A 57,671-nucleotide genomic window follows, 5' to 3' on the forward strand; every position below is an offset into this window, starting at 1 on the left:
GATCAGCGCGATATAGCCCACACCCAGGCAACCGGGCTTGCGGCGGGTATCGCCCCGTTTCAGCACTTTTACAGCGACCAATACCGACAATACCATCATGGCAATTGCAGCCCAACCGTAACTTGTAATCTGTAACAACACCATTGCTGTATACTTCATCTTTTTTGACCGTTAAGATTTTTCCATTGACTCAAATATGCATTATTTATGCCATACCGGGAAAATATTTCCCTTCCCCGGCAGGACAAAAAAGAAAGGCCACATGCCGCGGCCTTCCAAAATAGTGTCTCTTACTCAAAAGAAAAAGATAAAGATCGCGATGCATCCCTACCTGCAGGGCAGGAACCGCGATTACCCGGCCTTCGATGGGCTAACGATAATTTTTTAAACGGGCATCTCTGCAAGGCCGGACCCGGGTGTAAAATGCAGCGGAACCAGCGCCCCAAAAGCTGTTGCTGCACTCAACCATAAGTACCCGTTTATAAATACTACGGCATAATACATTCATACCGCATGCCGGCGCCGCCGGCTGAAACCGCAGGTGGGGGCTTTATTAAATAAATGTAATGCAACGATTTATTAGCTGAAACATGCCGTAAATAAAAGATTTTTTGTTTCTTTTGTTCATAAAACAAACAGCCATACAACATAAAAAATGCCATACTATCTTGATTAAAATCATTTAATTTCACAACAATCACAGATATTTTTTTGTACTGTATAGCAGCATCATATATACATGGAAGGACACATTCTTGTAGCGGAAGATCACGAAGTCGTCAGTTGGGCCTATAAACTACTTTTTCAGCTTCACTTTCCCAAACTGGTATGCACCGTAACGGAGAGTTGGAAGGATACGGAAAAGGAGCTTTACCGTACCGACCGGGCTTATGAGATGGTGTTGCTGGACCTGCAGCTTTCCGATATCAATGTGGTTCCGAAGGTGGAACAACTACTAACCGACCTGCCCCAATTAAAGATCCTGGTGGCCTCCACCAGCCCCGAGAAGCTCTGGGGATCGGGTTTGCTCAAGCTGGGCGTAAAAGGTTACTTCGACAAATCGGCGCCTACCGAAGAACTGGTGCATGCCATTAAAACAGTGCTGGAAGGCTCGGTCTATAAATCAAAATAAAGTTGCGCCCATCTACTTCCTGCCATTCCTGGGTGGCAATTTAACCGGGATCAGGATATGGATCTCGGTACCTTCGCCCGGGATACTGTTTACCTGAAGGGTTCCCTTAAGCATCGCCAACAGGTCGAATATGATCTGGTAGCCCAGCCCCCAACCCACTTCCCTGGCCGTACCGCTTTTAACTTCCGAAGGCGTTATCACGGTGTAGGCATTTAACTTGGCTACTGTTTCGGGTTGCATACCGGTGCCCGTATCCCGCACGATGATGTGCAGGCTGGTTTGCTCCCGGTATATCTTCAGGCTCACCCTGCCCCGTTCGGTATACTTATTGGCATTAAACAATACGTTCAGTATAATATGCTTGAGCACCGTAGGATCGGACACCAGCATGTCGCCCGGCTCATAGTCGGCGATATACTCGTTATGCTTGGCGGCAAATTCATGTTCGGCCATCACCATACTCACCTCTTCCGCGAGGCTTTTCAGGCTAAAGGGTTTGGGCACAGGCCCACCGGTATACAGGCTTACCTGGGCCCAGTCGATAAGCTGCCGCGAAAGCGCCTGCAGTTCGCGTACCGTCCGGTTGATACGCCCTACGCCTTCGATGCGGGTGCCGGCATCGAGCTGGGCATAATGCCCCGACAGCATATCGGATATCTTTTCGATAGAAGACAACGGCGTGGCGATATCATGCAACAACATAGAGATCAGCCGCAGGCGAAAATTCTGGGACTGTTCGATCTGGGTCAGCGACTGTTGCAACTGCTGGTTGCTCTGTTGCAGCGCCTTGGTTTTTTGCGTCACCATGGCCGATAACTTTTTATTGATCTTAATAAGCCGCAACTGGCGCATTCTCGAAAAGAGCATCAGCATACCGAGGCCGCACATGGCCAGCAAGAAGATAAAGAACGGCTGTTCGTAGTACTTACGTTCGATATTAAAATCGAAGGAGCTGTATACATAATCGTTATCCCGGAAGCCTTTACGTTTGCGAACCTGCAGGCTATGCGATCCTGCGGGGAGCGCCGACAGCACGATCTCCATTTTTGAAGGGTCGATCGCCTTCCAGGACTCATTGCCATCGAGCTTATACGCAATGGAAAGCCCGTAGCTGTTGTACCAGGCGGCAGTGCTTACCTGGAATTTAAGATCGCGGTCGGTAAAAGAGCGCTTACCGCTGCCGAAGCCGGACATGACTACCCGTTCGCCGTTGGAACGGAATACGGATTCGATATACAGAGGCTCGTCGAAACGGTATTCCGGCATATTGTCGGGCCTGAACAGGGCGATGCCATTGATGGTAGACAACAACAGGCAACTGTTCCACCAGTTGAAAATAGGATACTGCGCCCCGTTAAACTCATTTGTCTGCAGCCCTTCCCTGCGATCGTAGTATTCGTAATACGGCTCTTCGCCGCCCGTTTTGTATTCGAGCACATCAGACTCCCGGAAGCGGAACAGGCCTTTATTGGTGGTAGCCCACAGGTAACCGCGATGATCGGGTATATAGGTATGTACGAATTTGAGGTAACCATTGCGATCGGCCGGCAAAGGCTCCATCGTACCTTTACCCCGGCTCCAGAGTACCGACCCTTCGCCAAAGCTGCACAGGATGCGGAGCCCCCTTTCTTCGGCAGTAAAATAGCGGTACATCCGCCCTTTCGTCTCGGGATAGGCCAGCCATTGTAGTTTTGCCGGATCGTAATACCAGATACCGTCGGCAGTAGCGACCAGCAGCGGTTGCCCCGGCAGATGTCTTATGGATGAAACCTGCGGAGGCGGCCCGCCGGTGGCCCAGTGCACGGGGTGGAATACCTCTTGCTCCCAATAGCCGGTTTGCTCCGCGCTCATCATCCAGAACCGTTCGTCCAGCGTATCGTAATAGGTAAAAGTAATGTCGCGGCAGCCGTTGCAGGGAAAAGCGACAGAAGTCTTCCGGCTAACCGGGTCGAGCTTAAGCAGCTTATTGGCCCAGGAATAATAAACATATCCTTTGCGGTCTTTGGAGAAAGACCGGATCTGTCGGGCCTGCGTGCTGTAGATATTGGCTTCCAGCTTATCCGTTTCCAGGTTATAGATCCAGCTCTGGCTGGTGATCAGGCGTTGCCGGTCCAGCAGCATCTGGGCATAAATGCTGGTGTACTTACCGGCGTCTTTCAGGATCTGCCGGAAAGGCTGCACCTTGTACAGGTAAATGCCTTTGCTCGACGAACCGATCACGATCACGTTCCGTTCGGGATGCATAATGCCCGTCACGGCGTCGTCGGGCATACCCGGCAGGTGATAAGCCGCAGCCACGCCGAGCCGGTCGTTCACGATATGCAATTGGTAAAAGGTATCCTTCACCCAGCAGTTGACCTGCCCGCTCAGGTAGTCGTAATAAGGTGCATGATACACCTGCTCCAGGTTACCTTCCCCGGGCATAACGGGCAGCCCGGGCTCGCGCCCCAGCGGCACAAGCCGGGTTTTGTTCCTATCGAACCGGAAACCGCTGAGACTATTGCCGACAAAGTAAATGTCATCCTGTTGTTTGATGATCCGGTAATGCGCTATTCCCGGGAAGGGGATTGTTTTTTCCAGTTTATTATTGCGGTACAGCAGGAGCTGCTCTTTGCCACAGGCCAGCAGCACATTGCGGTCCAGGGGCAACATATAATTGGCAGTAGGCCACAGGTCGTGCCCCGGTATATCGCCAAACATACCCAGGTGGCCAAGCTGTGCGGTATCGCATAAGCCGCCGCGGAAATAAATATAGGGATAGGGATTTATCCTTAACCGGTTATCGGGTATGTAGAGCAGCCGGTTTTGCCGGATGGTGTACAAACTGCCGTCGAGCGCCAGGCTGAATACCTGGCCGGATGCGGTACCGAACAGGGAAACGAAACGTTTGGAAAACCGGTCATCGCCGGCATTATAACCCTGGATGTTATGCCCGTCGTAGCGGGCAATGCCGCCCTGCGTGGCAATCCAGAGGAAGCCGGTGCGCGGATCGATATAGGTAGCCATTACCGAGTTCTGGGGTAAGCCATCGTCGTCGTCCAGTTGGGTATACAGGTAACATTCCCGTGTTTTCTTCCGGTAGCTGGTATCCTGCGACCGGGCAGCGGCGCGCAAGGGCAGCTGCCAAAGCAGGAGGAACAACAGCAGGCTGCCGGTTCTGGTCATCGGGAAGAATATTTTCGGCAACGGGGAGCAGGGCAGCCCGGCCGGTTTTAATAAGAATAGCGCTCAATATATTCAATATTATGAGGAATGCCCATTTTTAAAGCGAAAATATTCAAGCCCGGCAGGTGGTTTTCCACGGTTAACCAACAGGCGGGAGGCCAGGATCGCATCGCTTGTTTTTTCGGCTTACTTTTGCAGATCACACGGATAATAAGAGGACATCATGCAGCAATATCTCCAGCTATTACAACATATTATTGATAACGGAACGGTAAAGAGCGACCGGACCGGCACCGGCACTACCAGTTGCTTCGGCTACCAGATACGTTTCGACCTGCAGGCGGGCTTCCCGCTGGTGACGACAAAAAAACTGCATCTCAAGTCCATTATCCATGAATTGCTGTGGTTCCTGAAAGGCGATACCAATATCGCTTACCTGAAAGCCCATGATGTAAAAATATGGGACGAGTGGGCCGATGTCAACGGCGACCTGGGCCCTGTATACGGCAAGCAATGGCGCAGCTGGACCGGTGCCGATGGGAAGTCGTATGACCAGATCAAAGACGTGATCCACCAGATCAAAACCAATCCCGACAGCCGCCGTATGATCGTAAATGCCTGGAACGTGGCCGAACTGCCCGATATGGCGCTCAGCCCCTGCCATGCCCTGTTCCAGTTTTATGTAGCCAATGGCAAACTGAGCTGCCAGCTGTACCAGCGCAGTGCAGACGTATTCCTGGGTGTGCCGTTCAATATTGCCTCCTACGCGTTACTCACCATGATGATCGCACAGGTATGCGGCCTGGAAGCCGGCGAGTTTATCCACACCTTCGGCGATGTGCACCTTTACCACAACCATGAAGAGCAAGCCAGGCTGCAGTTGAGCCGCAGCCCTTACCCGCTGCCCGTTATGAAGCTGAACCCCGCAATCAAAGACCTGTTCGACTTTACATTCGAAGACTTTACCCTCGAAAATTACCAGTCGCATCCCCATATCAAAGCACCGGTAGCGGTATAACCGCCGGCGTGCCATCCAGGATGAAGGTCTGTACCATTACCGGTACAGGCCTTCATTATTTTATGGCTAAGCCGCATTTCCCGCCTGCTCTTTTTTCAAACAATGTTATCTTTGCCCTTCCCCCCGGGGGATTTTCAAAAAAATCATATTTATACATGCAGTCCATAGTTAACCAGATCAAAACAGCGGCGGCCCTTGCATTGAATCACCTGTATCCCGAAGCGAAGGTGACCGATGAAGATATATTGGTCAATGAGACCAAACCCGAATTCAAGGGCGATTATACGGTAGTACTTTTTCCTTTCGTAAAATCGTTGCGACAAAACCCCGCTGTACTGGGTAAAGCACTTGGCGACCAGCTCCTGGCCAGTAATCCTGTTTTTACCGCGCACGAAACCGTTGCCGGGTTCCTCAACCTGACTCTTGCCGACGCTCTCCTGGCCAACTTCCTGAATGCCACTTATGCCGACCAGTCTTATGGTACGCAGGCATCCAATGGCAATAAGGTAATGATCGAATACTCTTCGCCCAATACCAACAAGCCCCTGCACTTTGGCCACCTGCGCAACAACTTCCTGGGTTGGTCGGTAGCGCAGATCCTGAAGACCAATGGCAGCGAGGTGATCAAGGCCAACCTGGTCAACGACCGCGGTATTCATATCTGCAAATCCATGATTGCCTGGATGCGTTATGGCAACGGCGCTACACCTGAGAGCACCGGTATAAAAGGCGACCACCTGGTGGGCGATTATTATGTAAAGTTCAACGATGTTTATAAAGAAGAAGTAGCAGGCCTGGTGGCAACAGGAAAAGAGCTGGCACAGGCCGAAAAAGAAGCCCCCATTATGCTGGAAGCGCAGGACCTGCTGCGCCGCTGGGAAGCCGGCGATGCAGAGATCTACCAGCTCTGGGAAACCATGAACGGTTGGGTATACAAAGGTTTCGATGTTACCTATAAGCGGCTGGGACTCGACTTCGACAAGATGTATTACGAAAGCAATACCTACCTGCTGGGCAAAGAGATCGTTGAAGAAGGGCTGCAGCAAGGCGTATTGTTCCGTAAGGACAACGGATCGGTATGGATCGACCTTACCGCCGACGGGCTGGATGAAAAACTGCTGCTGCGCGCCGATGGCACTTCGGTGTATATGACCCAGGACCTGGGCACCGCCAAGCTGAAGTACAAGGACTATGGCATGGACAGCTCGGTATACGTGATCGGTGATGAGCAGAACTACCACATGCAGGTGCTTAAACTGATCCTGCAAAAACTGGGCGAGCCCTGTGCCGACGGTATCTATCATTTGTCGTATGGCATGGTAGAGCTGCCTTCGGGCCGTATGAAAAGCAGGGAAGGTACCGTGGTGGATGCCGACGATATGATCGATGAGATGATCCGCCTGGCGAAAGAGCAGACCGAGCAAGCCAACAAAACAGAAGGCTTTACCGAAGAAGAGCTGGAACGCCTCTACCGCATTATCGGTATCGGCGCACTGAAGTTTTACCTGCTGCGTGTAGAGCCGCGTAAGAAAATGATCTTCGATCCCAAGGAGTCGATCGAGCTGGCGGGCTTCACTGCTACGTTTATCCAGTATACCCATGCGCGTATCAAATCCATACTGCGTAGGAGCGAGATTGCCTATGGCCCGATGGTACTGGGTAAGGATGAGCTTGCACCTCTGGAAAAAAGTTTATTGCTGCAGCTGGAACAATACCCCGGCATCATAGACCAGGCGGCCCGGGAGTTTAACCCTTCGGCCCTCTGTAACTATGCCTTCCGCCTGGCGCAGACCTACAACTCTTTCTTTGATAAGCACCAGGTGTTAAAGGCTGAGAATGAAGAGAAAAAGCAGTTGCGGCTTATGATTTGCGCGCTCACGGCCATTACCATCCGCAATGCGATGGCCCTGCTGGGTATCGAGGTACCCGAACGCATGTAAGCAAGCTATTTACCTGTAATAATCCGATCCGGTAGCACGACCCTGCAACCGGATTTTTTTATGTCTTCGTTCTCAGCCATTTGATAAACCCGGAAACCCGGTAAAAAATGCGGGTTTGGCTCAAATTTCTTTTTTTTCAATACGCATTCTTTTTTATATTCGCATAGCATATCCAGAGAAACTTTGCAATAACTTAAAGCGGGTTAACATAAGGAAAGCTTTTATTTGTAATGTATATCGGAAATACCGGACCTAATGTAAATACCCGGCGACGGGAAAAATTGGATTTGTTATGACTACCCAGCAACCAAATGCAGAAAATCAGATCACACCAGAGAAATGGGATGAATTGAATTTTGACGGTAAACACTTCTGCTCTTTAAATGATGCCCAGGAGATCGTACTGAAGGCTACGGCATACAGCCAGGAGCGCCCCTTATCTGCTATTACCACCGACAACTGCGATACCATTATCGCAGCGCTTTCGGAAAAGTTCAAAGAGGTAACGTCCAAGCTGCAGGAGCTGGATACCGAATGGCAACAAACGGAAGATAAGATCAAGGTAAACGGTAAGGTATTGCGCCTTAAAGAATACCTGAACCATGCCAATGCCATAGGCGACTATGCGCCGCTGTATGAAAACCTTGCTGAAAAGGAAAAACACATCCAATCCTTGTTCGATGCCAACTACGAAGAAAAACTGAAGCTGGCCGAACAGGCCGAAGCCCTGAAAGACTCCGAAGACTGGAAAGGCGCTACCGATAACTTCCGCGCCATCGTAGACCATTGGAAAAATGCCAACCCCGCCGAAAAGAATAAAAGCGATAAACTCTGGGAACGTATCGAAAACGCCCGCAATCATTTTTACGAACGCAAACGCCTGCACCAGGACGATGTGGAAAAAGATATGATGCAGAACCTCGATCTGAAGATGGAGATCTGCGAAAAGGCCGAAAAGCTGGCCCAGTCGGAAGACTGGCGCAAAACATCGGACCTCTACAAAGAGCTGATGGACCAATGGAAAACCATAGGCCGTGTAGCTTCCGCAGAAAAGAACGACGAATTGTGGAACCGGTTTATCGCTGCCCGCAACGTATTCTTTGATCGCAAGAAAGTAAACTTCGAACAGATACAACAGGAACAGGAGGCCAATTATGCCGTTAAACTCGCGCTGGTGGAAAAGGCCGAAGCCATCTGCGACAACAAGGACTGGAAGGAAACCACCCAGGAAATGAGCGATATGATGGATACCTGGAAAAAAACGGGCAGGGTGCCTTACGAAAAGGCCGATGAACTGTGGAACCGCCTGCAGGCCGCCCGCGATAAGTTTTTCGCTGCCAAAAGACAAAGCGCCGAAGAGTTTAAGGTGAACCTGGAAGATAACTATGCCCAGAAAATGGCCCTGCTCAAACGCGCCGAAGAGCTGCAACACTCCGACAACTGGAAAGAAGCTACCGACGAGATCAACGACCTGATGCAGGAATGGAAAAAAGTAGGACAGATACCACGCGAATACGGCGACGAGATATGGGAGCGTTTTATAGGCGCCCGTAATAACTTCTTTGCCCGTAAAGACGCCGACCGCGACCGGCGCAAAGCCCGGTTCCAGAGCCAGCTCGATGGCAGGTTCCAGCAAACCCAGCAATTCCTAGAAAAGATCCAGAGCGAGATTAAAGAAGAAGAAGAAAAGCTGAACGACTTCAGGTCGTCCCTGGACAATACCACCGGCAGCGGCACCAAGGAAGAAGAGCTGCGCAAGCACCTCGAAAACCTGATCCGGCAGATCGAAAGCAAACTGCCTGCCCGCCGCGAAAAAGAAGCCGAAGTGGCCCGCCAGCTCGAAGAGTTGAAAGAAAAGCGCAACCAGAAAAAAGAAGAACGCAGCGAATAAAAAATAAATAAAAGCACAAGCCCGGTCATTGCTGTAATGCCGGGCTTGTTGTATCAATATATCGTCCGCATGCCGCAGTAAAGGATAACCAAAAGACAATTATCTTTGCGCCCCTTTTCAAACGCTTAAAAAAACGATTCGGATCCTATGTACGGAATAGAGAACATTATGCTGTCGGAGATCATTACGGTAACCATAACGCTCTTTGCCGTTATCGATATCCTGGGATCCATCCCGGTGCTGATCGGGCTTAAAAAGAAAATGGGCGATATCAACAGTATACAGGCTACCCTGGTTTCGGGCGCCCTTATGTTGTTGTTCTTCTTTGCGGGCGGCGAAATGCTCAAGTTCATGGGACTCGATGTGGCTTCCTTTGCCATAGCGGGCTCCATTATCATCTTCTTCCTGGGTATGGAAATGATTATGGGCATCGAATTCTTTAAGGGCGAAAGCGGCAGCAAATCGGGGAGCGTGGTGCCGATCGCCTTCCCTATTATTGCCGGGTCCGGTACCCTTACCACCATCATGTCGCTCAAAGCGAGCTATCACTACTACAATATCCTGATCGGTATCATCATCAACCTTATTATCGTACTGGTTTGCCTCCGGTCGCTCAACTTTATCGAAAAGCTGCTGGGCCCCTCCGGTATCGCCGTGGTGCGTAAATTTTTCGGTGTGGTACTGATTGCGATTGCCGTAAAAATCTTCCGCGAAAACGCCGGTATATAAAAATCGGAAGGACAAGCGTACCAGGAGCCTGTATAGTACAGATACCATCCGGGCGAGCACTACCAGGCTCCGATCCGTACTGTTGCTGCACCCTGCGATGCAATAAAAAGGCCGGAAACACGTTATTGAGCAGAAAGCAGTAATTTTGCAGCGAAAATTTCAAGGAAAAACGACAATGAGAAATCTCATATTCATATTAATAGTATTCGCAGGTATCGGCTTCGGCAGTTGTACCAAGGATCGAAAGTGCGATGCGCTCAGTGTGACCGCGCCTCAGGAAGAAGTGGATGCCGTAGCGCAGTACCTGGATAAAAACAACATTACAGCCACTAAGGATGCGCAGGGCTTCTTTTATACGATAGAGGCCAGCGGCTCCGGCGACCGGCCCAAGTCCTGCTCCAATGTTACGGTAACCTATACCGGCAAGCTGACCAATGGCACCGTTATCGACGATAAGTATTCGAAACAATCCATCTCTTTCGACCTCGGCGACCTGATCGTAGGCTGGCGGGCAGGCATTCCGCTGATCGCCAAAGGAGGCCGGGTAACCTTATACCTGCCGCCTTCGCTGGCTTATGGCGACAAGCCCACAGGCCCGATACCCGCCAACTCTATCCTGATCTTCACAATTGATTTGTTGAAAATTAATAATTAAAGCGAATAAGAGTTACCTTTGTTGGGATAAAATTTCATTTTACACAATCATTTTCGTGTAAAGTGGTCTGCTTCATGAGCATAGCTACCCTTTATATTTCGTATTAATTTATTGGTATATTCTATCGGTAAAAGGCCGTTTTTTTTGTCATAGGCTAAATACGGGAGTCATTTTTCAAGCTGCTCCGGACCCTTATACTTTACACGTCGATATAAATTATTCATGTCATGGGATGTGGAAGTTGCGGTACCAAAACCGCCGACGGGAAGCCCTCCGGCTGCCAGAGTAATGGCGGCTGCAGTTCAGGGGGCTGCAACAGGATCAATGTGTTTAACTGGCTCGCGGATATACCGTTGAGCGATATCGGTAAACCTTACCCGATCCTGGAAATTGCCTTTAATAACGGAAGCCGCAAGGATTTCTTCCGGAACAATACCCACCATATATTTGAAAAGGGAAGCTGGGTGGCCGTAGAAGGTACCAGCGGTTTCGACCTGGGCCAGGTAACCCTTACCGGCGAGCTCGTAAAACTCCAGATGAAAAAATACGGGGTGAACGAATCGTCCGAGCTGAAACGGGTGATGCGCCCCGCCGGCGAACGCGACCTCGAACAATATAACAATTCCAAAAAACGGGAAAGGGATACCCTGATCCGTGCAAGGGCCATAGCCAAAGAGCTGAACCTGGAAATGAAAATTGCCGAGGCCGAATACCAGGCCGATGGTAAAAAGGTAACCTTCTTTTATACCGCCGATGCCCGCGTGGATTTCCGCGAACTGATCAAGGTATTTGCTTCCGACTTCCAGGCCAAGGTGGAAATGCGCCAGATCGGCGCCCGCCAGGAAAGCGCCAAAGTAGGCGGCATCGGTTCCTGTGGCCGCGAACTCTGCTGCAGCTCCTGGCTCAGCGATTTCAAAACGGTAAATACCACGGCTGCCCGTTACCAGAATCTCTCCATCAACCAGACCAAGCTATCGGGCCAGTGCGGCCGTCTGAAATGCTGCCTCAACTACGAGCTGGATACCTATATGGATGCCCTCAGCATTTTCCCTGAAAATGCCGACAGCCTGGAAATGGCAACAGGCAGGGCCTTCCTCCAGAAAAAAGACATTTTCCGCAACCTGATGTGGTACAGCTTTGGCGGCAGCAGCAAACAATACCCGCTGACCATAGACCGTGTAAGCGAGATACTTGCGCTGAACAGCCAGGGCGAAAAACCGGAAGATCTCGAAGCCGTTGAGATCCAGGTGAAACATAAAGACCCGGAAAAGACTGTAGATATGGGCTTTGTGAACGATGTGGGCCAACTGACCCTCAGCTCGCTCTCCAAATCGGCCCGTAAAAAAGCCCAGCAGGCCCAGCAGCAAAATAAACAGCGCGGCGGCCAGCAGCAGGGCGGCAAACAACAGCAAGGCAATAAGCAGCAGCAGGCTAAAAAGCAGGGAGCCCAGCCACAACAGGCCCAGGCCCAGCAGCAAAATAACCAGCAGCCCAAAGCCAATAAACAGCAGAACAACCAACAGCCCAAACAGCAGCAGGGACAGCAAAATAATAACCAGCCTAAGCAACAGGGCAACCAGCAGCCTAAACAGGCCCAGCAAAATAATAACAACCAGCAGCAGTCCAAAGAACGGGGGCAACAGGAAGGTAAGCAGCGCCAGCAACAACAGCGCCAGCCCAGGCCACAGCAACAATCCGAAAACAAAGGGCAACAGCAGGGGGAACAGAAAAACCAGCAGTCCCGCGAACAGAAGCTGAAGCCGGAGCAAGGCCAGGAGCAGAAACAGCAGGAGGACAACAACAGGAACCGTCCGCCGCGTAAGAAGAACAATAACCGCCCGCCCCAGCAAAAAGACGACAAAGGACAGGCAGATACCCCCAAAGAGCAGTAACCATTCATGCAAGCTTTTGCTAACCGCTTACAAAAAGTAAACCGGCACATCGCCAAATGGGCTAAACGCCAGGGCATATCCTGTTACCGTATTTACGACCTGGATATGCCCGAGTTTCCCTTTTGTATCGACCGCTACGATGCCTGTGTGCACGTTGCCGAATACAAGGCCAATCACCGCATGCCGGACGAGGAGCATACGGCCTGGCTGGAGGAATGCATGAACGTTATCGCCTCGGTACTGGAAGTACCGGTTACGCATATCTACCTCAAGGAGCGCCGCCGCCTGTCGCGCCGCACCGAACAATACGAAAAAGTAGCTACCGAAAGTAAAAAGATAACGGTACAGGAAGACGGGCTTCAGTTCCTGGTCAACCTGACCGACTACCTCGATACCGGCCTCTTCCTCGACCACCGGCCTTTACGCAAGACCTTCAGGGCCGAAGCCGCCGGCAAATCGGTGCTCAACCTGTTTTCCTATACCGGCGCCTTCAGCGTATACGCGGCTGCCGGCGGGGCAGAGCAGGTTACCACCGTAGACCTGTCGAATACCTACCTGCAATGGGCCAGGGAAAATATGGACCTGAACGGGCTTATGGAAGGCGACAAACATACCTTTGTACAAAGTGATGTGATGGACTTCCTGAAGCAAGCGCCCGCAGACACTTACGACCTGGTATTTGTAGACCCGCCCGCCTTTAGCAACAGCAAAAAAATGAAAGGGACCTGGGATACCCAGCGCGACCACCCGGCATTGCTCTACCTGCTGTTGAAAGCCGTAAAATCCGGCGGCATCGTCTATTTTTCCAATAACCTGCGCGAATTCAGTCCCAGCTTCGATAAGCTGGCAGCAGCGTCGATCAAAGACATTTCGCTGCAGACCATACCCGAAGATTTCAGGAATAAAAAGATCCACCACTGCTACCGGATCATTAAATAAACCGTATTATATCAGCTTGGCGCCATTAGGCACCGGGCGCTCTACAGCCGTAAGCACTATGGCGCCGTTTTCGTCTTCGAAACCGGTAACCAGGCATTGCGACATAAAATCGGCGATCTGTTTTTCGGGGAAATTGATCACGGCTACTACCTGCCTGCCCACCAGATCTTCGGGGGTATAATGGGTGGTGATCTGCGCACTGCTCATGCGGGTACCGTATGGACCAAAATCAACTTTTAGCTTATGTGCGGGCTTGCGGGCCTTGGGGAAGGGTAATACTTCTATGATCGTTCCGACCCGGAGTTCTACTTTTTCAAAATCATGCCAACTTATCGTATCCATAAAGTAAAGATAAGCAAGCGGCCGCAATCGCAAAAAAACAGGAGTCCCGCCCGCTTCTTTCCCGCAATACATTTTAGCTTAATTTGCAGCCAGCTAAAACAGAGATCTACCTTGAACTACTACAGCGCAACACAGATACACGACGGCCGGCAATGGCTTCCCGAAGGCAGTATGATCGCCTTCGACGATGAAGGCGTATTCCGGCAAACCTATGCCGCGGGCAATGCGCCCGCCGGCGTACAACCGGTACACTACGAGGGTATACTCTGCCCCGGTTTTGTAAATGCACACTGCCACCTCGAGCTGTCGCATATGAAAGGGGTAATCCCCGAAGGCGGCGGCCTGGTCAGCTTTCTGAAAAATGTGATGTTCCAGAGGAACAATTACGATGCCGCTGCCCGCGAAAAGGCTATACAACGGGCCATTGCAGAGAGCCGCAGTAATGGTATCGCAGCCGTAGGCGACATTTGTAACGGTACCGATATGCTGGCCTTCCGGCCGGGTTCGGGTATGCATATCCACAGCTTTATCGAGAGTATCGGGTTTAGCGAGACCAAGGCGCCGGAGCGCTTTGCCTATTCCGAACAGGTGTACCGGCAATATGCCAGCCAGGCTGCCACCACGCACCACCTGGCGCAGAGCATTGTGCCCCATGCGCCGTACTCGGTATCGCCGGCCATGTTTGCCCTGATCGACCGGTTCGAACCCCGATCCCTGATCGCAATCCATAACGAGGAAACAGAAGCGGAAAATGAGCTGTACCGGAGCAAGACCGGCCGGATGTTCGAGCTCTATGAAGCCCTGGGCATCGACCCCGGCTTTTTTGAGCCCAGTGGTAAAAGCTCGCTGCAGACCTACCTGCCACAACTCGCAGCCACACATCCGGTAATACTGGTACATAATACCTTTCTCGACGAAGCGGATATAAGCTACCTGCAGGTTGCAGCACGCGCTGTTTTCCTGTGCCTGTGCCCCAATGCCAACTGGTATATAGAACGGCGCCTGCCTGATATAACCCTGTTTGCCCAAAGCGGTCTGCCCATATGCCTCGGTACCGACAGCCTGGCCTCCAACCATCAGCTAAGCATCTGGAGCGAAATACAAACGATACAGCAGCACTTCCCTGCAATACCGCTGGAAACCCTGCTGCAATGGGGCACCCTGAACGGCGCACAGGCCCTGCAACTGGCCGATCGTATAGGCAGCCTGGAAACCGGTAAACAACCGGGCCTGGTGTATATCGATGCGCAAAAAGAGCTGCACCCGCTCCTGTAAGTACAAACCAGTTACAGGCAGCTGAAATAATAAATGCATAAAGCAAGCGTATTGCTTACTTTTGCCCCGGTTTTAATCGTATTTACCCTAAATAACCGAATTCATTGCAATGGCAACAATTGGCAATAAAATGCTGGAACTGGAAAGCCTCGAACAGATCGTACTGCAAAAGGCAAATATTGACCTCGACCAGCAGGCGGTAGCGGAAGTAGCGGCTTGTTTCGACTTTCTTACCGGCTTTTCGCAGGATAAGCTGATCTATGGCATCAATACCGGATTTGGCCCCATGGCCCAGTACCGTATCGAGGACGAGGCCCGCATCCAGCTGCAGCTTAACCTCATCCGCAGCCACTGCAGCGGCATGGGCCAGCTGCTGAGCCCCCTGCAGACAAGGGCCACCATACTCGCCCGCCTCAACACCATGATGCGCGCTTACTCGGGCATCAATACCGAAGTGGTGCAACTGATGAAAGACCTCCTTAATGCCGAAGCCTATCCCTGCATTTACCAGCATGGCGGCGTAGGCGCCAGCGGCGACCTGGTACAACTGGCGCACCTGGCGCTGGGTCTTATCGGCGAAGGTAATTTCCAGTTCAGGGGCGAGATCGTAAAAGCCCCGGTGGTATACGAAACCCTGCAACTGAAACCCATCCGTATCCATATCCGCGAGGGCCTGGCCATGCTCAACGGCACCTCCTCGATGACCGGTATCGGCGCTATTAATGTGATCCATGCCCGTAAGCTGCTTACCGGCCAGATCCTCTTTTCGCTGATGGTCAACGAAATTATGGAGGCTTACGACGATCATTTCTCCGAAGAGCTGAACGGGGTAAAGCTGCATAAAGGCCAGCAAACGGTGGCAGCGGCCATGCGCGCCATCTCGCATAAAAGCGGCCTGATGCGCAAGCGCCACGAGCACCTGTACGATAAAAAAGTGACCGAAAGCGTGCTGGAAGACAAGGTACAGGAGTACTACTCGCTGCGTTGCGTGCCACAGATACTGGGGCCGGTATACGATACGATCGAGTACAGCGCCCAGATCATTACCCAGGAATTGAACTCTGTAAACGATAATCCTGTTATTGACTATAAGAACGGCAATATCTTCCATGGCGGCAACTTCCATGGCGATTATGTGGCCCTCGAAATGGACAAACTGAAGATAGCGGTAACCAAACTGGGTATGCTTGCCGACCGGCAGCTGAATTTCCTGCTGAACCCGGCACTGAACAAAAAGCTGCCTGCCTTTATCAATGCAGGCGTACTGGGGCTTAACTTTGGGGTACAGGGTATGCAATACCCGGCGGTTTCCAATGTGGCCGAAAACCAGACCCTCAGCAACCCGACCTATATCCACAGCGTTCCAAACAATAACGACAACCAGGACATCGTAAGTATGGGCACCAATGCGGCCCTGCTTTGCGCCCGGGTAATCGAAAATACCTTCGAGATCCTGTCGGTACATGCCCTGGCCATTATCCAGGCCATCAGCTATAAACAGATCCAGGAACGCCTGTCGCCGGCTACCCGCTGGATGTTCGACGAGCTGAGCGCGCTTGCCCCGGCCTTCGTGGAAGACAGTCCCTCTTCCGAAAGACTGCAGCGCATTAAGCAATGGCTGATGGAAACCGAGGTAGGCGAAAAAATGAAAAAACTGCTGGGCTTCGAATAAGCCGGCAATACGATAAAACAGCGCAACAGGAAGGGACAGGTATTGGATAACATGCCTGTCCTTTTTTGGAAACATCAATAACAACAATATGAAAGCACAGCAACTTGTTTTGGCCCTCGGCATGCTCCTGCTGGCAGCCTGCGGCGGCAACAAAGAAGAAAACGGGAATACGCCCAAAGTCCCCACAGCACTGAACCCGGCCGATACGGTATTGCCGGCCCGGTTCTACAAGCGGCTGGAGGGCACCATTGCCGGCAAACCGGTAGTCATGCACCTGCAGCGCATCGGCGATGTATACGATGCCATGTATTACTACCGCGACCAGGGCAAATGGCTGTTGCTTAATTATGAAAAAGACAGCAGCAACAATACCGACATCCGGTTTTCTGAAGTAGTTGCCCTCACCACCAACAGCGAACAGGATGCCAACCCGCCGCAACTGATCATGCGCTATGCAGGCGGCAGCTTTACCGGCAACTGGAAAAATAAAGAAGGCAAGACCTACCCGATCGATCTGAAAGAGAATTACCCGGCGGGCAGCTACCACTTTGCACCGCTCCTGTTTATCGATACAGCGGTAGCCTTTCCCGAAAAGACCAATAGTCCTGTAGCCCGCATCAGCGAATCGTTCCCGCTGGCAACCGGCGCCGGCGATACGGCCTGGATCAACAACCGCATTACCCGGTTGCTGGATTTCGATACGACGCTCAGTATAGACCAGGCTGCGACCAAAGCACATACCAGTTACCTGAAGTCGTACCGCGAGGAAAGTAAAAAGATGGCGGGCGAAGAGGCGACCGCATTCCTGAATTATGAGCAGGGCCATACGGTAGCGATCCGGTATAATAAAAACGACCTGCTGCTGCTGGAGTCGCTGTACTATGCCTACGAAGGCGGCGCCCATGGCAACTATGGTACGGAAATGATCTGCTACGATGTAAAAAACAAAAAGGAAATAACGCTGGCAGACCTTGTAAAGGCCGACTCTGCAACATTGCAGCCTATACTGGAAAAGCGTTTCCGCCAACAGGTAGGTCTTAAGCCAGGCGTATCGCTCAATACCGTATTGTTCGAAGAGCACCTGGCCACAACCGATAATTTTTATTTTACCGAACAGGGCCTGGGCTTCGTATACAACCCCTACGAGATTGCATCCTATGCGCAGGGCACGATCCATGTATTTGTACCCTTCAGCGATCTGCAGCCTTATCTCAATAAAGAGCTGCTCAGCCGGATACAGCAGTAACTCCCACAATTTTTTTCCACAACACGCAAAACCCCGGCCGGTATAAACCGCCCGGGGTTTTGAATTATGGCGTACCTTGTCGCCCGCATCATTTACCGGAAATATGAACGTAAGTTTCGAGGTTTTACAACAGGAGTTGGCAAGGGTTTTAATAAAAAACGGTTTCAGCGCCGAACGTGCAGCGATCTGCAGCCGCATATTTGCGGAAAACAGCCGCGATGGCGTTTATTCGCATGGGCTCAGCCGCTTTCCCACCTTTATCCGCCAGCTTAAGGGCGGCGAGATCGATCCGCAGGCCGAACCGGTATGCCTGCTGCAGCAGGGTGTAATCGAATACTGGGACGGGCATAGGGCCCCGGGCATGTATGCCGCTACCATTGCTATGCGCAGGGCCATCGCCATTGCGCAGCAACAAGGTATGGGCGCCGTATCCCTGCGGGAAAGCAACCACTGGATGCGTGGCGGCACCTATGGCCTGCTGGCGGCAGAAGCAGGCTGTATCGGTATTTGCGCCACCAATGCCATAGGCAGTATGCCGCCCTGGGGCAGCGTACAACCCCGGCTGGGCAATAACCCGCTTGTATTTGCCTTCCCGAGGGCAGGCGGCCCCGTGGTGCTCGACCTGGCCATGTCGCAATACTCTTATGGAAAAATGAACGAGTACCGCATGAAGGGCGAACAGCTCCCCTTCGATGCCGGGTACGATAGCGAAGGCCGGCTGACCAAAGATCCCTCCGCCATTATCGACAACAAAAGGCCATTACCCATAGGATTGTGGAAAGGATCGGCGCTGGCCATGGTACTGGATATACTTACCGCCGCGCTCAGCATCGGCAACCCGGTATCGGCGATCAGCAAAACCGGTAAGGAGGGCGGCGTATCGCAGTTCTTCCTCGCTATAGATGCCAGGCATATGGACGCGGCTGTGCTCGAAGAGATCATTACCTATACCAAAGGCGACGAAGGCGATAGGGTATTCTACCCCGGCGAACAGATGATGGCTACCCGCCTGCAGAATATGGAACAGGGCATACCCGTTAACCCGGAGATCTGGCAAACCGTATGTGGTTTATAAAACCGGGAGCCGGCCGTCTTTAACAGGGCATCTCTCGCCGGTTCAGGACGGCCGGTATTACAATTCGAGATGCACATGACTGGCCCGCACCGCTTCGCCAAAGAAGCGGGTCGCATTTTCTTCGAAATCGGCGACCGAGTCGGTAGTAAAAAAACGCTTGGTACCGCCCTTGCTCACCCGGGTTTCCATTTCGGGATGGCGCTGCAGGTAAGCGGTAAGACTCTCGGCTACCAGGTTGCCTTGTCCCAGCAGGGTAATATCCTTATCGGGCAGGAACTTGCGGATCTTATCGGCCAGCAGGGGATAATGGGTACAGGCCAGCAATACGGTATCGATATCGTCTGACTGGGCAAAGAGCAGTTCGAGATCATGGCGGATGTAGTAGTCGATACCCTCGTCCTGGTAATCGCCGTTTTCGATAAAGGGCACCCACAGGGGGCATGCATGCTGGAACACTTCAATATCGGGATAAAAATTGCTGATCTCTTTCAGATAGGAGCCCGAATTGACCGTACCCCTTGTGCCCAGCACCCCTACCTTTTTGGTATGGGTATATTGTCCGACCACCTCTGCTGTAGGCCGGATCACACCCAGTACTCTTTTTTCCGAGTCGATACGGGGCAAGTCGATTTGCTGGATATTACGCAGGGCCTTGGCCGATGCGGTATTACAAGCCAGGATCACCAGCGGGCAACCCTGTTCGAAAAACCACTCCACGCACTGCAGGGTATACTCATAAACGGTTTCGAACGAACGGTTGCCATAAGGCGCGCGGGCATTGTCTCCCAGGTAGAGATAATCATACTGTGGCAGCTGGTCTGCTATGGAACGAAAGACGGTGAGACCGCCGTAACCGGAATCGAAAATACCTATTGGCTGCATAAGCGCTTCGTAACAATCTGTTTTTGAGCTTAAAGAAGATCGGCTAAGGTAGTTAAAAGATTAAGGCTATCCACCCGCAACAGCGGGTAGATAGCCTTAAAATAATCCTAACAAATGAATCTATGATGAATTAGTCGTCTGTCTTACACATTTTTATATATTCTGCATTCACCTCTTTACCCCATGATGGCATGGTAATATCATCGCCGGTTTCTTTGGCAAAATAACCATCCGCTTTTTCGAAATACTCGAGCGCATTTTTCTTACCGCCGCCAAACATTTTAGGGGTATAGAACTTGCTGGTACCTTTCAGGAAATAGATCCTCGGGTTGGCCTCATTATCTTTCTTAGCGCTTTCCAGGTTGTCTTCGAAGATCTTGCCGTATTTCTTCCAGCGTTTTTGCGGGTCTACGCCTATACGGGCATTGGCAGCCATTGCGGTAAGCGCATAAATTTCAGATTGTTGCTGTTTATTGTTCTTATCGGATAAGGAAGCGGCAGTGCTTAACAGGTCGTCGGCTTCGTCGAGCAGGGCGTCTTTTTTAGCGGCGTCTTTCTCGTCATAGTTCAGCAGTATTTTACTCCAGGCGGCATAGTAGGCGGCCGACCATTCTGTATTGAATTTTTTGGCGATCAGGCCGAAACGGTTGCTTTGGTTCAACTTTTCCTGGGCGTCTTTGGTCTCGTTAAAAGCCTTATAAGTTGTTGCCAGGGTAGTTTTGTAATCCTGGGCAAATACGCCATAGGTCATACTTACCAGGAAAAGTGTTGCGAGTAAAATGCGTTTTTTCATAAACAGGATTGTTTTATTTTTAGAACACAAAGCTACGGGAAGATACTACGCTGCCCGCAAGCCGTTTCGGTAAAAGAGCGATAATTTTCGGCAGAAAGCCCTTTTTCTTTTGTAATAATTTTGTCATTCTTTCCGGGCGACCTTAAAATCTTCCTGCTTTTTTATTTCCTTTGCGGGCAATTTTAATAAAAGGCCGGAAGGCATAGTAATGTATAAAAATATACTGTTGGGGTTGAGCCTGTTGCAATTCAGTTTTTTTGCACATGCACAGGACGAAGGAGCTGCACCTAAAACAAAGTGGCAAAGTGGCATGACGCCAGCCCAACAACTCATTGCCAATACCGGCGAGGACCTGCTTACCGGGGGCAATGCCGGCCATTCGCAAACTGTGATATCCGGCTATGGCCAGGCTTCTTACACACGTGATTTCCAGTACAAAACTTCAAAGGTCAACCTCGACCGGGTCGTGCTTTTCGTAGGTCACCAATTCAATAGCAAGCTCGCTTTCTTTTCCGAGCTCGAGATTGCAGATGCCCGCATCGAGGGTGGCAAACCCGCCGGCGAAGTGGGTATGGAACAGGCCTACCTGAAATTCAGCCTGAACCCCAGGCAGTATTTCGTAGCCGGTCTCTTTATACCCCGTATCGGTATTCTTAACGAAAACCACCTGCCTACGAACTTCAACGGTACGGAACGCCCCTTGGTAGAGCAGCTCGTTATTCCCTCCACCTGGCGCGAACTGGGCATCGGCTTTTACGGCCAGATGAGCACCCTGCCCGTAGCCTACAGCATTGCCGTGGTCAACGGCCTGGATGCCGGTAAGTTTACCCATGGCACCGGTATCGGCGATGGTAAAGGCGGCGGACAGATGGCCAGTGCCAACAACCTTGCGGCAACCGCATCGGTAAGGGCCTTCGTAGGCGATTTCCAGATACAGCTATCGGGTTATGCAGGCGGTACCATCGGCCTCAGCCCTTATGTAGCCGACAGTCTCAACGTAGAATCGGGCATGCTTGCAGCCCCGGTTTACCTGGGCGAAGCCAATGTACAGTATTCGAAAGGCGGCTTCTCCGCCAAGATCCTGGGTACATATGTAAGCTACCCGAAAGCCAGCGATATCAACAGGACTTATGCCAACAATGTGCCGCAAAGTATGTACGGCACCTATGCCGAAGTAAGTTATAACCTGTTTGAATCCATCAAAAACGAAAAGTTCGAAGATAAACAACTGGTCGCCTTTGCCCGTTACGAGCGCCTCGACCTGAACGCCAAAATCCCTGCCAACGGGATCTACGACGGCACCCTGAAACAATCGCATTTCTTGCTGGGCCTGGGTTACCTTCCGGTACCCAATGTGGTGATCAAGGCCGATGTTCGCCTCACCAGCACAGGACCGTTCAATAAGTCGCTACTGATCAATCCGCCGCCGGTAATGCGGGACTACCCGCAACAGAATACCTTTCTCAATATCGGGATCGGTTATTCCTTCTAAAGCACAGCTTATGGACAGAAGAAAATTTTTGAAAGATACCTGTGGCGCCTGCGCGGCAGTCAGCATAGGACTTATCCTGGGCTCTTCGCTGCTCGAATCCTGTGGCAGCACAGGTCTGAGCGTGCTTAAAACATCGGCCACGGGCAATAAGGTGAGCCTGCCTTTGCAAACCTTCGACCAGGGCAATTTTAAACTGGTGCGGGTAAACAATTACAGTTTCGACATTGCAGTACAAAAACTGGAAGACGGCAGTTTTCGCGCATTGGTGCTGATGTGTACCCATGCCAAACACCCGCTTACCAAAGCCGGCAGCGGTTATTTCTGCACCCTGCACGGCAGCAAGTTTTCGGAAAGCGGCAAAGTAGAAAAAGGCCCGGCCTCCCGGCCTTTGTTACACCTGCCGGCTGAAGTACAGGATGGCAACCTGGTCGTTACACTCACAACCGTTTAATTTTTTCTTATCCACATATCCATTCCAATTTCTATGAAGAAATATGCACTTTTAACCCTGGCTGGCAGCGCGCTTTTTGCAGCGACCCTTTCCAGTTGCAGCAGCGATAAAAAAAACCCGGAACCCCAGGTTGATTTCAACACCCTGAAAACCCAGGTACTGACCGATTTCGTAGACGTAGTGGCCAACCCGCTTTACCTCGATTTCAAGAATAAGGCAACCGATCTGAATGCCGCGGTAACCCTGCTGGCAAGCAACCCGACCCAGGCCAATCTCGAAGCGGCACGCAACGCCTGGAGAGCAGTACGTGTGATCTGGGAACAAAGCGAAGGTTTTCTGATCGGGCCCGTAGACGATGACAGCTATGACCCTTATATGGATACCTGGCCAACCGACCATAACGCTATGGACAACCTGCTGAACAGCGGTACGCCACTTACCCTTGATTACCTGGCCGGCCTTAACAATCCTGAAGATGAAGCAGAACTGACCCTGCGCGGCTTCCACCCGCTGGAGTACCTGCTCTGGGATACGGATGGCAACAGGCAGGCATCCAGCTTTACTGCCAGGGAAAAAGAATACATGGTAGCCCTCGCCGGCGATATCCTCAACAACGTAACCAAACTGCAGGCCAGCTGGTTGCCCGGCGATATCTACTTCGGCAAGGAACTGGCCACACCCGGCACAGGCAGCCGTTATGAAAACAAACATGACGCCTTAAGCGCTATTGCCAGCGCCCTTACCGATATCTGTGCCGAAGTGGGCGATGGTAAAATGGTAGATCCATTTAACCCCGCCGATTCTACAAAAACAGAATCACCCTACTCGCACAACTCGATAGCCGACTTTAAAAACAACATTATCGGTGCGCGCAATGTATACCTCTGCACGTATAACAACAAAACCGGCAAAAGCCTGAGCGACCTCGTTAAGGCCAACAACGCTTCGCTGGATAACGAGATCCGTCAACGTTTTGATATTGCGATCTCTTCGTTCGACGGTATTACCACCACCTTCGAACAGGCGATCTACAACCAGCGCAGCCAGGTGCAGAACACCCTTGGCGCACTGTCATCGCTGAAAGAGAGTGTTGAAGGCAAACTGATCCCTTATATCAAACAGTACGTAACAGACTAAACCCTGTTATCTTACACGATCAATCCTGCCAGGCAGCCGGTGGCGTCTGGCAGGATTTTTGAATAAAGCCATTTACCCCATCTTATCATTAGCACGATGAAGAAGCTTAGTGTTGTCTGCTGCTTATTACTTATTGTATTTACAGGGGTGCTCTGCCGCAAGGCACAGCCTTTCCCCGAAGAGTCGTTCGATACGCGCTTATCCGGTGGCGCAGCTACCGTATTTCTATCCAACTCGAAGGCATTCGGCTCTGAAATACCCGGGCTTACCGGTTACGATGCGTTTATGCATGAGCTGGGCGACCTGCTGTTCAACCAGACCTTCGTATCGGCGCCTGCGCCACAATTTGGCGGCCTCGGCCCTATATACAATAACGTATCCTGTGTAAGCTGTCATCATAACGATGGCAAAGGCACGCCCACTATGGGCCTGATCACCTCGTCACTACTGACCAAGATCAGTATACCGGGTACCGATATCCATGGCGGCGCCCTGTCTATACCGGGCTTTGGCTCGCAGTTCCAGGACAAGGCGACCAGCACCAAAAAGGCCGAAGGAAAGATAACGATCAGTTATACCGAAGAGCCTTTCAGTTTTGCCGATGGCGAAAAAGCCTCGCTGCGCCGCCCCACCTATACCCCCAACAATACTTACCTGCCTTTGCCCGCAGGCGCTATGCTCTCGGTAAGGCTTGCCCCGCCTGTATTTGGCCTGGGACTATTGGAGCTGATCCCCGAAAGCACCCTGCTTTCGTATGCCGATGAGACCGACGCCAATGGCGACGGCATTTCGGGCAGGCCCAATTATGTGTATAACCCGCATAGCCGCCAAAGGGAAATAGGCCGCTTCGGCCTTAAAGGCAATAACCCTAATATCCTGGTACAGGTGGCAGGCGCTTTCCACCAGGATATGGGCATTACCAATTATGTATTCCCCGAAGAAAGCAGCTTTGGCCAGATCCAGTACGACCCTTACGATGGTACTGATATTGCAGACAGTACGCTGGATGCCGTAGTGTTCTATATCCGCAGCCTGGCCGTACCGGCCCGCCGCAATGTAACCGACCCGGTAGCCTTACGCGGCGAACAGCTGTTCAACCAGCTGAACTGCTCCGGCTGCCATATTCCCACGGCTTATACCGGTGTGGACGTGCGACTGCCTGCGATCAGCAACCAGCGCATACACGCCTATACCGACCTGCTGCTGCACGATATGGGACCAGGCCTGGCCGATGGCCGCCCCGACTACCTGGCCGATGGCAACGAATGGCGTACGCCGCCACTCTGGGGCATAGGTCTTTTTGCCAAGACCAACGGTACCCCGTTTTACCTGCACGATGGCCGGGCACGTACGCTTATGGAAGCGATCCTGTGGCATGGCGGCGAAGCAGAACGTTCCAAAACCGCCTTTACCAAACTCAGCAAGGATGATCGCGATGCCCTGATCAAATTCCTCTCTTCGCTTTAATATATCCAGACATTTAAAGGCTGCTTCCGGCAGCACGCGAAAAGTCCCGGCGACCTTGTCCCGGGACTTTTTGTGTATTGTTGAACCCGGTGACAGGCCGGGTCGAAGGAAAAACGGGGACTTGCGTCCTGCTCTACGCACAAATAACGTACTTTCGGACATGCCGGTACACTATGTGGCTTACCGGCCGCTCATTTAACAGGATCCACATCGCAAAATCCGCAATAATGAAAGCACTTGCCCTGAAATGGCGCCGTATGGCGCTGGCCTTGTCCCTCCTGGCCTGCAGCCCACTGCTGCATGCCCAGGATAATACCGCCAATATCCCGTTGCAGAAACTCTTCGGACGTTACTACGAAGAGTACCTGCAGTTGTATCCACTGGCGGCAACCGCAACCGGCGACCCGCGCTACAACGACCAGTTGCCCAATACCGGTTCCGCACCGTTTATTAAAAAACAGCATGACTTCTATACGCGTTATGCCGCCGAGCTGAAAACCATACCTTATAACAAGCTCAATTCCGACGACCAGGTTTCCTACGCCATACTCAAAGATATTATCGACCGCAGCCTGGAAGGCGAGCAGTTCCACAACGAATACATGCCGGTAAACCAGGTGTTCTCGCTTACGCTCGAACTCGGGCAACTGGGCTCGGGCAGGGGTTCACAGCCTTTTAATACCGTGCAGGATTATGAAAACTGGATCAAAAGAGCTACCGCCTTCAGCGACTGGACCGATACCGCCATTGCCAATTTCCGCAAGGGGATAGCAGCCGGTATCGTATTGCCCAAAGCCCTGGTCGAAAAAGTAATACCCCAGCTCGATAACCTGGCGCAGCAGGATGTTACCAAAAGTGTATTCTACGGCCCGGTAAAACAGTTTCCCGAAAGCTTCAGCGCTGCAGATAAGACCAGGCTTACGGCGGCTTATGAAAAGCTGATCCGCGAACAACTTAATGTATCCTATAACAAGCTGAACCGCTTTCTGAAGGAAGAATATATGCCCCATGCCCGTCAGAGCTCCGGCATATCGGACCTGCCCGATGGCAAGGCCCGCTACCGGTATTGCATCTATAACTATACCACTACCCGTAAAACGCCCGAAGAGCTTTACAAGACCGGGCTAAGCGAAGTAGCGCGTATTACCGCTGAGATGGAAAAGGTAAAAAAGGAAATCGGCTTCAAAGGCAGCCTGCAGGAGCTTTTTACCTTTATGAAGACCGACCCGCAGTTTATGCCTTTCAAGACCAATAAGGAAGTGCTGGACGCCAACTTTGCATTGCTGAAAAAGGTGGAACCGCATCTCTCCGAATACTTCGGTGTACGGCCTAAGACTCCGTTCGAGATCCGGGAGGTGGAATCGTTCCGGGCTGCATCGGCACCGCCGCAGTACAATTTCGGCAACCTGGAACTTAACCGGCCCGGCATTTACTACTTCCCCATACTCGACCCTACGAAGGTGAATGTAACCGGCTGGCCTATGGAGGCGGTATTCCTGCACGAAGCCATACCGGGCCATCATTACCAGATCTCCCTGCAGCTCGAAAATAAAAGCCTGCCACAGTTTCGTCGCAACAATTTCAGTGCTGCCTTCGTAGAGGGCTGGGGCCTCTATGCCGAATCGCTGGGCAGCCTGCTGGGCTGTTATACCGACCCTTACCAGAAGCTGGGCGCCTATGGTACCGAGATACACCGTGCCATACGCCTCGTTACCGATGTAGGGCTGCATACCGGCAAGATGACGCGCGAACAAGCCATAAAATACATGATGGATCACGAAGCAATTGCCGAGGCCACAGCCACCCTGGAGATAGAACGCTATATGGCCGCCCCGGGCCAGGCCCTCAGTTATAAAACAGGCGAACTCAAGATCAAAGAACTGCGTGACCGGTATCAACGCAAGCTGGGCAGCCGTTTCCAGCTTAAGGAATTTCATGACGCCCTGCTCAAAGGCGGGGCTATGCCGCTCGATGTATTTGAGGCGTATATGAACGCCTGGGCCGCAACACAGTAACCACCCGGGTGCCAACATAACAAAAGCGCTGCCGCAATAATTGCCGGCAGCGCTTTTTTACATTCCTGGTTCCGGGTCGGGGACCTGGGCCTTGCTGACCGCCCGAGGGATAGGGGACCTGGCGGACAAGGATCTTTATACAAGCAACGCAAGGCCGCTTTACTATTGTACTTTCATACCCACTTTATGGGCAAATGCTTCCTGTGCTTTACCGGCTTCGTCTTCCAGTTTGGAGATCTTATCGCTGGTTGCATTGTAGCTATCGATCACCTTATTGTACTCGTCTACATTATCGGTACCTTTTATCGATGCCAGCTTCTGCAGTTCTGGGATCGCTTCGGTTTTTACAGTGTTCAGCACGGCCACCACCTTGTTGTGGAAATCTTTGGCGTCGTCCGAAGGTTTCAGACCGTTCAATACGCCCAGGCAGCTGTCGGTAGTGCTGCTCATATGCTTCAGCGCTGCATCGGCATTTTCCTTGGTAGACCCTTCGGCGGTGATCTTGTTCACATCATTACCGAAATTGTTGACATAACCTGCGTAGAGGCCAACTACTGTTTCATTGTACTTCTGGGCATTTTGCTGGGTACAGCTGTTAAAGGCTACTGCCGCTGCTGCTGCCAGCACGAGGGTTTTAATTTTGTTCATGTGCATAGTATTTTAAATGAATAAAGTAGTTGCAAAGATGTATGCTTTGGTAAAAATAAAATGATAAACTCCTGTGAAAAAGACAGAATGGATATCTGCGGCGCTTCGGCTTAAATCCGTTCTGCTGCCGTGTAAATCTGTACCCGCGCGGCATAGCAAAAAAGCCGGCCCATAAAGGACCGGCTTCTGCCTGGTTATTTCCAGGATTAAAACTTATTCCGCCATGATCTCTTCGATCACGGCAGCGATATCTTCTGCATTAGGTTTGGAGAAATAGTCGCCATCGGTAGCATAGGCAGGCCTGTGCGGCTGTGCGGCAATGGTACGCGGTGCGGCATCCAGCCAGCGGAAACCGCCCTGGAGCTCCATTACCTGCTGGAACATGTACGCAGAAGCGCCACCCGGTACGTCTTCGTCGATAAACACGATACGGCTGGTTTTCTTCAGCGACTCCACAATACGACCCGTAGTATCGAAAGGCAGCAGGGTCTGCACATCGATCAGTTCGCAGCTGATGCCCTGCGGCTTCAGGTACAGTTCGATGGCTTCCTGGATTACCCGCAGGGTAGAACCGTAGGATACGATGGTAATATCGTCGCCTTCCTGCAGTACTTCGGGTATACCGAAAGGAACGGTAAATTCGGCAAGGTTATCCGGCATTTTTTCTTTCAGGCGGTAGCCGTTCAGGCATTCTACCACCACTGCAGGCTCATCGCTCTGCAGCAGGGTATTGTACATACCGGCCGCCTGCACCATATTACGCGGCACGCAGATATGCATACCCCTCAGCGAATTGATGATCATGCCCATAGGCGATCCGCTGTGCCAGATACCTTCGAGGCGGTGTCCGCGCGTACGGATAATAAGGGGACACTTCTGCCCGCCTTTGGTACGGTATTGCAGCGTAGCCACATCGTCGCTCAATGGCTGCAGACCATAGAGCAGGTAATCGAGGTATTGTATTTCGGCAATGGGGCGTAAGCCTCTCAAAGCCATACCCAGGCCCTGGCCTACGATGGTGGCCTCACGGATACCGGCATCGCTGATACGCAGCTCGCCATATTTTTCCTGCAGACCGGCAAAGCCCTGGTTTACATCGCCGATCTTACCTACGTCCTCGCCAAAGGCGAATACGGCCGGGTTGGCGGCGAAGGTATGATCAAAGAATTTATTCAGGATTTCGAAACCGTTCAGCATAGCGCTGTTGTCGCTGTAAGCGGCTTTCACCTCTTTGATATTGGCTACGGCGCTTGCAGACTGCGAGTGCAGGTGCGAGTTGAATTTATCGCGGGCATCGGCCTTCAGTTCTTCGTAGAAATTACGCAGGTGCTGTACGGCAGAACTATTGCCGGCGCTGTATTTGAGAATGCGCTGGGTAGTACGCAGCACATCTTTGCGGATCGGTTCTTTAATGCCGTTCAGTTCGGCAACCAGGCTGGAAATATAGGCTGCATTGTCGCCGCCTTCGTTTACTACTTCATTGGAGAGGCTGGTGCAGGTGCTGATCTGGTCTTTAATCGGTTGCAGGAATTTGTTCCAGGCCGTTTGTTTGCAATTCCTTGCATAGTCTTTAGCCTGCTCTTCGAGCGCTACCAGTTCGTCTTCGTTGGCAATCGCATTTTCGAGTACGAATTCACGCAGCTTTTTGATACAGTCCATTTCCTTTTCCCATTCCAGGCGCTCTTTGCTTTTGTAGCGTTCGTGCGAGCCGGAAGTAGAGTGGCCTTGCGGCTGTGTTACTTCCTGGATATGGAAGAGGGCAGGGATATGGGTTTCGCGGATACGCTCCACGCCTTTCTTAAAGGTTTCTACGAGTGCGGCATAGTCCCAGCCTTTAACGCGATAGATCTCTACGCCGCTATCCAGCTTTTCGTCGTATTGCAGACCGGAAAGCGCCTCGGAGATGGAGTTTTTGGAGGTCTGGTAAGCCCGTGGCACGGAGATACCGTAACCATCGTCCCATACACATACGGCCAGGGGCACTTTAAGTACGCCGGCGGCATTGAGGGTTTCCCAGAAGAGGCCCTCGCTGGTAGAGGCATCACCGATGGTACAAAAACTTACTTCATTACCGTTCTTCGAAAATTTCTCGAAGCCGGTCTTGAGGTTGTCTGCGTTCCGGTACATCTTGGAGGCGTAAGCCACGCCGAGCGCGCGTACCATCTGTCCTGCCGTAGGCGATATATCGCTGGTGGAGTTAGGTTGTGCCGTCAGGTCTTTCCATTCACCGTTATCGTCGATCCAGCGGGTGCCATAGTGCCCGTTCATCATACGGCCCGCGGAGGCAGGCTCTTCTTTAATGTCGGGGTTGGCATACAGCTGCGCAAAAAATTGTTCTACGTCACTCATACCGGTGGCAAACATCAGGGTCTGATCACGGTAGTAACCCGAACGGATATCCCCGGGTTTAAAACATTTTGACAATGCGATCTGTCCCAGTTCCTTACCATCGCCGAATATGCCGAATTTCGCTTTTCCTGTCAGTACTTCTTTTCGTCCGATAAGGCTCGCTTCGCGACTGGTAACAGCCAGTTCGTAATCCTTCAGCACTTCCTGTCTGAATTCTTCAAAAGATAGTTTTCCGTTGGCTAAGCTTTTGTTTTGAGTAGCGCCCATATTTAATAAATTATGAAACAAAGATAATATATAGCGGGCAAAGCCCAAAACTTGTCGTGCTAAGGCTTACGGGCTGCGGCATACAACAGATAGGAGAAAAGCGTATCTGCCCCCTGCGGGCCATAAGGCCCAATGGGGAAATAACTGAAAAATAACCTGATTCCGGTACCTTTTTGGGACATTTGCAAATATTTTCTTCCTGAAAAGATTCGCACTAATTATGAAAGTAAACCGTATGTTGCTCGCCTTGCTGCTCCCTTTTGCAACCGGGGCGGCCGTTGCCCAAAGCCCTAAACCCGTTAAAACCGTAGAACGCCCCAAACTGGTGGTCGGCATCGTAGTCGACCAGATGCGCTGGGATTACCTCTATCGCTTTTACAACCGGTATAGCGAAGGCGGCTTTAAACGGCTGATGAACGACGGCTTTAACTGCCAGAACACCTATATCAGTTACCTGCCCTCGTTTACCGCGCCGGGCCATACCTGTATCTACACCGGCTCTGTACCGGCCCTGCATGGCATTGTAGCCAACGACTGGGTGGACATACGCACCAATAAAGAATGGTACTGTACCGAAGATACGACCGTACAAAGCGTAGGCGGCGGTAAAGCAGGCCTGATGAGCCCACGCAACCTGCTGGCCTCTACCATTACCGACGAGCTGCGCCTGGCTACCAATTTCAAGTCCCGCACCTTCGGTATCTCCATCAAAGACAGGGGCGCCATATTGCCCGCAGGCCACGCCGCCAATGCCGCTTATTGGTACGACGGCGAAAACGGCAGCTTTATTTCCAGCAATTTTTATATGCAGCAACTGCCGCAATGGGTGCAGGACTTCAACAAACGCAACCTGAACGACAGCCTGATGAAGCTGAACTGGAACACGCTTTATCCCATAAATACCTATACAGAGAGTACAACCGACGACAATGCCTACGAAGGCATTACCAAAGGCGAGAGCCGGCCGGTATTCCCGCACCAGACCTCGCTGTCGGTGGGTAAAGACAAAGGCGCCATACGCGCCACGCCTTACGGCAACACCATTACCCGCCTGATGGCAGAGGCCTGTATCGACGGCGAACAACTGGGCCGCAACAGCACCACCGACTTCCTGGCCGTAAGCTTTTCGAGCACCGACTATGTAGGCCACCAGTATGCACCCAACTCGATCGAGATCGAAGATACCTACCTGCGCTTCGACAAAGACCTGGAACTCTTGCTGAGCTTCCTCGATAAAAAAGTAGGCAAAGGCAATTATACCGTATTCCTGACCGCCGACCATGGCGGAGCACATAACCCGACCTTCCTGAACGACCATCGCCTGCCCGGCAAATCGGTTACCATCAATAAGATCAACAAAGAGCTGAACCAGTTCCTGGCTGCCAAATTTAAAGACACCTCGCTGGTAAGCTCGCTGATGAACTACCAGGTATACCTTAACGAAAAGGCGATACAGAACAGTAAGCTGGACCGGGAACAGGTACGTAACGAGATCATCAACTGGTTCCGGGTACAGGAAGGCGTAACCCAGGTTATCGACCTCGAACACCCCGACAAGAGCGTGGTACCCGAACCCGTAAAATCGATGGTGACCAATGGTTATTTTGCCAACCGTTGCGGCAGCATACAGATCATACTCAACCCGGGCTGGTTTAGCGGTTATGGCACCACCGGCACTACGCATGGCAGCTGGAACCCTTACGATACCCATATCCCGCTGCTGTGGTACGGCTGGGGTATTAAAAAAGGCGAAACATCGCGCACTACCCATATGACCGATATCTCGGCCACCTTGGCCGCACTGCTACACATACAGGCGCCCAGCGCCTGCGTGGGCGAAGTGATCCAGGAAGTAAAGAGCAAATAGGACTATTTTGCGTTACCTCCTTTACAGAAGACGTTGCAAGGAAAATAAAATGTCTCGCTGCGGCGCGGCGAGACATAAACAGAGGTGATAAAAACAAATAGCGCTAATTGCACGACCTCGTTATAGAAGACCTTGCGACGAAACAAAATATAAAGCGGGACCATCTTTAAACAGATGGCCCCGCTTATTTAAAATACAATGTGGATTAACAGTTATTTCCGGCGTCGCGTTGTCCTCAGCTCTTCTTTAAGGTAAAGCCCGGTATGACTGCCTTCACAGGCCGCAATGTCTTCGGGCGTGCCGGCGCACATGACCGTACCGCCGCCACTACCGCCTTCCGGACCGATATCGATCACATAGTCGGCCACTTTTACCATATCCAGGTTGTGCTCGATCACGACTACGGTATTACCGCGTTCTACCAGCCGGTCCAGTACCGCCAGCAGATGTTTGATATCTTCGAAATGCAGGCCTGTCGTAGGTTCGTCGAGAATATAGACCGTTTGGCCCGTATCTTTTTTAGAGAGTTCGGTAGCCAGTTTTACCCTTTGGGCCTCACCGCCGCTCAGCGTTACCGCACTTTGGCCCAGGGTAATATAACCCAGACCCACTTCGTTCAGGGTCCTGATCTTACGGTGCAGCGAAGGTATGTTTACAAAAAACTCGGTCGCCTCTTCCACGGTCATATTCAGGATATCGGAAATCGACTTGCCTTTGTACCGGATCTCCAGCGTTTCGCGGTTATACCGGCGGCCGTTACATTTTTCGCAGGGCACATATACATCCGGCAGGAAGTTCATCTCGATCACTTTCATACCGCCGCCCTGGCAGGTTTCGCAGCGCCCGCCCTTTACGTTAAACGAAAAACGGCCGGCGTTATACCCCCTGATCTTGGCTTCGGGCACCTGCGCCATCAGTTGGCGGATGTCGGTAAAAAAGCCGCAATATGTAGCCGGGTTGCTGCGCGGCGTACGGCCGATCGGGCTTTGATCGATCTCGATCACTTTATCGACATGTTCCAGTCCTTCGATCTTCTTATAAGGCATCGGCTGCATTTTAGAAGCCGGGAAACAGTGCCGCGAAAGGATGGGATATAAGGTTTCATTGATCAGCGTACTCTTACCGCTGCCCGATACGCCGGTAACACAGGTAAAAGTTCCCATTGGTATGGTAATGCTTACGTTCTTCAGGTTGTTGCCGGTAGCGCCTTTCAGCACCAGCTTCTTACCATTGCCCTTCCTGCGTTCGGCGGGCAATTCGATCTGCGCCTTGTTATTGATATATTGCGCGGTAATGCTATTGCTCTTCAACACCTCTTTCGGCGTGCCTTCGGCCACGATACGGCCGCCATGGAAGCCGGCTGCAGGCCCCATATCGATCAGGTAATCGGCAGCCATCATAATATCTTTATCATGCTCGACCACCAATACCGAGTTACCGCCATCGCGCAGGTTTTTCAGTGCATTGATCAGCCGGTGGTTGTCGCGCTGGTGCAGGCCTATCGAAGGCTCGTCGAGAATATAGGTAATCCCCATCAGTTGCGAGCCGATCTGCGTAGCCAGGCGTATACGCTGACTTTCGCCGCCGCTCAGCGTACGGGTAGGCCGGTTGAGCGAGAGGTAATGCAGGCCTACTTCCAGCAGGAAGCTCAGCCGGTCGCGGATCTCGGTCAGGATGTCCTTGGCAATAACCTGTTGTTTTTTATTCAGTTTCTTTTCGATGCCGGTAAAAGCTTCCTGCAGGCCGCTTAGTGACAACTGTGCATATTCGGCAATGTTGCTGCCGGCTACCTTAAACCACAGGCTTTCTTTTTTCAGGCGTGTACCGCCACAATCCGGGCAGTCGTCGAGCACCATAAATTGCTCAGCCCAGTCACGCACATAATCGGAGGTAGACTCGCTGAACCAGCGCAGCATCATATTCAATACACCTTCGTAATCGTTGCCTTCGAGCAGGTAGCTATATTCCGAAGCCTCGTCGGGCTGGTAGGATAGCACGCCTTCCTCGTTGCCGTACAACATGAGGTTCAGTTGCTGGGCGGGCAGGTCTTTGATCGGTTTATTCAACGCGATCTTATTTTTTTTCGCAAAGGCTTCGGCCTGTTGCCAGCTGCCGGCTTCGCGCTTTTCGCCCAGCGGCGCGATACCGCCTTCGCTGATGTTTTTATTTTTATCCGGCATCACCTCTTCCATATTGATCCGGTGCACTACGCCCAGGCCTTTACAGGCCGGACAAGCACCGTAGGGCGAGTTGAAGGAAAAGGAGTTGGGCGAAGGATCTTCGTAGGACAGGCCGCTTTCGGCGTCCATCAGGTGTTTGCTGTATTGCGTTACTTTACCACTTTCGTGGTCCTGCACGAACAATAGCCCTTTGCCCAGGTCGAGCGCCTTCTGCAGGCTCTGGTTCAGCCTTACGGCATCTGCCGCATTCACTTCCAGGCGATCTACCACCAGCTCTATATCATGGATCTTATACCGGTCTACCTGCATTTTTTCACGCAGTTCTTCGATCTTGCCGTCGATACGCACTTTTACATAACCCTGTTTGCGCAGCTGTTCGAACAACTCGCGGTAGTGTCCTTTACGGCCACGGATCAGGGGGGCCAGCAGTACGATCTTTTTATGGTTAAGCTGTTCGCGGATATGCATGGCGATCTCCTCTTCGGAGTAGCGCTGCATTTCGCGGCCGCTTTCGTAACTGTAGGCAATACCGATACGCGCAAAAAGCAGGCGCATAAAATCGTATACTTCCGTTACGGTGCCTACGGTAGAACGCGGGTTGCGGTTGGTGGTTTTTTGTTCGATCGAGATTACGGGCGAGAGACCAGTGATCTTATCGACATCGGGCCGCTCGAGGTCGCCCATAAACTGCCGGGCATAGGCCGAGAAGCTTTCCATATACCGGCGCTGCCCTTCGGCATAAATGGTATCGAAAGCCAGCGACGACTTACCGCTGCCGCTTAAGCCCGTAATGACCACTAATTTATTTTTAGGTATGTGCGCGTCGATATTTTTCAGGTTATGCACCCGCGCACCATACACATTCAGGTTATCAGACATAAAGAGATTCCGGGATTTACGGAATGATTGTACAAGGAAAAATGAAGACGCAAATTTACGTCAATTTGCAGGCTGCAAAATTACGGAAGATTATCATAAGAGCGTTAGCCGGATAGTTTATCCTGATACCCGTATCAGGGAACTGCACCGGCAACACTATATAATTTAACACTTCGTGTAACTAGTTTTGCTCAAGCAGTTTACCAACCACCACCGCCACCACCGCCGCCGCCACTGCCACTGCTGCCCCCGCCAAATGAACTGCTGCTGCCCGAAGAACTGTCGGAAGAGGAAGAGGGGGGCGTACTGGCCGAGGAAATGCTGCTGCTCAACCCGGAGGCAAAGGCACTGCCTGTAAAACCATGCCCGGTATCGCTCATATAAAAAGCCCGTGTCGTTACCGTATCGTCGATGGCCGCGGCTGCGATAATGCCTTCAAACTTATCGCCCCATTCGATATCGCAGTTGAGGGCTATGGCAAATGGCAGGTTCTTTTCGAACAGGTCTATGGTTTTATCCGGCGGGTTCATGGTATTAAGCCGGGCCTCATCCACGGTTTTGAGGTACATGCGGTAGCCTTCCAGTTCATCCATCAGCTTACGGCCCTCGGGGGTATAAGCCGGGAACAGCTTGTAGAAAATATATTGCATCACGATAACCAGGATAAAGCTGACAATCAGCGGCAGGAGCGGCCAGGGGCTTAAGGACGCATGAGCCAGGCTCCAGATCATAAGGCCGGCAAATGCGGGAACGGCCAACAGGAAACCGAAAGCCAGGTACTGGCTGTTCCTGAAGAAAAGGCCTTTGCCGGGTTTGCGTTTGCTGCTGCGGTAGTGTTCGTTCAGGTCTTCTTTGATTGCCGTATTCAGTTCTGCCAGGCTTTCGTTGTATTGGCCCCGCTGTATATTCGTATAGATCAGGCTATTGGCCTCTTTATGATAGTCGTTATAAACTGCGGCTATAAAGGGCTCCTTCGATTTATGGAAGGAATAAACAGTACCCTTAAAGACCGTGCCGGTACGTTCCACCTCTATCAGGAAGAAGTGCCGCAGAGCCAGGTCGGTTATAGTAGCCGCCACCAGCTTATCTTTCATACCCTGGAAATAAATATAACCCAATGCAGCCGGCGAGAAGCCTGTCGGTGGCTCATAACGCGGGTATATAGTGCCCGGTTTCAGATCGCGCCCGTAACGCCACCATTGTACCAGGTTGTATAAGAAAATAAGGACAAGCAGGAGCGGCATGCCCAGGGCGCCTATATTAGCGGTAAACATCCACCAGGCCTGGCGCAGCATGCCGGGCCTGGCAATAATACCCTTGCGCCAGGAGGTAGCCACCGTTATACCCTGGTTGGGCCATAAGGCTTTCGTGGTGGTAAAACGTATCGTGTCGGTGCCGGCCTGGTTCACGCGGCAATCCTGGCCCCGCTCATATTGTCCGCCGGTGTAACAGGCGTTGGAAAATACGGAATCATTGCCCGGGATAATGAAGGTACATACCGCAGAGTCGATCCGGAAACTCCAGCCATTGCCCGTTACATTCCAGGCCAGTTCGTCGTACCGGTCGAAGTATTTGACCTGGTGCTCCGTTTCGTACACCAGCGTATAGGTATAAGAACCCGTATCCAGCTCCTTATCCCGGTCGCCGATCTTTACCCGGTAGCCATTACTGTTGAGGCTGTGTTCCGTTTCGTAAGGCACTGCCGCACCGTTCATTTTTACGTCCAGCAGTTTAAAAGTGGTATTCTGAAAAAAGTGGTAACGGTTAACATATACCGTCGGGAAGCTGCGCAAAATACCCCGGTGTATGTCGTTGTTATTGCCCCCGGCCTCTATGTATTGCATCGGGAATTCGTCGAGCCCCATATCGCCATCGCCGTTATAGATCGTTATATTTTCGACCACGTGCAGGGTACCGTCTTGCTTAACGGTAACGGTACTTTCAAACAGGCTTACCCGGTCGGTACGGGCAAAGGGGTTGGACGGCGGGCTGTTTACTTCCGCTACAACCGGCTCCACCGGTGGCTTCGGTTTGGGTTGCTTCCGGGCAAAAACGGCGCTGCTGCAGCAAAGCAGCAACAGGAGCAGGCTTAAAGGTTTCTTCATGGTTCAGGTGTGGCGATAAAATTAACGGTATACCGTTATAAAGTGCAAACAGGCATTCCCTTAATTCCCCTAAAATTATTTAAAAATTACCGGTTGCAGACCTGGCCGCATAGCATAATCCCGGTTCGGGAACTGCATACCGCCAGATATTAAGGTCATCTATTTTTATAAGCGCATAGCATCCAGATGATTTTTTTAAATTTGAAGTTTAATCAATTCTTATTCTTCAAAGCCCTTATTTTGCAGGTATGCAATTCTTTAAAAGGAATAGACAACGGTACGATCTCGGGGTATTGCTTAACGAGATCAAAAACACAACCGACACCAACCGGTTCAGTACCCTGTTTATAGAATTGATCGCTGTTTTACGGCCTGTGCCCAAACAAAGCGCCACGGCCAATATGCAGGACCTGCTGGATGCCCTGCACCGCGATAAGCAACTGGAAGCCGCATTGCAGCATATGTTCGTATACCTGTTCAATACCCGCGACAGCCAGAGCATTTTTACCAATACCGGCATTCTTACGGGCGGCACCTTCTTTTCCGAGTTATTCCGCCAGGTAAGGCACCGCATCCTGCCCCCCTTGCCCGACAAGCGCAGCATGAGCAACCTGCTGGAACGGGCCTTCTTTAAAAAGACCGATTATGTATGGGTAGCCGCCATCCCCGATGAGCTCTGGATCGAGTTTTTCCGGATTGCCGCGGGCGGGCTCGAAAAGGCAGATACGCCTTTCCAGCAATACCTGACCAATACATTGACCATTCTTTCGTACCGGGTATCTTATCTTGGTCTCGAAGAGGAACTGAGCCAGCAATTGAAATACGAGGCGGAGATCATTACGCCTTTTATCGAACAGAATAAAAAGATACAATCCTTTATCCACCTGGTTAAAGCGGGTAACAGCCCGGCTGCCTACCTGCAATCGAGTGCGCAGGATGTGGCCGCACAGCTGGATGCCTGCGAGCAGGTGATTGCCGAGATCAGGGGCAATACCGGCAAGTTCGGTACCAGCCTCGGACAGGCCTACCTGCTGTTGCGTACGGCGCAGCAGATTATGCGCATGCGTATCATTATCCGGCTTATTACGCCGGGCAATATACCGCAGGAAACGCTGCAGGACTCGGTTTCGTTGTTCGAGAACGTGATCGAAAGCATCAACAAGCGCTACAGTATCCTGGACCTGTACCGTAAAAACTCCGGTATGCTGGCCTACCAGATCGCTGAGCATAAAAGCGCATCGGGCGAACATTACATCACCACGACAAGGCCGGAGTACTCGGCTTTTTTCTACTCGGCAGCTGCGGGCGGTGTGATCATCGCCTTCGCCGCCCTACTGAAAGCCTTGCTGCACAAGGTACACATGGCTTTGTTCTGGCAATATTTCTGTTACGGGCTCAACTATGCCATAGCCTTCGTGATCCTGTTTATTACCGGCGCCTCGCTGGCTACCAAGCAGCCCACCATGACGGCCTCTGCACTGGCCGGCTCGCTCGACACCCGTAAAGGCGGCGTATCGTTCCAGAACCTGGCCCTTACGTTTGGCAAGGTATGGCGCAGCCAGTTTGCCTCCTTTGCCGGCAACCTGATCGTGGTATTCCCGCTGTCGTACCTGCTGGCCTTTAGCTGGGAGGCGCTTACCGGGCATGCGCTGTTCCACGACAATAAGGAGAGCCTGCAGGCCCTGCGCGATCAGAACCCGCTTACCAGCCTGGCCTGGGTATATGCCTGTGTTACGGGCGTATGCCTGTTTACCAGCGGTATCATTTCGGGTTTTGTCGATAATAAAGTGATCTATGCCAATATCGGCGGCAGGATGAAGGAGCATAGCGGGCTGCGTAAGATCATGAAAGGCGAGACCCTGAGCAGGTTTGCCGATTTTATGGAAAAGAGCCTGGGCGGTATTGTCGGCAATGTGGCGCTGGGTTTCATGCTGGGTTATGCCCAGTTGATCGGCCAGTTTTTCGGTATACCCTTCGATATCCGGCACATTACCATTTCTACCGCTTATTTTGCTTTTGGCGTAGAGGGACTCAACAATCACCTCAGCACTTTCGACTGGGTATGGACCACCATCGGTGTGATCGGTATCGGATTCTTTAATTTCATGGTCAGTTTCTCACTGGCGTTTTATGTAGCCGTACGGTCGCGCAATGTGCCGCTGTCGCGGTTGCCTTATGTGGGGCGCCTGATCGGCCGATATTTTTTAAAGTACCCGCAGGACTTTTTATACCCGCCCCGGCAGGAACGAAAAGAAAGCGATGTGTTTCCAACTGCGGATAAAGCTTAACCCTATTCTCTAAAGAAGGAAGGGCATTGCCCATCTTCTTTTTTCTTAATTTTGCATCCTTATGTCACAAAAAGAAGTTGTAGTAAGCGGTATCCGTTCTACAGGATACCTGCACCTGGGTAACTATTTCGGCGCTATTCACAATTACATTAAAATGCAGGAAGATTATAACTGCTATTTTTTTGTAGCCGATTACCATTCCCTCACTACCCACCCCGACCCCAAAGATCTTAAGGCTAATGTATTTCGCGTAGTAGCGGAGAATATAGCCAGCGGGCTCGACCCCGAAAAGGTAGCCCTGTATGCCCAGAGCGATATACCGGAGATACCGGAACTGTACCTGATGCTGAACATGCTTGCCTACAAAGGAGAGCTGGAGCGTGTACCCACCTTTAAAGACAAGGTGCGCCTTAACCCCGATAACGTAAACGCCGGCCTGCTCACCTACCCCGTACTGATGGCGGCCGACATCCTGATACACCGCGGCGCCAAAGTGCCTGTGGGCAAAGACCAGGAGCAACACCTCGAGATGGCGCGCAATTTTGCCCAGCGCTTCAACAGTCATTATGGCGAGCTCTTCCCGGAGCCCCAGGTATTCCGGTTCGACGAAAACACGGTAAAGATCATGAGCCTGGACGGCAACGGTAAAATGAGCAAAAGCGAAAACGTGAACGCCACCATTTACCTGAGCGATGAAGATGAGCTGATCCGCAAAAAGATTATGAAGGCCACTACCGATTCGGGACCACAGGAGCCGAACAGCGCTATGCCGGACTACATCCAGAACATCTTCCAGCTGATGCAATTGGTATCCGCACCGGATACCCATGCTACGTTCCTCGATGCCTACAACAATTGCAGCATCCGTTATGGCGATATGAAGAAACAGCTGGCCGAGGATATGGTCAATTTCGTTGGCCCCATCCGCGAACGAGCGGCAGCACTGCAGCAAGACGAAGACAGCATCCGTAAAATATTAAAGAACGGCGCCGAAAAGGCGCGGGCAAGAGCGGCGGAAACCATCGCCATGGCCCGCAAAGCGATCGGCATTAACTATTATTAAAAAGTAAAACGCCTGTTGTTGATACAACAGGCGTTTTACTTTTTACCGTTCTTTTTATACCAATTGCAACTGCTGCTCTTTAAGCTCATCGAGTATGCCCTTAAGTTCATCCAGGCTATCGCCGTTCACCAGTTTCATCCGGAACTCTTTTACATTGGGCAGGCCTTTGAGGTAAGAGGCGTAATGCCTGCGCATTTCCAGGATACCCAACTTTTCGCCCTTCCACTCCACCGATTTGGTCAGGTGGCGCATACAAGTATCGATCCGTTCTTCAACCGTAGGCGGCGGCAACAGCTCGCCGGTTTTCTGGTAATGTTTGATCTCCCTGAAGATCCAGGGATAACCGATCGCGGCCCTGCCGATCATAATGCCGTCCACACCGTAGCGGTTCTTATATTCCACCGCCTTTTCCGGGGTATCGATATCACCGTTACCAAAGATCGGGATCTTAATGCGGGGATTGTTTTTTACTTTACCGATCAGGGTCCAGTCGGCTACGCCTTTATACATCTGCACCCGTGTACGGCCGTGTATCGACAAGGCCTGAACACCAATATCCTGCAGCCTTTCGGCTACCTCTTCAATATTCTTGGAGTCTTCGTCCCAGCCCAGGCGGGTCTTAACGGTAACCGGCAGCGCGGTAGCGCGTACCACGGCTTCGGTCAGCTTAATCATTTGCGGGATATCTTTAAGAATACCGGCGCCGGCGCCTTTACACACCACCTTTTTAACCGGGCAGCCGTAGTTGATATCGATCAGGTCGGGTTGCGTGGTATCTACGATCCTGGCCGCCAGCTCCATGGCTTCTTCATCGCCGCCAAAGATCTGGATACCGATCGGGCGCTCATAGTCGAATATATCGAGTTTCATCCGGCTCTTGATCGCATCGCGGATCAGGCCTTCCGAAGAAATGAACTCGGTATACATCAGGTCTACGCCCTGCTCTTTACATACTGCACGGAATGGCGGATCGCTTACATCCTCCATGGGCGCAAGCAATAACGGGAAATCTGCCAGTTCTATCTTACCAATCTTCACCATTGTTAATAGCTTAAGGGCTGCAAAGGTACGGAATATATACTTTTATTCTCTACAGCGATATGAACCGCCAACAACGCAATCATTAGATTAGCACGAATAACAAAACCGGCACTCCCGTGCCCGGCCCTCACTGCCGCATATAGGTACCTGTTTCCTATTATCTCCAGGAAATGAAAACCGTGAGATGCTGACTTGTGCAGCAGGTTTAATTTTGCTGCGGTAGCTAAACGGTTAATTTTAGTTTATTAAAGCGAATTACGCCAAGCGTTAGTAAAAAGTTAAAAAATATAATATTACTTTTGCACCACTCTTCTTCATCGACTTGGTCAGCTATCTACAGCTTCCGACCAGTATGATGTTGTCAAATGGTTACACTATGAAAAAGTACCTTGGCCTTTTCGCCTTTTTGATTTTGCTGATCAGCCCTTTCACCTCTGCAGCGCAAACGATAATTAATAAATACGCTGCTGTAATTTCCGTTCAGTCTTGTAACAGTCTTTTCGTGGATACCGCTTCAGATTTTAATATTGGAGATACGGTGCTGATGATACAAATGAAAGGTGCAGTAATCGACAGCAGCAATACCGCAAGTTTCGGCAATGTACTGAACTACCATGGAGCAGGCAATTATGAGTATAATGTTGTTAAGGCAAAAAGCGGCAACAATCTGACGCTGTTTTACGACATTCAACGCGAATACAATATTCCGGAGGGCAGAGTGCAATTGGTACGTGTACCTTCTTATCAGAATTATGCGGTTAACCAAACGCTTACCTGTATGCCCTGGAATGGAAACAAAGGCGGCGTATTTGCCGTTCATGTAACCGGTACATTTACTATGAACCAGGATATTGACGTCAGCGGAAAGGGCTTCAGGGGCGCTTCAGGAAACCCTTCGACCATCGTAGGTCCACCGTCCATTTGTACGAACCCGAGGTATTATATGGGCGCCAATTTTGATTCTACCAGCAGAAAAGGAGAAGGTATCACAGAAGTATCCATGGATAGGGCATTTGGTCGTGGTAAGTTAGGGAATGGCGGAGGAGGTGGCAATACCTGCAACGCCGGGGGCGGGGGCGGCGGTAATGGCAATACAGGCGGTATAGGAGGCAGCGAATATATGGGTTGCAACAACAATCCGGCTAACAATAATACCGGGGGGCTAGGGGGATTGCAACTTGCGTATACATCTTCAAATAATAAGATATTCATGGGTGGTGGTGGTGGCGCCGGCCAGGCCAATAATCTAAACAATACGGCCGGTGGTAAAGGAGGAGGCATATGTATTATTACTGCAGGTTCCATAGCCGGTAATACGAGAGAAATTAGGGCAAACGGTGAAGATGCTCCCCTATGTACAAACAATGGATCATTTGGATCCTGCCATGACGGCATGGGCGGGGGCGGTGCAGGCGGCGCTATATTGATAAACACGAACACAGTTTCCAGCATCACCCATATTTCCCTGACAGGAGGAAAAGGCGCTAACGAATCGGGTAATGCAGGATATTTTGAAGTTGGTCCCGGCGGCGGCGGTGCAGGCGGCGTATTATGGACAAAGCCGGCAACAACGCCTTCCAATCTCGTTGTAAACAATTCGGGTGGGCTTAACGGGAGAGTGCTTTACAATAACAGTGCCTGGGGCGCACAGCCCGGGCAGGATGGATTATCCCTAAACAATCTTACGTTTAATTTCCCGACGGACACATTCAGCACGGATACGATCACGGCAAATTTTAGCGACTCGGCAATAAGTTGTTATACCTATCAGTTTACCGATAAAAGTACATCGCTATCGCCCACCGGCCTTTCCTGGCAATGGCTGTTTCCGGGAAACAACATAAGTACGCAACGGAATCCGTCTTTTACATTTCCAGATTACGGCACTTACACGGTTACCCTCGTTGTTGCAAGCACCTCGGGATGCACAACGTCCGATACTGTTATCAAAACCATATCAATACCCTACCAGCATTTTGCATATGCCGGAGAAGATACTATAACTTGCCCCGGTGGTACTATAACATTACAGGCAGCTGGCGGCACAGGGTATTCGTGGCTGCCTGCAACAGGACTGAGTAGCCCACATACAGCGGCAACCGAAGCGAGAGTAATGCAAACCACAACCTTCATTGTGACCGTAACCAATAACCAGGGATGTGTGGACAAAGACTCTGTAACAATCGTTACCGTACCCGGCCAATCCGTAAGCGCTACTGCCGACGGCGATGTTATCAACTGCGATCACAAAACAGTGATGCTAAGTGCTTCTGATGCAATTTCTTACCGCTGGAGCCCCGGTATATATTGCGACGATAGCACCAGCGCGACCCCAAGAGTAAGACCTAATGTAACTACGGTATTTAGCGTAACTGCTGTAAGCGCAGTCGGGTGCATCAGTCAGGATACAATCACCGTCCAGGTATTTAGTGAGCGTAGCGAAATATTTGTACCAAATGCATTTTCGCCTAATGACGATGGGCTTAATGATGACATCGGCCCGTTTGTACTATGTGGTTTTACACTCGAACAATTTTCCATATTTAATCGGTGGGGCCAACAGGTATTCCAGGCGCAAGGGCCATATGCCAAATGGGACGGCAGATATAATGGAAAGAATGCAGAGCTCGGGACCTACTATTATTATATCAGGGGTAAAGATGACAACGGTGATCGTATTTCATTCAAAGGTAATTTTATCCTGATCAGGTAAAGCTTGCAGGTGTAATCTTATCGCCGTCCGCATCGCAGTTTTATACTGCTGCGGTAAACTAGCTTCCTCCAGTGATCCGACAGCTAATCCCTGCTGCCGGGATGCCGTTGCTACCAGGTTGGCCGCACAGCAAGGGAACGACAAGCACTTTTTATAATTACTATTTACATAAAAAACTGATTTTTAAATATTTATTCGTTTCAAATACAATTGAAACCTATGAATGTTTTATAAAAACAGATATCTGTTCCCGCGAAGTAAATTCTTCAATATCTTTGCGCCCGTTAATCTATATTTTCACATCCTAATTTTCCAATATCATGTCCTTTCGTATTGAAAAAGACACTATGGGCGAAGTACAGGTTCCTGTTGATGCCTATTACGGAGCACAGACCCAGCGCTCTATCGATAACTTCAAAATAGCCCAGGACATCAATAAGATGCCGAAAGAGATTATCAAAGCTTTTGCCTACCTGAAAAAAGCAGCAGCTTTGACCAATACCGACCTTGGCGTGCTGCCTGCAGAGAAATCTGCGCTGATCGCACAGGCCTGCGACGAGATCCTGGACCACAAGCTGGATAAGGAATTCCCGCTTGTAGTATGGCAGACCGGATCAGGTACCCAATCCAATATGAATGTGAACGAGGTGGTGGCTTACCGTGCCCACGTGATCAACGGCGGCCAGCTTACCGATAAAGAAAAGTTCATCCATCCCAACGATGATGTCAATAAATCACAGTCATCTAACGATACCTTCCCTACGGCAATGCACATCGCTGCTTACCAGATGCTGGTAGGTACTACCATCCCCGGCATTAAAAAGCTGCGCGATACGCTCGATGCGAAAGCCAAAGAATATATGCACGTGGTGAAGATCGGCCGTACACACTTTATGGATGCTACGCCGCTTACCCTCGGACAGGAGATCAGCGGTTATGTAGCCCAGCTGGACCACGGTCTGAAAGCGATTAACAACTCCCTGGCCCATCTGAGCGAACTGGCCCTGGGCGGTACGGCAGTAGGTACCGGTATCAATACCCCCAAGGGTTATGATGTAGCGGTAGCGAAAAAGATTGCCGAACTTACCGGCCTGCCTTTCGTAACGGCGCCTAATAAATTCGAATCCCTGGCAGCACACGATGCGATCGTAGAAGCGCATGGCGCCCTGAAAATGGTAGCCGTAAGCCTGATGAAGATCGCCAACGACATCAGGATGCTGAGCTCCGGTCCGCGTGCGGGCATCGGCGAGCTGTTTATCCCCGATAACGAGCCCGGCTCTTCTATTATGCCCGGCAAAGTAAACCCGACCCAGTGCGAAGCGCTGACCATGATCGCCGCCCAGGTAATGGGTAACGATGTGGCCATCAGCGTAGGTGGCGCTAACGGCCACTTCGAACTGAACGTGTTTAAACCCGTAATGATCTTCAACTTCCTGCACAGCGCGCGCCTGATCGGCGAGGGTTGTGTATCCTTCAACGATAAATGTGCGGTAGGCCTGGCCCCCATCGAAGCCAATATTACGGCGCATGTAAACAACTCCCTGATGCTGGTTACGGCACTGAACACCAAGATCGGTTATTACAAAGCGGCCGAAATTGCCCAGACCGCACATAAGGAAGGAAAAACCCTGAAGCAGACTGCTATCGACCTGGGTTATGTTACCCCCGAGGAGTTCGACGCCTGGGTTGTACCTAAAGATATGGTAGGCCTTTAAGGCTTACCTGATATTCCGGTTAAATTTTTTTATTTGTGTATGCAACTATAATACCATAATTCAAACCTTTAATCGGAACGGATGTTACCATCAGGGTTTTAATCTGCTTCGGGCCGCGCTGAGCGGGCGAATTTGTAGGTTACTCCACAAAAAACATTTCTTTGTTTTACTAAAAAGTATATTTTTGCACCATTAACTTAAATTGCAAACATTATGTCTGAAATTGCTAACCGCGTAAAGAAAATCATCGTTGACAAACTTGGAGTTGACGAATCAGAAGTAACTCCAGAAGCGAGTTTCACCAACGATCTTGGAGCCGATTCACTGGATACTGTAGAATTAATGATGGAATTCGAAAAAGAGTTCAACATTTCTATTCCGGATGATCAGGCTGAAAACATTGGTAGCGTAGGTCAGGCTATCGCTTATCTGGAAGAACACGTAAAGTAATTATCGAATCCTCAGCAACTAATCTGTTTAAATGAACGTACCGTTAAAACGCGTAGTAGTAACGGGGCTCGGCGCCCTAACCCCCATTGGTAACAACGTATCAGAGTACTGGAACGCCTTGATTAATGGCGTGTCGGGCGCCGATTTCATTAAACAATTCGATGCTGAAAAGTTCAAAACGAAATTTGCCTGCGAGTTAAAGAACTTCAACCCTGAAGACTTTATGGATCGTAAGGAAGCCCGTCGTCTCGATCGCTTTTCGCAGATCGCGATGGCCTCTTCCGAAGAAGCGATCCGGCAGGCCGGGCTGGATGATCCGTCCCTCAACAAGGACCGTATCGGCGTTATCTGGTCATCAGGTATCGGCGGTATGATCACCTTCATTGAAGAAATGAAAAACTTTAATGCAGGTGATGGTACACCACGCTTCAACCCCTTCTTTATTCCCAAACTTATCCTGGATATCGCATCGGGTCATATTTCAATGAAGTATGGCTTCCGCGGTCCCAACTTCGCTACGGTTAGCGCCTGTGCATCGTCGACCCATGGTCTGATCGATGCCTTTACTTATATCCGGCTCGGCAAAGCCGATGCATTCGTCACCGGCGGCTCCGAAGCCGTGGTAACCGAAGCGGGCATCGGCGGTTTCAATGCGATGAAAGCACTCTCCGAGCGCAATGACGATCCTAAAACAGCGAGCCGTCCATTCGATCTCGATCGCGATGGCTTTGTACTGGGCGAAGGCGCAGGTTCGGTGATCCTGGAAGAGCTGGAGCACGCGAAACGCCGCGGCGCCAATATTATCTGCGAAGTAGCAGGCGGCGGCATGAGCGCCGATGCTTACCACCTTACTGCACCCCACCCCGAAGGGCTGGGTGTAATCAATGTACTGGAAAGTGTACTCGACGATGCCGCAATGAAACCGGAAGATATCGACTACATCAATGTACACGGCACATCTACCCCGATCGGCGATATTGCGGAAATTACCGCGATCCAGAAAGTATTCGGGGAGCATGCCTTCAAACTGAATATCAGTTCTACCAAATCGATGACCGGGCACCTGCTCGGGGCTGCCGGCGCTATCGAAGCCGTAGCCACCATCCTTTCGGTAACCAACGATATTGTCCCTCCTACGATCAACCACTTCACCGATGATCCGGCTTTCGACCCGAGGCTGAATCTGACGTTCCATACAGCCCAGCACAGAACCGTAAATGCTGCGATCAGCAACACTTTCGGCTTCGGCGGACACAATGCATCCGTTGTTTTCAAAAAATACGTAGAGTAGAGAGATTGAGCCTGACCAAAAATTTTTTCAACCGTTTTTCGGAAGAGGATAAAGCGCTTCAAAAAGCGTTAAAGAATATTTTGGGTTATAAACCCGGGTACCTGCCTTATTATGTAAGCGCTATAACCCATCGCTCGCAAAGCGATCTTGTAGCGACCAATAACGAACGGCTCGAATACCTCGGCGACGCTTTTATCGGCTCTATCGTAGGCGAATACCTCTTTAAGAAATACCCTACCCGCGACGAAGGTTACCTGACCGAAATGCGATCCAAGATCGTAAGCAGGCAATCGCTGAACGAGATCGCCCTGCGTATGGGTATGCAAAAGATCGTACGGTTCAATAAAAACGACAAGATGCTGCGGCGCAGCCATATTTTCGGCAATGCGCTGGAAGCCCTGGTAGGCGCGGTATACCTCGATGTGGGTTTTGAAAAGACCCGTAAATTCATCCTGAAGCGTATCCTGGCTACCTATATCGATATGGAAGAGCTGGAAACGACCGAATACAATTTCAAGAACAAACTGTACACCTGGGCGCAGCGCAAAGGCAAGCATATCGAGTTTATTACCGTCAGCGAAAAGATCGAAGCCGGCCGTAAAATCTTTACCGTAGGCATCGAAGCCGACGGGCAAACAATTATGACTGCCTCGGGTTATACCAAGAAAGAAGCCGGCCAGCTGGCCGCGCAAAGGGCGCTCGAAAAACTGGAAGCCGACCACCAGGACGAGGATTAATGCTCCCCTGCCAGCGTCTTATTTCCCCTTTACAGCACATCCACAATCCTTCCGTTTACCCCGGCAACACAGCGCATAACTGCGCCAGGTATGCTTTCCCACGCTGCAATCGTTGCATCGCGCTGTGCGCCTACAAAAGCGACCGGTAAAACAGATCCTGAATAGAGGAGCATGGTACAAGGGCATTGCCAAAGATCGCATTAACCATGCCGTGTTTTTTCGATGGTCCCGCAGCGGCACGAAAAGCCACTAAAACGATCCGGTAAAACAGGTCATGAATCATTGCCCGGCAAAGGCGCTTTATGCAACATGGGATTAGCATGCGACGAGTTTCATTACAACCACCTTGCCCCTACGAAACCCTTAAGCACCCAGGCTACCCCCTTTATTAAACGCCGGATGCCCCTGCAAGGCAAGGGCATCCGCTATTAAAGTAGTACCAGTTTTTTTAACCTTGCTTTTGCAACAGCATACATACCCAATTGCGGTCGGTCGCATGTTTGATATAGCTGAAACCATTCGCTGCAGCGCTTTCCCGGATAATGTCGATATCCTCGGTAAGGATACCGCTGAGTAACAACAGCTGATCGCCGCGTAACAGGGCCGCCATACGGTCCATATACTGCAACAGGATATGCCGGTTGATATTGGCCAGGATCACGTCGTAACGGGCTTCCGGGTCCAGCTCTTCCAGTACGGCCTGCCTGATGGTAACCCGCTGCGCCTGGTTGCGTTCGCAGTTCTCCACCGCATTTTCGTAAGACCAGCTATCGTTGTCGATACCCAGTACCGAAGCGGCGCCCAGAAGTTCGGCCAGGATGGCCAGGATACCCGTACCGGTACCGAAATCGAGTACTACCCTTTCATTCAACTCCAGTTCCCGCATAAGGGTCATCATCAGTGCCGTGGTGGCATGATGCCCGGTACCGAACGACATTTTGGGTGTGATCACGATATCGTATTGTACGTTTTCCGGTTCAGGATGGAAGTCGGCACGTACACTACAGAACCCGTCGATAATTACGGGCTCAAAGTTCTTTTCCCATTCTGCATTCCAGTTGCGCTCGGCCAGTGCCTGCAACTCAAACCGCAGGCCCATGCCTGTGGCCAGGGCTTCGATCGCTTCCCGGTCGAACTGCCTTTCTTCAACATAGGCCAGCAGGCTTTCCTCCGTTTCCTCGAAACCTTCAAAATCGATACCGGTTACCTGCAGCTCGGCCATCAGCTGTTCCCGCCTGGCGCCGTCTGCTTCAAAAAATGTGATCTGTATATGATTCATAATAACAATTGGCTCATGCTAAAAAAGAGAAGTTCCACGCGATGTGGAACTTCTCTATATATATCGTTTACCTCGAAGCGGCTTAGTTTACGCGGCTACCAGGATTACCGAATTTAGAATCTGAATCCGCAGGCTCTGTATCTTCAACACCTTCGCCCAGCTCCAGGTTTTTCTCCTGTTCGCCGATAGTACCAGGTTTGGAGCTATCATAAATGGTGCGGCGTGTAGGTACATCGGTCAGGATACGGAAGGTAGTACGGCGGTTGAGCTGACGACCATCCGGGTTATCTTTACCGGATTCTGTTTTGTTCGGAGCAACCGGGTTGTCCTTACCCATACCCTGGGCAGAAAGACGGCTGCGTTCGATACCGTTACGCACCAGGTAGTTTACTACAGACTCGGCCCTTTGCTGGGACAGGTTCTTGTTGTAAGCTTCCGTTCCTTTGCTGTCGGTATAAGAGAAGATACGCACATCCAGGGATGGGTTATCTTTCATCAGGGTAGTCAGTTCTTCCAGTGATGCAGCAGCTTCCGGACGGAGGGTTGCTTTATCATAATCGTACAGGATGTTTTTCAGTAAGAAATCTTTGTCGATGAAAACGCTGTCCACATAGATCGTAACGAATACGGTATCATCAGGATCCTGGCGTTTAATACCTTCTGTGCTTACAGTAGCACGGGTAGAGGTATAGTTTTGTTTGTCGGCAGTCAGCACATAGTTATGGCCTCTTGCAGTCAGGAACTGGAACTCGCCGTTTTCAGAGTTGTATGTTTTGATGTTACCCGCTTCGTCTACCATCTTCACCACAGTCTGTGCAACGGGTTTCTGGGATTTCTGATCGAGTACTTTACCCATAGCATAGATCTTGGGTTCGTACTGGATACGCCAGATATCATCACAACAGGTTGGGTTTTTCAGCGCGATAGAACCCGGACGGTTACTTACTACATAAGCATCAGGTTTACCCATCGGATCGTGGATGTAGTACAGTTCATCCGCAGAGGTATTGATGGGGTAACCCAGGTTGGTCAGGTTCGTATAACGGGAAGGACCACCATTGGCAGAGTAGATATCGAAACCACCCATAGTTACCCAGCCGTCAGAAGCAAAGTATAATTTATTTACGCGGTTGTCGTAGTAAGGAGATGCTTCGTTACCTTCTGTATTGATCTGCTTACCGGCATTCTGAGGACGACGATAGGTTTTCTGGCGCGGATCGTAAACGGAGTACCAGATATCGTAACCACCACGGCTCTGCAGTACGCGGTTAGAAGAGAAGAACAGGACTTCTTTCTTACCTACTTTAGCAATGTAAGGTTGGGTGCTGGAAGAACCGTCGTCGTTGATGCCTTCGCCAAGCAGTACGGGATTGCCCCATTTCTCTTTTTCGAAGGTAGAGCAGAAGATACGGCAGGTCATTTCATTTTTCTCATTCTCCAGGCACTTGGTGAAATAGAACCTATCGCCACCCGGGCTGAAACAGCCGTTACCTACGTGGTACTTGTCGTCGTTGAAACGACCGTCCAGGAAAGGCAGAGGCCATTGGAACGTATCACGCTCCTCATAACGTTTGAATTTATGAGACACCATGAAACGGGAAACATAATCGGAACGTTTTTCTTTACCTACTTCAACGATGTTGTTGGACTTCATCGTAGCGAACAGCAGGGCAGTATCGCCGAGCGGGTAAGGAGACAATTCGGTATAGGCTGTATTTACGTTAGCACCCAGGTTTTTCACATTTGCAGGAATCGGGTTGTTCACGGAGTTCATCGCCATTTTACAACCGTCGATTTCACGCTGTGCACGCTTTTTCAGCTTCTTAAACGTCTTTGGATTATCGGTAATGAATTTCTGGAAGCGGGTAATAGCCTGCTCATAAGAACCCTGCATTTTCAGCATCAGCGCTTCTTTATAGATCGCTTCGGGATACAGTGTGCTGGAAAGCGAGTAAGCATAACCGTAATATTTCGATGCAGGTATATAATCACGCATAAACCAGGCACATTCCGCAGCCTGGTATACCAGGTATGGATTACGAGGCTGCTCCTGCAATAACTGCTGGTAGTAATCGTAGGCATTGTAATAGCTACCCGATTTGAAGAGGCCATCTGCCCAACGCAGCTTTTTCTCGTAGCCTAATTGTGCTACGGGATCATTTGCTTTATTGCGGTATTTATCTTTTTGAGCCAGAGCCTCATCATGTACCACAGCCGTTAACAGAAAAGCTGATAATAAAAAGAGTAACGATTTGCGTCTCATGTGCATGCAACGTTGATTGAATAAAGTTAAATTTAGAACTTAGGCTATAAAAGTAAAAATTGATTTATAAAAAACGAAGAACCTGCCAAATTTTTTTTAAAATTATCCGGCAGGCTCTTCTATAAACTTTTGCAGTCTAAATTATCTCATCATTAAATAAAATTAAAAATGGATCTCAAGAGCCGAACGATAAATCACGTATTAAAAACGTCCGCAAGGGTACAGTAATTTACGTGCAAAATCGATAGGGCTTGGTGCGATATAACGCAGTGCAATTTCAAAACCACCGTTACCATTCGATGCACTCTTCAGGTCTGAAGTATTGTAGTCATAAGCCACACCTACGCGGAATCCTTTGAATTCGACACCGGCGGTTACCATTACGGCATCCTGGTTACGGTACCATACACCTGCAAATACGGCTGGTGCTGTAGGCAGTTCGTAATCGTCGCCGAGTTTATAGTGGAATTCGTTACCGGCAATCAGTTCCATTGCTTTGGCCTGTGATTGCACCAACACTGCGGGCTTCAGCGAGAAGCGATCGCCCACGCCGATGATGGCGCCGATCTGGCCGGTGTAACGCATAGCCAGGCCCAGTTGTTTGGAAGCCTTACGACGGTCGAACGATTCCAGGGGCTGGTTGATATTATTAACGCCTGCGCCGATGCTGAAGCTGAACTTATCGCTTACGGCCTGGGCATAACTCAGACCCGCATTGATGATGTAGTTGCTCGCATTACGTTTCAGCCAGTCGCGCTCTGCAGAGGTTCCGGGGTTCAGCATACCTTCGCTGAACTCGTCGCCGAAATACAGGTTGCTGAGATCGATACTCTTTTGCGTGTATCCACCCTGCAAGCCTACGGTCAGCACCTTCCTCGCATCCTGTCCCAAAAATTTATGATAAGCTACGGAAAGCATGGCGGAGAAGTTGTTCAGGTTACCATCGCCAGCCCTGTCGTTATAGAATTGAACGCCCGCTGCCAGGTAATCATCTACAGAGATATCCCGTATGATAGGCATATCAAAAGATGCAGCAATGGTTTTAAACGCGGCACGTCCTCCCGTTATACTACGCCACTGATCACGATATATGGCAGAAGCACGCCACTCTCCGTTGAAAGCCCCGGTATTGGCCGGATTAAGAATGAGCGGCGAAGCGTCGAATTGTGTAAAGTGAACATCCTGAGCTTGAGCGCTTCCTATTTTGAGCAGCATTGCAGCAATAAGGCCGGCGCCGGCAAACGTAATTCTACACTTCATAATTTGTTTGTTAAGCTGTTTATCAAAATATATTTCCGAGAGCTTTTCTTCGTAGAAATTTTTTGGGAGTTAAAAGTGCAAAAAAATTTTGATTATCCATAAAATTTTCAAAATAATTTTTTTATTTCTGCTCCAATTTCTATTTATTCCTCTCGTTTGTTGTCATAAGAATGGGTTTTCCGGGCTAATAAGCTGATACTGAACCTCAATGCATTAACACACAGCGTTATATGATTGTATGTTCCGCTACCGTATCAGCGTTACATTACCATCTTTACGGAACTTCTTGCCCGTGGAGGTTTCTGCATCCACACTATATATATACACGCCCATCGGCTGAACCTGTCCCTTGTAACGGCCGTCCCAACCCTGGTCGATATTATTGGTCTCAAACACCATATTACCCCAGCGGTTAAATATACGGAAGTATTTCAGATTTGCAAGGCCACGCTTCACTATTTTAAGGTCGCCATCCGTAGGCACAAAGGCGTTCGGCAGGTCCAGCAGCGACTCGGTGTTCACCAGCACATCGATCGAATCTTTCAGCTCGCAACCGTACTCGGTACGGGCCGTTACAAAATAACGGGTACGCACCTCGGGACTCGCCAGCGGGTTCGATATATTGGCCGCATTCAATCCTGAAGACGGGAACCACTCGAAGTACAGGCAGTTGCCGCCCGGATCGATCTGGTAACGTTCACCCGGCCAGATCTGCACACTGTCCGGCAGGTTGATGGCTGCCGCAGGATAGACCTTAAAGCTGACCACTTGTGTATCGTAGCAATTGAAATTGCTCGTACCGATCACCGTATAATCCGTACTGCTCAGCGGTGTGGCGATCGGCGTTGCCGACGTTACATCGTCCAGCCCGTAGGACGGAGACCAGAGATAACCCTGCGCGCCCGTGGCCTTCAGCTGTACCAATGCCGGCGGACATACACCCGTATCCAGCGGCGACACCAGCATAAAGTCGCCGGGGTGAACCGTGATCCGCATCGTATCGCCACCCGTACAGCCATTCGGTGTTTTAACGATTACCCATAAAGGCATTACCGATTCGTCCTGGCTGAATACCGGCATATTGATCGTAGAATCGGATACCGCCGTGCCGGGTTGCCACAGGTAGCTATAGTTGTTGTAAGCCGGTGTTACCGCGGCATACAGGTTAATCGTGTCATAAGTACATATCGTACGGTCGGGCCCTATGTTGACGATAGGGTTGGGCTGCACCTCCACATGGAAGCTATCCGGCATACTTACGCAACCCGGATAGGACGCCGTAAGGGTATACCAGCCTGTGGTATGAGCTGTAAGCACGCTGTTTGGCACCAGCGGATCGGCTATGTCCTGCTCGGGATTCCAGTTGTAGTGGAAGGCCGTATCGCCCTCAACCCGAAGCTGGATCAGCGCTCCGTCGCACACTACCGTATCGGCGTTAAGCACCGTTATATGATCGGGCAATAGCCGGATCTTGATCGTATCGTGCCCGTCGCAACCTACGGCCCCGGGATTAACCGTAACCGAATAGATCATATCACCCGTGGGCGTCGATATGGGATTGCGTATCGTCGCACTGCTCAGGGCCGTGGCCGGCGTCCATAGGAAGGTCTCGTCCGGGTTAAGCGGTGTCGTTGCCGCATTGAGCTGCACCGCATCTCCGCAGGTTACCTTATCCGGTCCGAGGTTGACCTTAGGCGTATCTTTTACATCGATAAATACATGGTCGGTAGATGGCGGGCAGCCTGTGCCCACCGGCAACGTTACCGATACCGTGTAGGAGGTCGGCGCCGTTGGTGTTACCGTTACATTTTGTCCTAAAGGATTATTCACCGAAGTAGCTGGTGTCCAGCTGAACTTCAGCAGGGTATCGGCTTCTACTTTCAGGTCTACGTGCTTGCCCCGGCATATTGCCGTGTCGGGGTTCAGGATTTTCACATAGATAGAATCAAGGATCATAATCGTATCGCTGGCCAGTACAATTGGCTGGTTAGTAGAACTACAGTTATAAGGCGACAAAATCGAAACAATAACAGATTTCGGTCCTACCGCCGGGTTCATAACAATCCCGTTTACATACAATGACGCCACGCTGTCTCCCGCCGGTATCGTTATGCTGCTGGGTAGCGGCGAATAATCGAGACCATTAACCGCAGTACCCGCATAGGTAAGCGGTATGGTTATCGGCTGGCCGGTATTACCACTGCGGCTTACACGCACTACGCCCGGAGGACAGCCCCTTACCGTATTGGTATACGGTGTTTCGAGACCGCCGCCGCCCGTTGTTTTTACGTATAAAGCGGTAGAGGTAAGGCTACCCGCTTTCAGAAATACACCCGAATCGAGGTTACCGTCCGTACAGTCGGCAATAGCCAGCTTCAGGTGGTAAGTATCGCAGGCGTTCACCTGGGCTGCCGCGGTAAATACCGTAGTGAATCCACGATAGGTAACCGTTGCTCCGCCCGCATTGTTTACATAGTACATCGAGAACGGCGAACCGGTGCCCATACCATTACACAAAGCAATATCCGAGGGCGGGTTTACCGTGGGATTCGTCGTACTGTTTACACAGATCGGGATCGATGTACCTGGTATCACTGCCATGTTATACGTACCCGTTATGCCCGGACCTGAAATAAAGAACCCGAATACATCATTAAAGATACTACAGGAGTAACCCTGGTACTCTGAGGATGCAAACACATAATCAAACTTTACCGAATCGCCTGCCGGTACGAAGTCGAACTCCAGGCGGCACAGGTCATTGAGCGACTGGGTAACCAGGGTAGACAGGTTAGCATCTACCGAAGCGCCCGAGGTAAAGGCCGCAGGGCCGGGACCCGTATTGGCACCGTTAACGCCCTGGCTGCCGGGGATCGTCATGGCCCGGCCGGAAGAGAGTACGATACCGCTGTCGATATTCAGCGTGCTGCCACCGGCAACCGAAAACACCCCGTTAGAGATCGTAGGGCAGGTCATGGTCGGGTTCAGCACCACTACACCGGCGCCGGTTAATTTATCTACCAACTGTGCTGCCGTCTGGTTATCCGTAACGGTCATCTGCGCAAAGAGCTGTATTCCACCTGTTGCAAATAGCAGTAAGAGTGAAAAAATATACGGTAAAAATCTACTTTTCATATATCATTTAGTATTAAGGCGCCGCCAAGCAACCAGCAGCAAACCCGGGTGTTCCATGCACAATAAACACCAGAATTTGCCAGCTAAGCCGCCTTAAAGATATTATACTTCTTCCTTAAAGACAAGTTTTGCCCCGGGGAAAAGTTGGCGGATACCTTAAGTAATGATACTTCTGAAAAGAAAATGGAGGAGATATGCATCGCTATAGCAACGCATATCTCCGGGTTTCGTCGCTTACCTGAGCAGGGTTACATTACCATCTTTACGGAACTTCTTGCCCGTAGAGGTTTCTGCATCCACGCTGTATATGTATACGCCCAACGGCTGTTCCTGGCCTTTGTAACGGCCGTCCCAACCCTGGTCGATATTACTGGTCTCAAACACCATATTACCCCAGCGGTTAAATATGCGGAAGTATTTCAGGTTGGCCAGGCCACGCTTCACTATTTTAAGGTCGCCATCCGTAGGCACAAAGGCGTTCGGCAGGTCCAGCAGCGACTCGGTGTTCACCAGCACATCTACCGAATCCTTCAGCTCGCAACCGTACTCGGTACGGGCCGTTACAAAATAACGGGTACGCACCTCGGGGCTCGCCAGCGGGTTGGAGATGTTGATCGCACTCAGACCCGAAGACGGGAACCACTCGAAGTACAGGCAGTTGCCGCCCGGATCGATCTGGTAACGTTCGCCCGGCCAGATCTGCACACTGTCCGGCAGGTTGATGGCTGCCGCAGGATAGACCTTAAAGCTGACCACTTGTGTATCGTAGCAATTGAAATTGCTCGTACCGATCACCGTATAATCCGTACTGCTCAGCGGTGTGGCGATCGGCGTTGCCGACGTTACATCGTCCAGGCCGTAGGACGGAGACCAGAGATAACGCTGCGCGCCCGTGGCCTTCAGCTGTACCAATGCCGGCGGACATACGCCCGT

The 57,671-nt window shown here is 51.0% G+C and carries 40 protein-coding genes (2 of these 40 cut by a window edge); 25 read left to right on the forward strand and 15 right to left on the reverse strand.

Translation table 11 applies throughout. The features are described from left to right. Nucleotides 1-159, reverse strand: the start of a protein-coding gene (locus tag B0I18_RS01210) for a DUF3592 domain-containing protein (RefSeq protein ID WP_106520826.1). Its footprint begins 624 nt before the window's first position; the window shows 159 of its 783 coding nt (coding positions 1-159); the start codon lies at nucleotides 157-159; its stop codon lies beyond the left edge, outside the window. 580 nt (nucleotides 160-739) lie between these two features. Between B0I18_RS01210 and B0I18_RS01215 the strand changes: the two genes are divergently transcribed. Continuing rightward, nucleotides 740-1,132 carry a response regulator gene (locus B0I18_RS01215; RefSeq protein WP_106520827.1) on the forward strand — a complete coding sequence of 131 codons (393 nt, stop codon included), beginning with the start codon at nucleotides 740-742 and terminating at the stop codon, nucleotides 1,130-1,132. Between the two features lie 12 nt (nucleotides 1,133-1,144). On the opposite strand, the gene B0I18_RS01220 is transcribed toward B0I18_RS01215, so the two are convergent. Beyond that, entirely contained in the window at nucleotides 1,145-4,297 is a 3,153-nt protein-coding gene (locus B0I18_RS01220) for a sensor histidine kinase (protein WP_106520828.1), read from the reverse strand. Nucleotides 4,298-4,520: 223 nt separating this feature from the next. Here B0I18_RS01220 and B0I18_RS01225 point away from each other — a divergent pair, with 223 nt between their 5' ends. The 7 genes from B0I18_RS01225 (at nucleotide 4,521) to B0I18_RS01255 (ending at nucleotide 13,361) form a co-directional block, all read left to right on the forward strand. Further along, nucleotides 4,521-5,315 carry a thymidylate synthase gene (locus tag B0I18_RS01225; protein ID WP_106520829.1) on the forward strand — a complete coding sequence of 265 codons (795 nt, stop codon included), beginning with the start codon at nucleotides 4,521-4,523 and terminating at the stop codon, nucleotides 5,313-5,315. A 155-nt stretch (nucleotides 5,316-5,470) separates the two neighbouring features. After that, the gene (gene argS, locus B0I18_RS01230) at nucleotides 5,471-7,255 is read left to right on the forward strand and encodes an arginine--tRNA ligase (RefSeq protein WP_106520830.1); all 1,785 of its coding nucleotides are present in this window, start codon (nucleotides 5,471-5,473) and stop codon (nucleotides 7,253-7,255) included. Nucleotides 7,256-7,547: 292 nt separating this feature from the next. Further along, nucleotides 7,548-9,146 carry a DUF349 domain-containing protein gene (locus tag B0I18_RS01235; protein WP_106520831.1) on the forward strand — a complete coding sequence of 533 codons (1,599 nt, stop codon included), beginning with the start codon at nucleotides 7,548-7,550 and terminating at the stop codon, nucleotides 9,144-9,146. Nucleotides 9,147-9,293: 147 nt separating this feature from the next. Next, the gene (locus B0I18_RS01240) at nucleotides 9,294-9,875 is read left to right on the forward strand and encodes a MarC family protein (RefSeq protein ID WP_106520832.1); all 582 of its coding nucleotides are present in this window, start codon (nucleotides 9,294-9,296) and stop codon (nucleotides 9,873-9,875) included. Nucleotides 9,876-10,050: 175 nt separating this feature from the next. Continuing rightward, complete coding sequence (locus B0I18_RS01245) at nucleotides 10,051-10,530, forward strand: FKBP-type peptidyl-prolyl cis-trans isomerase (protein WP_106520833.1); 480 nt, start codon at nucleotides 10,051-10,053, stop codon at nucleotides 10,528-10,530. A 227-nt stretch (nucleotides 10,531-10,757) separates the two neighbouring features. Beyond that, nucleotides 10,758-12,422 (forward strand): PSP1 domain-containing protein, encoded by a 1,665-nt coding sequence (locus tag B0I18_RS01250; RefSeq protein WP_106520834.1) that lies wholly within the window; start codon nucleotides 10,758-10,760, stop codon nucleotides 12,420-12,422. Nucleotides 12,423-12,428: 6 nt separating this feature from the next. Next, entirely contained in the window at nucleotides 12,429-13,361 is a 933-nt protein-coding gene (locus tag B0I18_RS01255) for a class I SAM-dependent methyltransferase (protein ID WP_106520835.1), read from the forward strand. A 6-nt stretch (nucleotides 13,362-13,367) separates the two neighbouring features. Here B0I18_RS01255 and B0I18_RS01260 read toward each other — a convergent pair whose 3' ends face one another. Then, nucleotides 13,368-13,703 carry a tRNA-binding protein gene (locus B0I18_RS01260; RefSeq protein WP_106520836.1) on the reverse strand — a complete coding sequence of 112 codons (336 nt, stop codon included), beginning with the start codon at nucleotides 13,701-13,703 and terminating at the stop codon, nucleotides 13,368-13,370. A gap of 111 nt (nucleotides 13,704-13,814) precedes the next feature. On the opposite strand from B0I18_RS01260, the gene B0I18_RS01265 reads away from it, so the two are divergent. The 4 genes from B0I18_RS01265 to yiaK all read left to right on the forward strand — a co-directional run bounded on the left by B0I18_RS01265 (nucleotide 13,815) and on the right by yiaK (nucleotide 18,971). Beyond that, a complete protein-coding gene (locus B0I18_RS01265) occupies nucleotides 13,815-14,978 on the forward strand; it encodes an amidohydrolase family protein (protein ID WP_181358289.1) in 1,164 nt (387 codons plus the stop codon). A gap of 109 nt (nucleotides 14,979-15,087) precedes the next feature. Further along, nucleotides 15,088-16,650, forward strand: a complete 1,563-nt coding sequence (flxA, locus tag B0I18_RS01270) for a flexirubin biosynthesis tyrosine ammonia-lyase FlxA (protein ID WP_106520838.1) — start codon at nucleotides 15,088-15,090, stop codon at nucleotides 16,648-16,650. A gap of 88 nt (nucleotides 16,651-16,738) precedes the next feature. Further along, nucleotides 16,739-17,896 (forward strand): DUF3298 and DUF4163 domain-containing protein, encoded by a 1,158-nt coding sequence (locus B0I18_RS01275; protein ID WP_106520839.1) that lies wholly within the window; start codon nucleotides 16,739-16,741, stop codon nucleotides 17,894-17,896. Between the two features lie 103 nt (nucleotides 17,897-17,999). Further along, entirely contained in the window at nucleotides 18,000-18,971 is a 972-nt protein-coding gene (gene yiaK / locus B0I18_RS01280) for a 3-dehydro-L-gulonate 2-dehydrogenase (RefSeq protein ID WP_106522014.1), read from the forward strand. A 57-nt stretch (nucleotides 18,972-19,028) separates the two neighbouring features. Here yiaK and murI read toward each other — a convergent pair whose 3' ends face one another. Further along, entirely contained in the window at nucleotides 19,029-19,853 is an 825-nt protein-coding gene (murI, locus tag B0I18_RS01285; RefSeq protein ID WP_106520840.1) for a glutamate racemase, read from the reverse strand. 130 nt (nucleotides 19,854-19,983) lie between these two features. Further along, on the reverse strand, nucleotides 19,984-20,646 hold the full coding sequence (locus tag B0I18_RS01290; protein WP_106520841.1) for a hypothetical protein: 663 nt from the start codon (nucleotides 20,644-20,646) through the stop codon (nucleotides 19,984-19,986). Nucleotides 20,647-20,854: 208 nt separating this feature from the next. Between B0I18_RS01290 and B0I18_RS01295 the strand changes: the two genes are divergently transcribed. From B0I18_RS01295 to B0I18_RS01315, 5 genes are all read left to right on the forward strand, one after another. Further along, the gene (locus tag B0I18_RS01295; RefSeq protein ID WP_106520842.1) at nucleotides 20,855-22,138 is read left to right on the forward strand and encodes a hypothetical protein; all 1,284 of its coding nucleotides are present in this window, start codon (nucleotides 20,855-20,857) and stop codon (nucleotides 22,136-22,138) included. A 10-nt stretch (nucleotides 22,139-22,148) separates the two neighbouring features. Further along, nucleotides 22,149-22,589, forward strand: coding sequence for a QcrA and Rieske domain-containing protein (locus B0I18_RS01300; RefSeq protein WP_106522015.1), 441 nt, complete (start codon nucleotides 22,149-22,151; stop codon nucleotides 22,587-22,589). A gap of 33 nt (nucleotides 22,590-22,622) precedes the next feature. Beyond that, entirely contained in the window at nucleotides 22,623-23,726 is a 1,104-nt protein-coding gene (locus B0I18_RS01305; RefSeq protein ID WP_106520843.1) for an imelysin family protein, read from the forward strand. 96 nt (nucleotides 23,727-23,822) lie between these two features. After that, a complete protein-coding gene (locus B0I18_RS01310; protein ID WP_106520844.1) occupies nucleotides 23,823-25,193 on the forward strand; it encodes a di-heme oxidoreductase family protein in 1,371 nt (456 codons plus the stop codon). 227 nt (nucleotides 25,194-25,420) lie between these two features. Continuing rightward, nucleotides 25,421-27,208 (forward strand): DUF885 domain-containing protein, encoded by a 1,788-nt coding sequence (locus B0I18_RS01315; protein ID WP_106520845.1) that lies wholly within the window; start codon nucleotides 25,421-25,423, stop codon nucleotides 27,206-27,208. A gap of 162 nt (nucleotides 27,209-27,370) precedes the next feature. Here the strand turns inward: B0I18_RS01315 and B0I18_RS01320 are convergent, their stop codons facing one another. Further along, nucleotides 27,371-27,856: a hypothetical protein gene (locus B0I18_RS01320; protein WP_106520846.1), complete on the reverse strand. Its 486-nt coding sequence runs from the start codon at nucleotides 27,854-27,856 to the stop codon at nucleotides 27,371-27,373. 213 nt (nucleotides 27,857-28,069) lie between these two features. Then, nucleotides 28,070-30,472, reverse strand: coding sequence for an alpha-ketoacid dehydrogenase subunit alpha/beta (locus B0I18_RS01325; RefSeq protein WP_106520847.1), 2,403 nt, complete (start codon nucleotides 30,470-30,472; stop codon nucleotides 28,070-28,072). A gap of 220 nt (nucleotides 30,473-30,692) precedes the next feature. Between B0I18_RS01325 and pafA the strand changes: the two genes are divergently transcribed. Then, on the forward strand, nucleotides 30,693-32,339 hold the full coding sequence (pafA, locus tag B0I18_RS01330; protein ID WP_106520848.1) for an alkaline phosphatase PafA: 1,647 nt from the start codon (nucleotides 30,693-30,695) through the stop codon (nucleotides 32,337-32,339). Nucleotides 32,340-32,551: 212 nt separating this feature from the next. Here pafA and uvrA read toward each other — a convergent pair whose 3' ends face one another. Both uvrA and B0I18_RS01340 read right to left on the reverse strand, forming a co-directional pair. Continuing rightward, a complete protein-coding gene (gene uvrA, locus B0I18_RS01335; RefSeq protein ID WP_106520849.1) occupies nucleotides 32,552-35,398 on the reverse strand; it encodes an excinuclease ABC subunit UvrA in 2,847 nt (948 codons plus the stop codon). A 200-nt stretch (nucleotides 35,399-35,598) separates the two neighbouring features. Next, the gene (locus tag B0I18_RS01340) at nucleotides 35,599-37,503 is read right to left on the reverse strand and encodes a DUF2207 domain-containing protein (protein ID WP_106520850.1); all 1,905 of its coding nucleotides are present in this window, start codon (nucleotides 37,501-37,503) and stop codon (nucleotides 35,599-35,601) included. 248 nt (nucleotides 37,504-37,751) lie between these two features. Here B0I18_RS01340 and B0I18_RS01345 point away from each other — a divergent pair, with 248 nt between their 5' ends. Beyond that, nucleotides 37,752-39,791, forward strand: coding sequence for a hypothetical protein (locus B0I18_RS01345; protein WP_106520851.1), 2,040 nt, complete (start codon nucleotides 37,752-37,754; stop codon nucleotides 39,789-39,791). Between the two features lie 61 nt (nucleotides 39,792-39,852). Next, a complete protein-coding gene (gene trpS, locus B0I18_RS01350; protein ID WP_106520852.1) occupies nucleotides 39,853-40,854 on the forward strand; it encodes a tryptophan--tRNA ligase in 1,002 nt (333 codons plus the stop codon). Between the two features lie 54 nt (nucleotides 40,855-40,908). Here the strand turns inward: trpS and dusB are convergent, their stop codons facing one another. Continuing rightward, nucleotides 40,909-41,895 (reverse strand): tRNA dihydrouridine synthase DusB, encoded by a 987-nt coding sequence (gene dusB / locus B0I18_RS01355; RefSeq protein WP_106520853.1) that lies wholly within the window; start codon nucleotides 41,893-41,895, stop codon nucleotides 40,909-40,911. 376 nt (nucleotides 41,896-42,271) lie between these two features. Between dusB and B0I18_RS01360 the strand changes: the two genes are divergently transcribed. The 5 genes from B0I18_RS01360 (at nucleotide 42,272) to rnc (ending at nucleotide 48,801) form a co-directional block, all read left to right on the forward strand. Further along, entirely contained in the window at nucleotides 42,272-44,608 is a 2,337-nt protein-coding gene (locus B0I18_RS01360; RefSeq protein ID WP_181358290.1) for a T9SS type B sorting domain-containing protein, read from the forward strand. Between the two features lie 320 nt (nucleotides 44,609-44,928). Then, nucleotides 44,929-46,323 (forward strand): class II fumarate hydratase, encoded by a 1,395-nt coding sequence (gene fumC, locus B0I18_RS01365; protein WP_106520855.1) that lies wholly within the window; start codon nucleotides 44,929-44,931, stop codon nucleotides 46,321-46,323. Nucleotides 46,324-46,536: 213 nt separating this feature from the next. Further along, nucleotides 46,537-46,773: an acyl carrier protein gene (locus tag B0I18_RS01370; RefSeq protein WP_106520856.1), complete on the forward strand. Its 237-nt coding sequence runs from the start codon at nucleotides 46,537-46,539 to the stop codon at nucleotides 46,771-46,773. 31 nt (nucleotides 46,774-46,804) lie between these two features. Next, nucleotides 46,805-48,064 carry a beta-ketoacyl-ACP synthase II gene (gene fabF, locus B0I18_RS01375; protein ID WP_106520857.1) on the forward strand — a complete coding sequence of 420 codons (1,260 nt, stop codon included), beginning with the start codon at nucleotides 46,805-46,807 and terminating at the stop codon, nucleotides 48,062-48,064. 5 nt (nucleotides 48,065-48,069) lie between these two features. Continuing rightward, entirely contained in the window at nucleotides 48,070-48,801 is a 732-nt protein-coding gene (rnc, locus tag B0I18_RS01380) for a ribonuclease III (protein ID WP_245882024.1), read from the forward strand. Nucleotides 48,802-49,249: 448 nt separating this feature from the next. Here rnc and prmA read toward each other — a convergent pair whose 3' ends face one another. The 5 genes from prmA to B0I18_RS01405 form a co-directional block, all read right to left on the reverse strand. After that, the gene (gene prmA / locus B0I18_RS01385) at nucleotides 49,250-50,080 is read right to left on the reverse strand and encodes a 50S ribosomal protein L11 methyltransferase (RefSeq protein ID WP_106520858.1); all 831 of its coding nucleotides are present in this window, start codon (nucleotides 50,078-50,080) and stop codon (nucleotides 49,250-49,252) included. A gap of 82 nt (nucleotides 50,081-50,162) precedes the next feature. After that, nucleotides 50,163-52,343, reverse strand: a complete 2,181-nt coding sequence (locus B0I18_RS01390; protein ID WP_181358291.1) for an OmpA family protein — start codon at nucleotides 52,341-52,343, stop codon at nucleotides 50,163-50,165. A gap of 201 nt (nucleotides 52,344-52,544) precedes the next feature. Further along, nucleotides 52,545-53,603 carry a PorP/SprF family type IX secretion system membrane protein gene (locus tag B0I18_RS01395; protein ID WP_106520860.1) on the reverse strand — a complete coding sequence of 353 codons (1,059 nt, stop codon included), beginning with the start codon at nucleotides 53,601-53,603 and terminating at the stop codon, nucleotides 52,545-52,547. A 246-nt stretch (nucleotides 53,604-53,849) separates the two neighbouring features. Further along, nucleotides 53,850-56,738, reverse strand: a complete 2,889-nt coding sequence (locus B0I18_RS01400) for a choice-of-anchor L domain-containing protein (protein ID WP_106520861.1) — start codon at nucleotides 56,736-56,738, stop codon at nucleotides 53,850-53,852. A 234-nt stretch (nucleotides 56,739-56,972) separates the two neighbouring features. Beyond that, a protein-coding gene (locus tag B0I18_RS01405) for a choice-of-anchor L domain-containing protein (protein WP_106520862.1) crosses the window boundary here: on the reverse strand, nucleotides 56,973-57,671 show its 3' portion. Its footprint extends 3,672 nt past the window's final position; 699 of the gene's 4,371 nt are visible here — the last part of the coding sequence; its start codon lies beyond the right edge, outside the window — the gene reads right to left on this strand; its stop codon occupies nucleotides 56,973-56,975.

It is taken from the genome of Taibaiella chishuiensis (assembly GCF_003014535.1).
GTDB lineage: Bacteria > Bacteroidota > Bacteroidia > Chitinophagales > Chitinophagaceae > Taibaiella > Taibaiella chishuiensis.

Coding starts and splice junctions, on each gene's coding strand:
- B0I18_RS01360 (WP_181358290.1), top strand. CDS start 42,272: ATGAAAAAGTACCTTGGCCTTTTCGCCTTTTTGATTTTGCTGATCAGC.
- B0I18_RS01310 (WP_106520844.1), top strand. CDS start 23,823: ATGAAGAAGCTTAGTGTTGTCTGCTGCTTATTACTTATTGTATTTACA.
- B0I18_RS01220 (WP_106520828.1), bottom strand. CDS start 4,297: ATGACCAGAACCGGCAGCCTGCTGTTGTTCCTCCTGCTTTGGCAGCTG.
- fabF (WP_106520857.1), top strand. CDS start 46,805: ATGAACGTACCGTTAAAACGCGTAGTAGTAACGGGGCTCGGCGCCCTA.
- B0I18_RS01345 (WP_106520851.1), top strand. CDS start 37,752: ATGCAATTCTTTAAAAGGAATAGACAACGGTACGATCTCGGGGTATTG.
- murI (WP_106520840.1), bottom strand. CDS start 19,853: ATGCAGCCAATAGGTATTTTCGATTCCGGTTACGGCGGTCTCACCGTC.
- B0I18_RS01370 (WP_106520856.1), top strand. CDS start 46,537: ATGTCTGAAATTGCTAACCGCGTAAAGAAAATCATCGTTGACAAACTT.
- B0I18_RS01260 (WP_106520836.1), bottom strand. CDS start 13,703: ATGGATACGATAAGTTGGCATGATTTTGAAAAAGTAGAACTCCGGGTC.
- B0I18_RS01305 (WP_106520843.1), top strand. CDS start 22,623: ATGAAGAAATATGCACTTTTAACCCTGGCTGGCAGCGCGCTTTTTGCA.
- dusB (WP_106520853.1), bottom strand. CDS start 41,895: ATGGTGAAGATTGGTAAGATAGAACTGGCAGATTTCCCGTTATTGCTT.
- B0I18_RS01315 (WP_106520845.1), top strand. CDS start 25,421: ATGAAAGCACTTGCCCTGAAATGGCGCCGTATGGCGCTGGCCTTGTCC.
- B0I18_RS01300 (WP_106522015.1), top strand. CDS start 22,149: ATGGACAGAAGAAAATTTTTGAAAGATACCTGTGGCGCCTGCGCGGCA.
- argS (WP_106520830.1), top strand. CDS start 5,471: ATGCAGTCCATAGTTAACCAGATCAAAACAGCGGCGGCCCTTGCATTG.
- B0I18_RS01275 (WP_106520839.1), top strand. CDS start 16,739: ATGAAAGCACAGCAACTTGTTTTGGCCCTCGGCATGCTCCTGCTGGCA.
- pafA (WP_106520848.1), top strand. CDS start 30,693: ATGAAAGTAAACCGTATGTTGCTCGCCTTGCTGCTCCCTTTTGCAACC.
- B0I18_RS01245 (WP_106520833.1), top strand. CDS start 10,051: ATGAGAAATCTCATATTCATATTAATAGTATTCGCAGGTATCGGCTTC.
- B0I18_RS01250 (WP_106520834.1), top strand. CDS start 10,758: ATGGGATGTGGAAGTTGCGGTACCAAAACCGCCGACGGGAAGCCCTCC.
- B0I18_RS01395 (WP_106520860.1), bottom strand. CDS start 53,603: ATGAAGTGTAGAATTACGTTTGCCGGCGCCGGCCTTATTGCTGCAATG.
- B0I18_RS01340 (WP_106520850.1), bottom strand. CDS start 37,503: ATGAAGAAACCTTTAAGCCTGCTCCTGTTGCTGCTTTGCTGCAGCAGC.
- trpS (WP_106520852.1), top strand. CDS start 39,853: ATGTCACAAAAAGAAGTTGTAGTAAGCGGTATCCGTTCTACAGGATAC.
- B0I18_RS01390 (WP_181358291.1), bottom strand. CDS start 52,343: ATGAGACGCAAATCGTTACTCTTTTTATTATCAGCTTTTCTGTTAACG.
- B0I18_RS01235 (WP_106520831.1), top strand. CDS start 7,548: ATGACTACCCAGCAACCAAATGCAGAAAATCAGATCACACCAGAGAAA.
- yiaK (WP_106522014.1), top strand. CDS start 18,000: ATGAACGTAAGTTTCGAGGTTTTACAACAGGAGTTGGCAAGGGTTTTA.
- B0I18_RS01215 (WP_106520827.1), top strand. CDS start 740: ATGGAAGGACACATTCTTGTAGCGGAAGATCACGAAGTCGTCAGTTGG.
- B0I18_RS01255 (WP_106520835.1), top strand. CDS start 12,429: ATGCAAGCTTTTGCTAACCGCTTACAAAAAGTAAACCGGCACATCGCC.
- B0I18_RS01225 (WP_106520829.1), top strand. CDS start 4,521: ATGCAGCAATATCTCCAGCTATTACAACATATTATTGATAACGGAACG.
- B0I18_RS01290 (WP_106520841.1), bottom strand. CDS start 20,646: ATGAAAAAACGCATTTTACTCGCAACACTTTTCCTGGTAAGTATGACC.
- B0I18_RS01240 (WP_106520832.1), top strand. CDS start 9,294: ATGTACGGAATAGAGAACATTATGCTGTCGGAGATCATTACGGTAACC.
- flxA (WP_106520838.1), top strand. CDS start 15,088: ATGGCAACAATTGGCAATAAAATGCTGGAACTGGAAAGCCTCGAACAG.
- B0I18_RS01400 (WP_106520861.1), bottom strand. CDS start 56,738: ATGAAAAGTAGATTTTTACCGTATATTTTTTCACTCTTACTGCTATTT.
- B0I18_RS01325 (WP_106520847.1), bottom strand. CDS start 30,472: ATGGGCGCTACTCAAAACAAAAGCTTAGCCAACGGAAAACTATCTTTT.
- B0I18_RS01320 (WP_106520846.1), bottom strand. CDS start 27,856: ATGAACAAAATTAAAACCCTCGTGCTGGCAGCAGCAGCGGCAGTAGCC.
- prmA (WP_106520858.1), bottom strand. CDS start 50,080: ATGAATCATATACAGATCACATTTTTTGAAGCAGACGGCGCCAGGCGG.
- B0I18_RS01295 (WP_106520842.1), top strand. CDS start 20,855: ATGTATAAAAATATACTGTTGGGGTTGAGCCTGTTGCAATTCAGTTTT.
- uvrA (WP_106520849.1), bottom strand. CDS start 35,398: ATGTCTGATAACCTGAATGTGTATGGTGCGCGGGTGCATAACCTGAAA.
- fumC (WP_106520855.1), top strand. CDS start 44,929: ATGTCCTTTCGTATTGAAAAAGACACTATGGGCGAAGTACAGGTTCCT.